The 57,671-nt window shown below is 49.8% G+C and carries 50 protein-coding genes (1 of these 50 only partly in view); 43 read left to right on the forward strand and 7 right to left on the reverse strand.

The genetic code is table 11. The features are described 5' to 3' along the window. Positions 1-134 precede the first annotated feature (134 nt). The 12 genes from DWX68_RS09095 to DWX68_RS09150 all read left to right on the forward strand — a co-directional run bounded on the left by DWX68_RS09095 (position 135) and on the right by DWX68_RS09150 (position 15,653). Positions 135-1,970 carry a potassium transporter KefB gene (locus tag DWX68_RS09095; RefSeq protein ID WP_118629171.1) on the forward strand — a complete coding sequence of 612 codons (1,836 nt, stop codon included), beginning with the start codon at positions 135-137 and terminating at the stop codon, positions 1,968-1,970. Positions 1,971-2,004: 34 nt separating this feature from the next. Then, positions 2,005-2,640 (forward strand): SIS domain-containing protein, encoded by a 636-nt coding sequence (locus tag DWX68_RS09100; protein WP_118469182.1) that lies wholly within the window; start codon positions 2,005-2,007, stop codon positions 2,638-2,640. A 78-nt stretch (positions 2,641-2,718) separates the two neighbouring features. Then, positions 2,719-4,908 carry a hypothetical protein gene (locus tag DWX68_RS09105; RefSeq protein WP_118629173.1) on the forward strand — a complete coding sequence of 730 codons (2,190 nt, stop codon included), beginning with the start codon at positions 2,719-2,721 and terminating at the stop codon, positions 4,906-4,908. Positions 4,909-4,924: 16 nt separating this feature from the next. Next, complete coding sequence (locus DWX68_RS09110) at positions 4,925-5,860, forward strand: glycosyltransferase family 2 protein (RefSeq protein ID WP_118629175.1); 936 nt, start codon at positions 4,925-4,927, stop codon at positions 5,858-5,860. Then, a complete protein-coding gene (locus DWX68_RS09115) occupies positions 5,857-7,320 on the forward strand; it encodes a hypothetical protein (RefSeq protein WP_118629177.1) in 1,464 nt (487 codons plus the stop codon). The genes DWX68_RS09110 and DWX68_RS09115 overlap by 4 nt, the downstream gene beginning before the upstream one ends. A gap of 26 nt (positions 7,321-7,346) precedes the next feature. Beyond that, positions 7,347-8,120 carry a glucose-1-phosphate cytidylyltransferase gene (gene rfbF / locus DWX68_RS09120; RefSeq protein ID WP_022360069.1) on the forward strand — a complete coding sequence of 258 codons (774 nt, stop codon included), beginning with the start codon at positions 7,347-7,349 and terminating at the stop codon, positions 8,118-8,120. Positions 8,121-8,520: 400 nt separating this feature from the next. After that, positions 8,521-9,585: a CDP-glucose 4,6-dehydratase gene (gene rfbG, locus DWX68_RS09125; protein ID WP_118629179.1), complete on the forward strand. Its 1,065-nt coding sequence runs from the start codon at positions 8,521-8,523 to the stop codon at positions 9,583-9,585. A gap of 88 nt (positions 9,586-9,673) precedes the next feature. After that, on the forward strand, positions 9,674-11,029 hold the full coding sequence (rfbH, locus tag DWX68_RS09130) for a lipopolysaccharide biosynthesis protein RfbH (protein ID WP_118471412.1): 1,356 nt from the start codon (positions 9,674-9,676) through the stop codon (positions 11,027-11,029). A gap of 121 nt (positions 11,030-11,150) precedes the next feature. Continuing rightward, entirely contained in the window at positions 11,151-12,044 is an 894-nt protein-coding gene (locus tag DWX68_RS09135; RefSeq protein WP_118629181.1) for a LicD family protein, read from the forward strand. A 110-nt stretch (positions 12,045-12,154) separates the two neighbouring features. Continuing rightward, complete coding sequence (locus DWX68_RS09140; RefSeq protein ID WP_117796321.1) at positions 12,155-13,111, forward strand: glycosyltransferase family 2 protein; 957 nt, start codon at positions 12,155-12,157, stop codon at positions 13,109-13,111. A 14-nt stretch (positions 13,112-13,125) separates the two neighbouring features. Further along, positions 13,126-14,871 carry a D-alanyl-D-alanine carboxypeptidase family protein gene (locus tag DWX68_RS09145; protein ID WP_118522908.1) on the forward strand — a complete coding sequence of 582 codons (1,746 nt, stop codon included), beginning with the start codon at positions 13,126-13,128 and terminating at the stop codon, positions 14,869-14,871. Positions 14,872-15,059: 188 nt separating this feature from the next. Further along, positions 15,060-15,653 carry a hypothetical protein gene (locus tag DWX68_RS09150; protein ID WP_181357194.1) on the forward strand — a complete coding sequence of 198 codons (594 nt, stop codon included), beginning with the start codon at positions 15,060-15,062 and terminating at the stop codon, positions 15,651-15,653. 136 nt (positions 15,654-15,789) lie between these two features. Here DWX68_RS09150 and DWX68_RS09155 read toward each other — a convergent pair whose 3' ends face one another. Continuing rightward, a complete protein-coding gene (locus DWX68_RS09155) occupies positions 15,790-16,767 on the reverse strand; it encodes a zinc dependent phospholipase C family protein (protein WP_117796288.1) in 978 nt (325 codons plus the stop codon). A 57-nt stretch (positions 16,768-16,824) separates the two neighbouring features. On the opposite strand from DWX68_RS09155, the gene DWX68_RS14690 reads away from it, so the two are divergent. After that, on the forward strand, positions 16,825-16,965 hold the full coding sequence (locus DWX68_RS14690; RefSeq protein ID WP_182432166.1) for a hypothetical protein: 141 nt from the start codon (positions 16,825-16,827) through the stop codon (positions 16,963-16,965). Between the two features lie 43 nt (positions 16,966-17,008). Next, positions 17,009-18,367: an amino acid carrier protein gene (locus DWX68_RS09160; protein WP_118629183.1), complete on the forward strand. Its 1,359-nt coding sequence runs from the start codon at positions 17,009-17,011 to the stop codon at positions 18,365-18,367. A 367-nt stretch (positions 18,368-18,734) separates the two neighbouring features. Here the strand turns inward: DWX68_RS09160 and DWX68_RS09165 are convergent, their stop codons facing one another. Further along, positions 18,735-19,175 (reverse strand): hypothetical protein, encoded by a 441-nt coding sequence (locus DWX68_RS09165; protein ID WP_107000687.1) that lies wholly within the window; start codon positions 19,173-19,175, stop codon positions 18,735-18,737. Between the two features lie 283 nt (positions 19,176-19,458). On the opposite strand from DWX68_RS09165, the gene DWX68_RS09170 reads away from it, so the two are divergent. The 6 genes from DWX68_RS09170 to DWX68_RS09195 all read left to right on the forward strand — a co-directional run bounded on the left by DWX68_RS09170 (position 19,459) and on the right by DWX68_RS09195 (position 24,263). Further along, positions 19,459-19,986 (forward strand): peptidylprolyl isomerase, encoded by a 528-nt coding sequence (locus DWX68_RS09170; RefSeq protein WP_107000686.1) that lies wholly within the window; start codon positions 19,459-19,461, stop codon positions 19,984-19,986. 3 nt (positions 19,987-19,989) lie between these two features. Beyond that, positions 19,990-20,691: a GNAT family N-acetyltransferase gene (locus DWX68_RS09175; RefSeq protein WP_118629185.1), complete on the forward strand. Its 702-nt coding sequence runs from the start codon at positions 19,990-19,992 to the stop codon at positions 20,689-20,691. Positions 20,692-20,746: 55 nt separating this feature from the next. Beyond that, positions 20,747-21,658, forward strand: a complete 912-nt coding sequence (gene ispE / locus DWX68_RS09180; protein WP_118629187.1) for a 4-(cytidine 5'-diphospho)-2-C-methyl-D-erythritol kinase — start codon at positions 20,747-20,749, stop codon at positions 21,656-21,658. Further along, positions 21,642-22,322 carry a GntR family transcriptional regulator gene (locus DWX68_RS09185; RefSeq protein ID WP_107000683.1) on the forward strand — a complete coding sequence of 227 codons (681 nt, stop codon included), beginning with the start codon at positions 21,642-21,644 and terminating at the stop codon, positions 22,320-22,322. The genes ispE and DWX68_RS09185 overlap by 17 nt, the downstream gene beginning before the upstream one ends. Continuing rightward, on the forward strand, positions 22,319-23,539 hold the full coding sequence (locus tag DWX68_RS09190; RefSeq protein ID WP_118569921.1) for an aldo/keto reductase: 1,221 nt from the start codon (positions 22,319-22,321) through the stop codon (positions 23,537-23,539). Before DWX68_RS09185 ends, DWX68_RS09190 begins: the two co-directional genes overlap by 4 nt. A gap of 97 nt (positions 23,540-23,636) precedes the next feature. Next, positions 23,637-24,263: an HD domain-containing protein gene (locus tag DWX68_RS09195; RefSeq protein WP_118523695.1), complete on the forward strand. Its 627-nt coding sequence runs from the start codon at positions 23,637-23,639 to the stop codon at positions 24,261-24,263. Here the strand turns inward: DWX68_RS09195 and DWX68_RS09200 are convergent. Next, the gene (locus tag DWX68_RS09200; protein WP_118629189.1) at positions 24,208-24,903 is read right to left on the reverse strand and encodes a hypothetical protein; all 696 of its coding nucleotides are present in this window, start codon (positions 24,901-24,903) and stop codon (positions 24,208-24,210) included. The genes DWX68_RS09195 and DWX68_RS09200 overlap by 56 nt on opposite strands. Before the next feature lie 144 nt (positions 24,904-25,047). Here DWX68_RS09200 and DWX68_RS09205 point away from each other — a divergent pair, with 144 nt between their 5' ends. The 3 genes from DWX68_RS09205 to DWX68_RS09215 all read left to right on the forward strand — a co-directional run bounded on the left by DWX68_RS09205 (position 25,048) and on the right by DWX68_RS09215 (position 27,563). Beyond that, the gene (locus DWX68_RS09205; RefSeq protein ID WP_181357193.1) at positions 25,048-26,109 is read left to right on the forward strand and encodes a D-alanine--D-alanine ligase family protein; all 1,062 of its coding nucleotides are present in this window, start codon (positions 25,048-25,050) and stop codon (positions 26,107-26,109) included. 137 nt (positions 26,110-26,246) lie between these two features. Continuing rightward, positions 26,247-27,110: a glutamate racemase gene (gene murI, locus DWX68_RS09210; protein ID WP_117796281.1), complete on the forward strand. Its 864-nt coding sequence runs from the start codon at positions 26,247-26,249 to the stop codon at positions 27,108-27,110. A gap of 3 nt (positions 27,111-27,113) precedes the next feature. Continuing rightward, positions 27,114-27,563 (forward strand): DUF1934 domain-containing protein, encoded by a 450-nt coding sequence (locus tag DWX68_RS09215; RefSeq protein WP_107000678.1) that lies wholly within the window; start codon positions 27,114-27,116, stop codon positions 27,561-27,563. 93 nt (positions 27,564-27,656) lie between these two features. On the opposite strand, the gene DWX68_RS09220 is transcribed toward DWX68_RS09215, so the two are convergent. Continuing rightward, entirely contained in the window at positions 27,657-28,142 is a 486-nt protein-coding gene (locus DWX68_RS09220; RefSeq protein ID WP_118629191.1) for a hypothetical protein, read from the reverse strand. A gap of 389 nt (positions 28,143-28,531) precedes the next feature. Here DWX68_RS09220 and DWX68_RS09225 point away from each other — a divergent pair, with 389 nt between their 5' ends. The 14 genes from DWX68_RS09225 to tuf all read left to right on the forward strand — a co-directional run bounded on the left by DWX68_RS09225 (position 28,532) and on the right by tuf (position 48,498). Then, positions 28,532-29,242 (forward strand): GntR family transcriptional regulator, encoded by a 711-nt coding sequence (locus tag DWX68_RS09225; RefSeq protein WP_243027674.1) that lies wholly within the window; start codon positions 28,532-28,534, stop codon positions 29,240-29,242. Positions 29,243-29,378: 136 nt separating this feature from the next. Next, positions 29,379-30,164, forward strand: coding sequence for a carbon-nitrogen family hydrolase (locus DWX68_RS09230; RefSeq protein WP_118469156.1), 786 nt, complete (start codon positions 29,379-29,381; stop codon positions 30,162-30,164). A 29-nt stretch (positions 30,165-30,193) separates the two neighbouring features. Continuing rightward, complete coding sequence (locus DWX68_RS09235) at positions 30,194-30,886, forward strand: DUF2848 family protein (protein ID WP_118469155.1); 693 nt, start codon at positions 30,194-30,196, stop codon at positions 30,884-30,886. Continuing rightward, positions 30,886-31,917, forward strand: a complete 1,032-nt coding sequence (dctP, locus tag DWX68_RS09240) for a TRAP transporter substrate-binding protein DctP (protein ID WP_118469153.1) — start codon at positions 30,886-30,888, stop codon at positions 31,915-31,917. The genes DWX68_RS09235 and dctP overlap by 1 nt, the downstream gene beginning before the upstream one ends. Before the next feature lie 11 nt (positions 31,918-31,928). Next, positions 31,929-32,387 carry a TRAP transporter small permease gene (locus DWX68_RS09245; RefSeq protein ID WP_118469151.1) on the forward strand — a complete coding sequence of 153 codons (459 nt, stop codon included), beginning with the start codon at positions 31,929-31,931 and terminating at the stop codon, positions 32,385-32,387. An 11-nt stretch (positions 32,388-32,398) separates the two neighbouring features. Then, positions 32,399-33,667: a TRAP transporter large permease gene (locus tag DWX68_RS09250; RefSeq protein ID WP_118469150.1), complete on the forward strand. Its 1,269-nt coding sequence runs from the start codon at positions 32,399-32,401 to the stop codon at positions 33,665-33,667. A 309-nt stretch (positions 33,668-33,976) separates the two neighbouring features. Further along, positions 33,977-37,855 carry a DNA-directed RNA polymerase subunit beta gene (locus DWX68_RS09255; protein ID WP_107000677.1) on the forward strand — a complete coding sequence of 1,293 codons (3,879 nt, stop codon included), beginning with the start codon at positions 33,977-33,979 and terminating at the stop codon, positions 37,853-37,855. 22 nt (positions 37,856-37,877) lie between these two features. Beyond that, the gene (gene rpoC, locus DWX68_RS09260; protein ID WP_107000676.1) at positions 37,878-41,528 is read left to right on the forward strand and encodes a DNA-directed RNA polymerase subunit beta'; all 3,651 of its coding nucleotides are present in this window, start codon (positions 37,878-37,880) and stop codon (positions 41,526-41,528) included. A gap of 360 nt (positions 41,529-41,888) precedes the next feature. Then, positions 41,889-42,986: an N-acetylmuramoyl-L-alanine amidase gene (locus DWX68_RS09265; protein WP_118494279.1), complete on the forward strand. Its 1,098-nt coding sequence runs from the start codon at positions 41,889-41,891 to the stop codon at positions 42,984-42,986. A gap of 21 nt (positions 42,987-43,007) precedes the next feature. After that, on the forward strand, positions 43,008-43,424 hold the full coding sequence (locus DWX68_RS09270) for a DUF5684 domain-containing protein (protein WP_118629193.1): 417 nt from the start codon (positions 43,008-43,010) through the stop codon (positions 43,422-43,424). Between the two features lie 393 nt (positions 43,425-43,817). Continuing rightward, complete coding sequence (rpsL, locus tag DWX68_RS09275; protein WP_022358472.1) at positions 43,818-44,237, forward strand: 30S ribosomal protein S12; 420 nt, start codon at positions 43,818-43,820, stop codon at positions 44,235-44,237. 305 nt (positions 44,238-44,542) lie between these two features. Then, entirely contained in the window at positions 44,543-45,013 is a 471-nt protein-coding gene (rpsG, locus tag DWX68_RS09280; RefSeq protein ID WP_022358473.1) for a 30S ribosomal protein S7, read from the forward strand. Positions 45,014-45,028: 15 nt separating this feature from the next. Beyond that, positions 45,029-47,149 carry an elongation factor G gene (gene fusA / locus DWX68_RS09285; RefSeq protein ID WP_118629195.1) on the forward strand — a complete coding sequence of 707 codons (2,121 nt, stop codon included), beginning with the start codon at positions 45,029-45,031 and terminating at the stop codon, positions 47,147-47,149. 155 nt (positions 47,150-47,304) lie between these two features. Next, the gene (tuf, locus tag DWX68_RS09290; protein ID WP_107000672.1) at positions 47,305-48,498 is read left to right on the forward strand and encodes an elongation factor Tu; all 1,194 of its coding nucleotides are present in this window, start codon (positions 47,305-47,307) and stop codon (positions 48,496-48,498) included. A 289-nt stretch (positions 48,499-48,787) separates the two neighbouring features. On the opposite strand, the gene DWX68_RS09295 is transcribed toward tuf, so the two are convergent. The 3 genes from DWX68_RS09295 to DWX68_RS09305 all read right to left on the reverse strand — a co-directional run bounded on the left by DWX68_RS09295 (position 48,788) and on the right by DWX68_RS09305 (position 52,184). Beyond that, positions 48,788-49,543 (reverse strand): hypothetical protein, encoded by a 756-nt coding sequence (locus DWX68_RS09295; protein ID WP_147354948.1) that lies wholly within the window; start codon positions 49,541-49,543, stop codon positions 48,788-48,790. Positions 49,544-49,765: 222 nt separating this feature from the next. Next, entirely contained in the window at positions 49,766-50,881 is a 1,116-nt protein-coding gene (locus DWX68_RS09300) for a glycosyltransferase family 2 protein (protein WP_118629197.1), read from the reverse strand. A gap of 175 nt (positions 50,882-51,056) precedes the next feature. Then, a complete protein-coding gene (locus DWX68_RS09305) occupies positions 51,057-52,184 on the reverse strand; it encodes a carbohydrate kinase family protein (protein ID WP_107000661.1) in 1,128 nt (375 codons plus the stop codon). A gap of 353 nt (positions 52,185-52,537) precedes the next feature. On the opposite strand from DWX68_RS09305, the gene DWX68_RS09310 reads away from it, so the two are divergent. The 6 genes from DWX68_RS09310 to hisD all read left to right on the forward strand — a co-directional run. Beyond that, a complete protein-coding gene (locus tag DWX68_RS09310) occupies positions 52,538-53,359 on the forward strand; it encodes a TraX family protein (RefSeq protein WP_118524391.1) in 822 nt (273 codons plus the stop codon). Positions 53,360-53,550: 191 nt separating this feature from the next. Next, positions 53,551-53,886 carry a FeoA family protein gene (locus DWX68_RS14920; RefSeq protein WP_242995768.1) on the forward strand — a complete coding sequence of 112 codons (336 nt, stop codon included), beginning with the start codon at positions 53,551-53,553 and terminating at the stop codon, positions 53,884-53,886. Positions 53,887-53,980: 94 nt separating this feature from the next. Beyond that, the gene (locus tag DWX68_RS09320) at positions 53,981-54,205 is read left to right on the forward strand and encodes a ferrous iron transport protein A (protein ID WP_022359013.1); all 225 of its coding nucleotides are present in this window, start codon (positions 53,981-53,983) and stop codon (positions 54,203-54,205) included. 32 nt (positions 54,206-54,237) lie between these two features. Next, positions 54,238-56,421, forward strand: a complete 2,184-nt coding sequence (feoB, locus tag DWX68_RS09325; RefSeq protein WP_118523906.1) for a ferrous iron transport protein B — start codon at positions 54,238-54,240, stop codon at positions 56,419-56,421. 353 nt (positions 56,422-56,774) lie between these two features. After that, positions 56,775-57,194, forward strand: a complete 420-nt coding sequence (locus tag DWX68_RS09330) for a heavy metal-associated domain-containing protein (protein ID WP_107000658.1) — start codon at positions 56,775-56,777, stop codon at positions 57,192-57,194. Between the two features lie 265 nt (positions 57,195-57,459). After that, positions 57,460-57,671, forward strand: the start of a protein-coding gene (hisD, locus tag DWX68_RS09335) for a histidinol dehydrogenase (protein ID WP_333549070.1). 1,051 nt of this gene lie beyond the right edge of the window; only the first 212 of its 1,263 coding nucleotides appear in the window; it begins with the start codon at positions 57,460-57,462; its stop codon lies beyond the right edge, outside the window.

The raw sequence follows: 57,671 nt of genomic DNA on the forward strand, positions 1-57,671 counted from the left end.
CAGAGAAACAGGCGTTACTGTTCACAGGTAGGCACTTTTGGAACCGAAAGTGCCGTAAGAAAACGTGGTGGCAGCAGGAATTTGCCGTATTTAAATGCGAAGCCACGGCAAATTCCGTTACTGGGCACGTATGCGTGAACAGTAACAAACAGGCTGGCAGCGGGGCATCGCGGGAAATACCGCGCCGGGTGCGCCGGGCATGGACGCTGGCGGCTGGCTGGTGCGTCCTGATGTTCCTGATTCAGGTGGGACGCCTGAATATCGCACTCGACTTTGATACACTCTGGTATGGTGTGCGTTCCCAGTACATTGTGGCAGGCGGAACCGGGCTGTATGAGAATCCGGGGCTGGTCGGCATGGTCTATGTGTATTCGAAGGGCTTTGAGGTGCTGACTCTGCCGCTCTGCGATCTGGCGAGTCACAGCTACCTGACGTTCTTTAACCTCTGGCTGGCAGTCCTGGGAATCGGAGTGATGGTCTGGAATGCGGTGATGTTGACGGGCGATCGAAAACGTGGGAAAGAGAGCCGGGAAGCCGGAACAGAGAAGAAACTAACGTATCGAAGCGTCTTGCCGGGAATTATGGCAGCTGTTTTGACGGTTTCGGTGCCGGGCATCATGAATATGGCGCTCACAGCCAAGGCGGATTTGATTACGTGGCTGCTGCAGCTTATCATGCTGGGATGTTTCTTTCAGTATATTCATGTGTATGAAAATCATTGGATATTCCTCTCCGGGGCAGCCGGTTCCTATTTCCTGTCCCTCACGATGAAGCCGACCTCCCTGGTCTTTTCCACTGCCGTATTTGGCATGATGGGGCTGTACCTTCTGTGGTTCTGGTTTCATGAGCGCGGGGCGGCGGCTGACCTGTTTCACCATATGGTCCGCCTGATTGGCTCCTTATGCCTGCCGTTTGGGGCATTGGTCGGTATCTGGGCGCGGACGATGAAGATCACGGGAATGCCGGTCACTTCGGTGTTTACTTCGATTTTTGCATGGTTTGGTTTTAAAATGAGATACCCATTTGCCACCTCGGAGCTGCCGCAGAATTATCAGGAGGAATCAACGCTTCATGTGCTGGCGCGGCGCATCTGGCAGATGCTGATGCAGCCGCAGGGTGAAGATATGGGGCATGTAATTCTGGCGTGGGGAACCTCGCTGATGGCGGTGCTGATTGTGATGCTGGTGCTTTATGGGATTTTCTCCAAAAAGGGAGATGAGCAGTCCCATATCTGGAACGCGGCATTGGTAATTTTCTTCCCATTTGTGATCGTCAGCCTGATCAGCCTGTCGATGCTTTACCAGATCGACGGAAATTATTTCATGCTTCTGTATTCTATGCTGATTCTGGGGGTATGCCGGGCGATGGTGTATTTTAAGAAAATCGGCTTTTATCCGCTCGCGTCGAAGTGCCTGGCGCCGTTGCTGGTATTAAATCTGATTGTCACGGCGATCAGCAGCTGGGCGTGGACGGCTGGATTTTCGGAGATTCATCTTCTGAATAAAGGGCGTGTCAATCACCGGGCGCAGGAACAGGCGCGGATGGAGGAAAAGGGAAACACGCTGATCTGGCAGGAAGTGTCACAGGATCCGGAAAACCGGGTGATCGCATTTGGAACGCATCCGTACTGTTTGCAGTTTCCGTGCAATGTGGAGTCGTATAAGGATATTACATCGCCGTGGGGCAACGTCGAACTTGTCAACTCGCCGGAGGCGTTTGAAACCTATATGGCGTATGCGAAGACAGATTATGTCTACGCGGAAGCAGGCTATCTGGGACCGGGAAGCTGGGAGTGGAGTCTGGATCTTCTGCGGGAGCAGATCCGCAGAGGCAGCCTGACCGATCTGTTTTTTGAAAATGGAAATATGCTTGCGCGGGTATCCGACACAGCGGTGCCGGAGGAAGAAGCGCAGAACAATCTGGAAATGTTTGAGCGGGAGTATTTATTTTATGATGCAGAAGCTCAATAGACATCGAAAAACCTGACAGGAGGAAATAGAAATCATGAAGGAATACGAGTACCTAGACGAGCTGATCAGCCGCTATCCGGTTCTTGCACCGGTGAAAGCGGATATTCGCACTGCCTATGAGACGCTGAAAGAGTGCTATGAGCGCGGCGGAAAACTTCTGATTGCCGGAAATGGCGGAAGCTGTGCGGATTCGGAGCACATCGTGGGCGAGCTGATGAAGGGGTTTGTGAAGAAACGCCTGGTTTCGGCGGAGATAGAGGCGGCGCTTAAAACGGTAGACCCGCAGATGGGAGCGGAACTTTCTGAAAAGCTGCAGCAGGGACTTCCGGCGATCGCGCTGACTGGGCATGCAGGACTGACCACCGCATTTATGAATGATGTGGATGGCAGCATGACTTATGCGGAACAGGTGCTTGGATATGGAAAAGAGGGGGATGTGTTCCTCGGAATCTCAACCTCGGGCAATTCAAAAAATGTCCTGTATGCAGCCGTGACGGCAAAGGCAAAGGGGCTTAAGGTTATCGGGCTTCTGGGACGCGACGGCGGGCGGATCCGTGGGTACAGCGACACTGCGATTGTCGTGCCGGAGCAGGAGACATTTAAGATTCAGGAGCTGCATCTTCCGGTGTACCATGCACTGTGCCTGATGCTGGAAGAATATTTCTTTTAAGATATATTTTGTTTCATGGAAAGGAAGTAATGATTCAGCAGGTTCATGAAGAAAACTGGATGATTACAAGGGAAAAGTATGTTATTTGGAAACAGGCCGGCAGACAAAACGGCAAAATGGAGAGTCAGTACCCGCAGTTTTGCAGTGCTGCTTGCCTATACGCTTTTTATCTGGTGGCTGGAAGTGCTGGATCTTCTGGCATGGCTTTTACATGTACCACAGGGAACGATTTTGTCGCGGGCGGCAGCGCTCGTTTTATGCGGTGCAGTCATGGCGGCAATCGGAAGATTTGAACGGGACCATGCGGGAGTGAGTCCGTTTTTTATAGCGGGAAGTTTGTTCATCCTGGCATTTTTTTCGGTCAAGGGATTTGCCCCGGATCAGAGCTATGATACGCAGAACTATCACCTGCTGTCGCAGATTCCCGGATTTGTGGACAACCTTCATTATCATGTGATACCGGGACGGTTCCAGATGTTCGGTTTCCGGCTGGGCGACCGGATGTTTTATCCATTCCGGGCGCTTTTTGGGCTTCGGATGGGGACATTGTTAAATGCGCTGGCGATGCTTGTGATTTATCGGCAGGTAACGGTGTTCCTGAGCATGGAGGCAGGCCGGCTGGAAAGAACATGCAGCTGGTTGAAGCATCTTGCGCCGGTACTTGCATTTCTGATTGTCAGCCGTCTGGAGCTGATTCAGGAGAGTGGCAGCTACATGGTCGAGCTTCTGGCGCTGCCGTTTCTGCTGGAAATGGTATTTCTGCTTCTGCGCGGTCTGGATGAGGCGAAGTGGGAGCGCGAGGCGGTTTTATTCTGCCTGTTTGGCGGAATCCTGTTCTGCCTCAAGATGACGAATATCGTGTATCTGGTACCGCTGGTGCTTCTGTATCTGTGGAAAATCCGGAAGTATCTGACGCCGAAGCTGTTTCTGGGATGCCTGGTGACGGGGATGATTCCCGTCAGTGTGTACCTGATTTACAATGGGATAGCGATGAAAAATCCGGTTTATCCTTATTACAACAGCCTGTTTCATTCGCCATATTTTGGGGAAATGGACTTTAAGGATCCGAGATGGGGACCCAGCAACATAAAAGAGTTCCTTTTGTGGGCATATTCGATGATCCGGCATCCAGATTACCGCCTGAGTGAGCTCCCGGCGAAATACAACCTGGATCTGGCGCTGATGTATCTGGGAGCGGCGGGAGCCGGGCTCTGCTGGATTTGGAAGCGGGTCAGCAGCAGGACGGGAACCCTATTTCTGCTGTATGCCGCATCCTTTATTCTCTGGGCGGCAACGACGGGACACAGCCGCTATTTTATGGGCGGAATCTTATTTGCCGGAATGCTTTGCGGGTGCCTGGTGCTGCAGGGAATGGCTTCCATTTCTCCCAGGCTGACAGGCGGCGTTGTATTTGCGATTATGTTTATAGTTGTTTACGCCGGGCGCGCTTACGATGCTTATACCTGTGTCTGGAACGGCGGGGAATGGGCGATGCGGGCGGTGAGCCGTGAGAGTATCCGCAGCAACCTGCCTTACGTATTTCACGATCATCAGCTGTTTACACCGGAAGAACGTTCCAAGATTGACCGCATTTTCCTGACCTGGTCGGATGTGGGAAGTTATGCGCGGCTTGCGGGCGAAGATGTGCCGGTCTGGAACCGGTATTCGATCGTCAATGAGCTTTCGGAGCAGAAAGACGCCTATATCGATGAAATCGAGGAGGCGATGGAGGCAGGCGAGGGCGTCTATGACATGATCCCGCAGGGACTTGAGACGTTGGAAAGCTATCTGGAATGGATGAATGAGGCGGGATGGTACGTGCATGATATGGAGTATCAGGAAACAATCCTGCAGGGCAGCCAGTCCTTTACGCTGGCAGGGCTTGAGATGGCGCATGGACGCGAAAACTGCTGGTACCGCACACAGGAGATTTTCATGGATGCACAGGAACCGGAAAAAGAAGTACCAGAATGGCGCTGGGAGAATACCAGCGGGGACGATCATCCGACTATCCGGGCGGTTCTGTGTGATCCGGACTACTGGGTGCTGAAGCAGCCATTTGAAGTGGAAATCATCGCCTCGGATGGGACAAACAGCCGGACGGCTGCTGTGATCCAGGCGGGACAGAAGGAATATGAACCGATGGAAGTACAGCTTGATCTGACAGGGCTTCAGAGAGAGATAAAATTGGAATTGGTAAGTACAGCTGAGACAAAACGGGCTGTTGTGATCAATCCGGAATGGTCCGCCAAAACGGTGGAAGAGTGAAAACGGGAGGAGAAAAATGGACAAGATAGCGGTATTAATTCCGTGTTATAATGAAGGCCAGACGATTGCCAAGGTGGTCAAGGACTACCGCGAGGCATTGCCGGAGGCAACGATCTATGTATATGACAATAATTCATCGGATCACACGGATGAGATTGCCAGGGAGGCAGGCGCGGTTGTGCGCTATGAATACCAGCAGGGCAAGGGAAATGTCATCCGCAGCATGTTCCGCGACATTGACGCGGAGTGCTATGTCATGACGGACGGCGATGACACCTACCCGGCGGAGGACGCGAGAAAGCTGGCAGACCAGATTTTACAGGGAAAAGCGGATATGGTCATCGGCGACCGCCTTTCTTCGACGTATTTTACCGAAAATAAGCGTCCGTTCCACAATACTGGAAACCGTCTTGTGCGTGGGCTTATCAACCTGATTTTCAAGAGCAATATCAAGGATATTATGACAGGTGCGCGCGCGTTTAACTATGAATTTGTCAAGAGCTTCCCGATTCTTTCGACCGGATTTGAGATTGAGACGGAGATGAGCATCCATGCGCTGGACAAGAACTTTAAGCTGGTGGAGATCCCGGTTGGATACCGTGACCGCCCGGAGGGAAGTGTGTCAAAGTTAAATACATTTTCGGATGGATTTAAGGTGCTTTGCACGATCGCGAGACTCTTCCGGGATTACAAGCCATTTGCGTTCTTTGGATGGCTGGGACTCATTTGTTTTGCGATTGCAACGGCATTTTTCGCGCCGGTGCTCAGCGGCTATCTGGCAACCGGCATGGTGCCGAAGTTCCCGACCCTGATCGCGTGTTCCGGACTCTATGTGATTTCGTTCCTGTTGTGGATCAGTGGTGTGATTCTGGAGGTTATCACGAAGAAACACCGTCAGTTATTTGAACTTTACTTGAACCAGCTGAGCATTTTAAAGAGGAGAAACGGATGAAACGCCGTGTATTTTTAGGGCTTCCGGTTATTTTGGGGATTTTGTTTTATATCTGGTATATATTTCATGCCTCGGACAATGTGGCGTATTCGGATTATATCCGGCTGATCAATTCGTATCTGCCGGATGTGGCAAATCCGGCGAAATTCTTTGTACCGGATATCCTGACGCGCGTTCCGATCACGTATCTGGGGCGCATTATCAATGTGAAACTATTTGGCTATAATACGTATTTTGACATGATTCTGGGTGTTTTGAGCCTGGGTGCGGGCGCGGCGGTGCTGGCGCTCTACGCAGAGCGGAACCGCTCGGTCGGCTATCTTTCCTTCCTGTTGATTCAGTTTGTATATTTCAGCCTGAATAAATGGGAAATGATGACGAACGGGACCGGCTGGGTCTGCACTCTGTCGATCTCCGGATTTTTATTCCATTTTGCAGTCCTTGACCATGCAGCGGCGACCCGGTGCCGGAATATGTCTGACCGGGTGCTTCTGGCAATTCTGCCGATCCTGCTGGTCGTGCTGGTGGCAGGACCGTACAGCGGCGGCTATGCGGTGATTCTGGTGCTGGCATACGGCGCACTGTGGCTGGCGGATCGGCGCGGGGGTGCTGAAACAAGCAGCCGCTCCTGGAGCCGAAAGTGCCGGAGAACCTGGTGCATCGGGGCATTGACAACGGTTCTTGCGATGGTATTATATCTTTGGAGCAGTTCACAGGCAGTTTACGTACACCGTGGAGCAGTGACTGATGTTTCAATCGCTCAGGAATTTGCCGCCCAGCCGCTCTTTTTCCTGCGGTTTCTGCTGAAAGCGGTGGCATCGTCGGTGATCGGCGTGGCGCAGATTCAGGAGCTGGAGGCAGGAAGCCCCTGGTTTGTCCGGCTGCATCTGGTGTATCTGCTGGGGCTGGCAGTGTTTGTTTCGTATCTGCTGGCACTGTATCTGAATGTGCGGTTTCAGCTTTATAAAAAGACTATTTTTCCGCTTCTGTTGGTTCTCAGCGGCGGCTGTAACCATCTGCTGGTGCTGGCGGCGCGGTGGATTTTCCTGAAGGACGAGTACGGGATGTCCTCGCGGTACGAGATACAGTATCAGATGGGAATTGTAGGAATTCTGCTTACGTTTGCACTCGTCTGGAGTATGTGCCGGGAAAAGGCGCAGGAAACAGAGGCAGATAAGGCGAAAACACGCGCACCGGAGAAACGGGCAGTACGCACACCTTTAAAGGTCTGTATGCTGGCATTTACCGTGCTGACGGTCTTTGGAAATGCATGGACAACCCGGGCAGAAATCCGGACAGCGCCGTACCGGAAAGCATATTTACAGGTATCAAGGGAGCTGGGACGGAATTACCGGACGGCGAGCGATGAGGATCTGGAAAACTACCTGCATAACGACCCGGATGCAGTGCGGGATGCGATGAGAATTTTGGAAGAAAACCATTTGAACATATTTCGATAAAAACGATGGACGGAAGGAGAAGTGCAATGAAAGTTGTAATATTAGCGGGTGGATTCGGCACACGAATCAGCGAGGAAAGCCATTTAAAACCAAAGCCAATGATCGAGATCGGAGAACAGCCGATTCTCTGGCATATCATGAAGCACTATTCCCAGTATGGATTCAATGATTTTGTGATCTGTCTGGGCTACAAACAGTATGTAGTAAAAGAGTATTTTGCCGATTATTTCCTGCATACGTCGGATGTGACCTTCGATCTGGCGAAGAACGAGATGCAGGTGCATAACAACTATTCCGAGCCGTGGCGCGTGACGCTGGTCGATACCGGACTGCACACGATGACGGGCGGTCGTATCAAACGTATCCGCGATTACATTGGGGATGAGACGTTCATGCTGACCTACGGCGACGGCGTTTCCAACGTGGATCTGGACGCGCTGGTGGCATTCCACAAGCAGCACGGCAAGATCGCGACCCTGACCGGAGTCAACATCGGACAGCGTTTCGGTGTCATGGATGTTGACAGCGACGGACACATCCGCGAGTTCCGTGAGAAGAACGATGATGACGGCAAGATCGTCAACGGCGGCTTCATGGTACTCGAACCGGGCGTCTTTGACTATATCGAGGGCGATGATACCGTCTTTGAGAAAGCGCCGTTGGAGCAGCTTGCCAAGGACGGACAGCTGATGGTATACCGCCACGACGGTTTCTGGAAATGTATGGATACCCAGCGTGACAAGATGCAGCTGGAACAGATGTGGCAGGAAGGCAATGCGCCCTGGAAGCTGTGGAAATAATATGTTACTGTACACGCATACGTGCCCAGTAACGGAATTTGCCGTGGCTTCGCATTTAAATACGGCAAATTCCTGCTGCCACCACGTTTTCTTACGGCACTTTCGGTTCCAAAAGTGCCTACCCGTGAACAGTAACAATAATATACTGTAAGGGAAAATTCAAGGAATATACACAAATCCTGTAAGAAAGTATGATATAATGAGCGCAGAAGGAAAGAATGCGGCTGCGAAGCAGACATATTCTTTTCTTGCGCCATTAACGAACGAACAGCCATGCGAAGCAGGGCGGTAGAGCGCGATAGCGCGGGTTCGTGAGTGGACGGGTGAGAAATATAATAAGAGCACTCAGCAAAGATAATGGAGTGATGAAATCACGAAATTAATTAAAAAGAGGAAAACCATGGAACTTCTTGATTTTTATAAAGGAAAACGGGTCCTTGTGACCGGTGACACAGGCTTTAAGGGAAGCTGGCTGATCCGCATCCTCCATCTGGCGGGGGCGGAGGTGACCGGCTATGCTCTGAAAGCGCCGACCGAGCCGTCGATGTTTGAGATCCTGCATCTGGGGGAGACGATTCACCATGTGGATGGGGATGTGCGCGATTTTGCCCATTTAAAACAGGTGTTTGATGAGACGAAGCCAGAGATTGTACTCCACTTGGCAGCGCAGCCGATCGTGCGCGAGTCGTACCGGGATCCGGTCGGCACGTATGCGGCGAATGTCATGGGTACGGTTCATGTGCTGGAATGCGCCAGACAGTGTGAATCCGTCCGCTCTCTCGTCAATGTGACGACGGACAAGGTTTATGAAAATAAGGAATGGGAGTACGGTTACCGCGAAAATGACCCGCTGGACGGCTATGATCCGTATTCCAATAGCAAATCCTGTTCGGAGCTGGTGACACACAGCTATAAGCAGTCGTTCTTCACGGACGGCCGCTGCGCCGTTTCAACCTGTCGTGCTGGCAATGTGATCGGCGGCGGTGATTTTGCGGCGGACCGGATCGTGCCGGACTGCGTGCGCGCAGCGGAAAAGAAAGAGCCGATCATCGTGCGGAATCCGCATTCGACGCGCCCGTTCCAGCATGTGTTAGAGCCGCTGTTTTTGTATCTGACGGTGGCAAAGGCGCAGTGGGAAAATGCGGAGCTGGCGGGCTGCTACAACGTCGGACCGGATGACTGTGACTGCGTCAATACAGGACGTCTGGCGGATCTGTTCTGTGAAACATGGGGCGGCGGGATGCATTGGATCAACCGCTATGACGGAGGTCCGCATGAGGCGAATTTTCTGAAACTGGATTGTTCCAAAGTGAAAAAGGTATTTGGCTGGAAGCCGCACTTCCATGTAGAAGAAGCGATGGCTGCGACGGTGGAATGGTCGAAGAAGTGGCTTGCCGGAGCGGATATGCGCGAGGTGACGGATGAGCAGATCCGGGCGTATGCGGCTCGGTTTGAAGAAAAATAAATAGATGCAGGCGGCTGCACGAAAGGTGTGTCTGGCAGCAGGCAGAACGGGTGCGGCAGAGAGCAGTAGCAAAAGCAGGAGGAGAAACATGTCAGAAGAAAAAGTAACCCTGTCGGACGGAAAAGAGGCTGCGCGTCAGCAGATTCTCGATCTGGTGGCAGAGTATTGCGATAAATATCATAATCAGAAAAAAGAATTTACCGAGGGACAGCGGATTCCGTATGCGTCCCGCGTTTACGATAACCATGAGATGGTCAATCTGGTAGACAGTGCGCTGGAGTTCTGGCTGACCTCCGGACGTTACACCGATCAGTTTGAGGCGGGGCTTGCGAAGTACCTGGGCGTCAAATACTGTTCCCTTGTAAACTCCGGATCCTCTGCGAACCTGATCGCATTTATGGCGCTGACTTCCCCATTGTTGGGAGAACGCCGGGTGCGCCGCGGCGATGAGATCATCACGGTTGCGGCAGGTTTCCCGACGACGGTAACCCCGGCGATCCAGTATGGCGCAGTTCCGGTATTTGTGGATGTGACGATTCCACAGTACAATATCGACGCCGACAAACTGGAGGCGGCGCTTTCAGAAAAGACGAAAGCGGTTATGATTGCCCACACGCTGGGAAATCCGTTTGATTTACAGAAGGTAAAAGAATTCTGTGACCGTCATGACTTGTGGCTGGTGGAGGATAACTGTGATGCCCTCGGAAGCCGCTATGAGCTGAACGGCGAGTGGCATTTTACCGGTACGATCGGAGATATCGGAACGTCCAGCTTTTATCCGCCGCACCACATGACGATGGGAGAGGGCGGCGCCGTGTACACGGACAATCCGCTTTTAAACAAGATTATCCGTTCCTTCCGCGACTGGGGACGCGACTGTGTCTGCCCGTCCGGCTGCGATAACCTCTGCGGTCACCGATTTGACCGCCAGTATGGTGAGCTGCCGCTTGGCTACGACCATAAATATGTATACTCCCATTTTGGATATAATTTAAAGGCGACCGACCTGCAGGCGTCGATCGGCTGCGCGCAGCTTGAAAAGTTTCCATCCTTCGTGGAGCGCAGAAAACACAATTTCGCCCGTCTGAAAGCGGGACTTGCCGGAACCGAGGACGCATATATCCTGCCGGTTGCCTGTGAGCATTCCGATCCGAGCTGGTTTGGTTTCCTTCTGACCTGCCAAGAGGGCGTGGATCGGAACAAGGTAGTCAAATATGTCGAGGAAAAGGGCGTGCAGACGCGTATGCTCTTTGCCGGAAACCTGATCAAGCATCCGTGCTTTGATGAGATGCGGAAAGAAAACTGCGGCTACCGCGTAGCCGGAACTCTGGAAAATACCGACCGTATCATGCGCGATACCTTCTGGGTCGGCGTTTATCCGGGCATGACAGATGAAATGATTGATTATATGGCAAAGACACTTCGTGAGGCATGCCGTCAGTAGGGACGGGGACCGCGGCAATTCACAGGCGGGGAGATACTCTGCCTGTAAGAAAATGCCTGTGAAAATGAGCAGCTGTGACAGAGAATGAGCAGTTGCAGAAGAAAATGAGGGGACAACCATCATGAATGAGGAAAAATCAGAGAGCCGCAGGGCGGTCAAACTGCCGCCGTATCCGGGGCTTGAGAAGGTTCACCGGGCGAATCTGCGCCTTTTGAAGGAGATAGACCGGATCTGCCGGAAATACAAGATTTCCTATATGCTGGATTCCGGGACACTTTTGGGCGCGGTGCGTCATGAGGGATTTATCCCGTGGGATGATGATGTCGATCTGGCATTTACACGTGCCAATTATGAGATGTTTTTGAAGGTAGCGCCGCGGGAGCTGCCGGAGGGAATGTCCCTGTTGCGCCCGGAGGAGATCCGGGGTGGCAAGGTGTTTTATGATTTTACAACGCGCGTCATCTATGACAACAGCCGCGTCCATGAGGACAATGAGCAGATGCAGTTTTATGAGGGAAAATTAAACCATCTCTGGGTGGATCTGTTCGTCCTTGACCGCCTGCCGGATAGTAAGGTGGGCGCGTGGAGCGCAAAATTTCTTCAGAAGGTTATTTATGGAATGGCGATCGCACACCGTGATCAGATTGATTTCAGCAAATACAGCCTGATGGATAAGCTGCGGGTTGGTGTGCTGGCAGGTGTGGGGCACCTTGTCCCGATGCCGGTTTTATTTAAGCTGCAGAGACTTGCAGCGGCGAAGGATCGCAAAAAGAAGACGAAACACTGGTATTACAGCAATTACCAGCCGGATTATCTCTATGTAACGCTGGAGGGCGCATGGTGCGAGCGCGCGGTGGATCTGCCGTTTGAGGACACAAAGCTGATGGTGCCGGTGGGCTATGAGCATGTGCTGGAGTGGATTTACGGCGATTATATGACGCTGCCGCCGGTGGAAAAACGGGTTCCGGCACATTCTTCGATAGCGATCGAAATTTTGGATGACCCGGATGCTTAATTGAAAGATGAAATATGAGTAAGAAAGATAAGAAAAAACGGACAGACAGCATGGAAGATAAGAAGAAAAATGAAACCAGACAGTCGACCATGCAGAACAGGATGGAAAATATGAACGGACAGAAACCAAAGACGATCTCGATCGTGATTTCTGTTTACAACGAGGAAAAGGCGCTGCATGAGTTCTATCGGGAGGCAACTCCGGTTTTTGAGGCGCTGCCGTGGAATTACGAACTGATTTTTGTCAACGACGGAAGTGCGGACGCCTCGGGGCAGATTCTGGCAGAACTGGCAGCAGCGGATCCGCGGGTACGTGTGATCAACTTTTCCCGTAACTTTGGCCATGAGGCGGCGATGCTTGCGGGGCTGGACCACAGCAGCGGGGAGGGCATCGTGTGTATGGATGCCGATCTGCAGCATCCGCCGGAATGTGTGGCGCAGATAATCGAAAAATTCGAAGAGGGCTATGAGGTTATCAACATGGTCCGGACGAAAAATAAATCGGCTGGATTCATCAAAAACCTGACGTCTTCTGCTTTTTATAAATTTTTGAACAAGATTTCAGATGTGAAGCTGGAAAATAACGCATCCGATTTCTTTGCGCTGACTGCCAATGCGGCGCAGGTGTTAAAGACCAATTACCGGGAAAAAGTGCGTTTCCTGCGCGGCTATGTGCAGAATATCGGATTTAACCGGACGACCATCGAGTATGAGGCGAGAGCCAGGGTGGCGGGCGAGAGCAAGTACAGCATCCGGAAATTATTTAAATTTTCGATCAATACGATTCTCTGCTTTTCGGATCTGCCGCTAAAGCTCGGCATTTACTCGGGAATTATTGTGGGCTTTCTGGGGCTGCTCGTGATGCTGGAAACGATTTATGAGTGGGCGGTCAAAGGAACGCCCAATGGTTACGCGACGATCGTAGTGCTTTTATGCTTTATGTTCGCGATGCTGTTTGTGATTGTGGGAATTATCGGGGAGTATATCGCGATCCTGTTTACAGAATTGAAGGATCGTCCAATTTATATCGTTCATGATACAAAAGGATTTCCGGAAAAGGAAAGCTGACAGGAAGGAATCGTATGAAGAGATTAAGACGTTTACTGATAAGTTTGATGATTACGGCACTGATGGCTGCCGGAATGCCGATGACGGCATTTGCAAAGCCGGACTGGCCCTCGGATACGGGGATCGAGTCGGAGGCAGGCATTGTCATGGATGCGGACTCCGGGGCGGTTTTATTTGGGCAGAACATCCATGTGCAGAAAGCGCCGGCAAGTATCACGAAAATATTGACGGCGCTCGTAGTCATTGAGAACAGCAGTCTGGATGATACGATCACATTTTCCCACGATGCCGTTTACAACGTGGAAGATGGCAGCGGAAACAAGAACGCCATCGAGGAGGGCGACACGCTTTCGGTGCGCGATTGTCTCTACCTGCTGCTGATGCGTTCTTCCAACCAGGCGGCGAATGCGTTGGCGGAGCATGTGGGCGGAAGCCGCGACGGTTTTGTGAAGATGATGAACGAGAAGACGGCGGAGCTTGGCTGTGAGAACAGCCATTTTGCGAATCCGTCCGGTCTGAATGACGACACACAGCTCACTTCGGTGTATGATATGGCGCTGATCGCATCGGCGGCGTATAAAAATGACACGCTTTTAACGATCAGTAAGGATAAGAGCTACCGATTACCGGCGACGAAGAACAATCCGGACGGTGTGACCATCCAGCCGGAGCACAAGCTTCTTATCACGACTGACACAGAGAGTCCGAACTATTATCCATATGCGGTGGCCGGAAAGACCGGTTACACATCCGTTGCGGGGCAGACGCTTGTTACCTATGCGATCAAGGATGACAGACGCCAGATTGCGGTCACGATGAAGAGTACGCAGGCGACCCATTATCAGGATACGATTGCATTGCTGGATTTCGGCTTTCTACGGTTTGAAAATGTAAATATTTCGGAAAATGAGACGGCATACACAAGCGGCGATCAGCCGGTGCAGATCGGAGACAATAGCTATCAGCCGTCCGATTTATCGATGGATACGTCGGCAGTCATCACGATCCCGAAGGATGCTTCGTTTGCGGATGCGGAGAAGACGGTGGTAACGGATCTGCCGGAGGATGCACCGCTGGGCGCGGTGGCACTGCTTTCTTACAAATACAACGACCGCAAGATCGGACAGGTGTATCTGATCAGCGCATCGGCGGCAGAAGCGGCAGCAAACGGGGAGACGGCTCCGGATGACGGAAATACGGCATCGGATCCGGCAGCATCCAATACAGGCGCGTCCGGAAAACCGAAGCAGGCGAAATCTTCGTTCCACCTGACCCTGCCGAAACTTCCGAAAGTATCGGTGAGAACGGTGCTGATTGTGGTCGTCAGTGTGCTTCTGGCAGCGGCGTGTGCGGCGCTTGTATGGTTGTTCTACCAGCGTCATCAGGAAGAAAAGAGACGCCAGGAGGAGCGGAGAAAACGGAGAAGACAGCGTCTGCAGGAGATCGGCTGTTCGCGGGAAGAGTTTGAAAAACTGCTTGAAAAGCGGATGGGCGCGTCCTACAGGGCGCCTGGCACGGCGGAGGCAGATGAGAGCACAGAGCAGGCGGAGTCTGACATGGATGTGCGATCTGGTTCAGGACAGGTTCCGGCGGCAGATGCAGCCGCGTCCCGGCTGGCAGAGAGTGGAAAAGTAAGAACTGGTTCCACGGAAAAGAAGCCGCTGAAAGAAAAACCTGCACAGAAAGAGGCAGAGGATGCCAAAACACAGCAGGGTGTGCAGGAGGATGACACAGAGCTTACGGTTGAGGATTTGGATTGACAACCTGGATGCGCTAAATGGCGGTAAAATGGTCCAGATGGATTGTTTACGGGAAATTTTGGAAAGTATGAAGATTTTTTGAATTTTTCTAAAATGACTACAAAAACAAAAGGCGATATTATATAATAGCCATGCGGTTCGGGCTGGTTCCGGCTGTGAATGAGTGAATGAAGGGATAGAAGAACACGATGAAAAAACTTCTGATAATGATGGTTGCGTGTATGGCGCTGCTCAGCGGATGCACGGAGAGTACGATTGTAAAACCGACTTCTGAGACGGTAGTCGGAGATCCGAATTTTGAGACCCAGGAAAATGTTGAGATCGACTGGACACAGGTCAGCACGGACGCGGAAGACATGTTCAAGGATACAAGTACCTACGAGTACGGCCGCGATTTCCATTTCTATATGGAGCCGAACAAGAAACAGATCATGCTGATCTGGGTAGTGGCAGATGATCTGCCGGATGATCAGATAGGAACCTATGCGGAAGATTTAATCAAGGGATTCAACGACATTGTCCACACCCAGGACTTCTCGATTGAGATGTCCGGTGAAGATTCCTACGGCGGACTGTGGAAACAGTATGCACTGTCCTACAGCATCGTTCCGGAGAGCGACCAGGATAACGAGGACGCATGGTTTATCAGTGGTTCCTATGAGGCTGGCGCAGATTTCAAACTTCCGGATACCAAAGAGCTGATTTCCAAGGTGAAAGAGAAAGAAGCAGCAGGCGAGTACGATACGACTGAGGCGGAGGAAGAGACAGAGAACGCAGAATAAGAGGTTGTCTGCACAGACACGGGATATTTTCTGTGTATAATTAAGAGAAAAGTGATCAAAAAAGCTGTCATATGAGAAACAGATGAGTGTTCTTCATATGACAGCTTTTATTTACCAGGAACCGAAGTACGTGTTTTCACTCAACAGGTAGTCCGCTGTGATAAGACTCATTCCCCAGTTCAGCCAGAAGCGGCGATAAATCCTGTTTATCTAACGGCATGTTGTCTGTGACGGCGCTGTTTAAAAGCGCATAGACACGGCTGCATTTGTCCAATGTTTCATGGAAGAGATCAACAAACGAGGCGGTTGAGACGCGGGTCGGATCCCACGGGTTGCCCCATGCTTCGTGGTTTAGGTTACAGCTGCTCCGGTAGTCGGTTACGGAGTCCGTTACCATTTTCGCGGAAGCAACTGGGTGGTTGACGAAGATGGATTCGACCTGTGCAATGCCGAATTTTTTCTTGCCGTTCTTGTCCGAGAGTGTCCGGCAGCCGAAGCGCAGCGCCCAGATGGAGCGGTGCACCATCGCCGGAGTAACCTGGAAGTTGTTGCGGTAGGTGATCGGATAATAGGTTTCGTTGATGCAGGAAGCCAGGAAATGGGAAATAAACTGGATTTCCTGTCCATTTAGACAGATCGTGGCGGTCTGGTTAAATTCGGACGGCTTCTTTTTTTTATATTTCCAGAGCAGGATCGCGTCGAGCTCGTTTTCCAGATGTGCGTGCATCCCGTGATGCATGGAGGTCGGGGCATCCACTGGATAGCCGATGCGCCCGTACACGTAAGGATGACAGATCGAATCGGCAATGTAATGGTTTATAAATCCGGCCAGATAGGAGATGGCTTCCTCCTGCTGCTGGCGCGAGCGGATGGTTCCAATACGGCGCAGACAGCACTCAAAAAAGGCGTTTACCTTGTGTTCGTGCATATAGGAACCGACGTTGCGGTAATCGCGGTGGCGCAGGATTGGGATATTATAGAAAAACATATCCGGTCCCTGCAGACCGAGCTGGTAGAGCCAGCGGTATTTGGCGATCGTGTGTTTTAAGGGTGTGAACGGCATATCGTTGTATGCTTTCATGCCGAATATATAGTGCGTGGTAAAACCTGGCATATTGTTTTCATCCTTTCCAGAAGGACAGAGATTTGGAAATTTGTCCGCCTGTCCGATATGCTTATTGTAGCACTGCCGGTCTGGTTTGTCATGGGGTTTGCGGATGTTTACAGAAAGTGTAAGAAAATGTGGATGGAAAGAGAGTTCTCGGAAGGCAATATCACGGCTTGGAGAATAAAATATCATAGTAAATCATAAGATTGGTTTGATAGAGTGAAAATAGATATAGAAAGGTGCTCGGATGGAAGCGCTCAGAATCGTACAGAAAATGGTGTGGGGACCGTGGCTTCTGGGACTGTTTCTGGCGGTTGGAGTCCTCTGCGTGGTGCGTCTGCGGGGATTTCCGATCCGTCATATCAGAGTCTGGTGGGGAGAGACGGTTGGGAGCGGCGGAAAAGGACAGCTTTTGACGACCTGCACTGCGCTGGCGGCGACGGTCGGAACGGGAAATATCACGGGCGTGGCAGCCGCGTTGGCGATCGGTGGTCCGGGTGCTGTGTTCTGGATGTGGGCGGCGGCATTTCTGGGGATGGCGCTGGCATATACGGAGGTTTATCTGGGAATTTTGTATGGGGGCGGACCTTATGTCTATCTGGAAAATGGGGTTGGAAGCTGTTTCGCTGGAAAATGCTATGCCCTGTTTTGCGTGCTGGCGTCGCTTGGAATGGGATGTATGGTACAGGCGGGGGCTCTGGCGGATAGTCTGCGCTATGCAACATCCCTGCCGCCGCTTGGAACCGGTATCATACTGGCAGTTTTGACTGCCGTGGTGCTCTTTGGTGGGGCAAAACGCATCGGATGGACGGCTTCGGTGCTGGTACCGGTATCGGCGGGGCTGTATCTGCTGGCAGGTGGAATCGCCGTGTTCAGCTTTTATGATCAGATACCGGAAGTATTGGTGAAAATTGTGGGCGGGGCATTTGGACTGGCAGATAATGCAGGACAGACGGATGGAAGCAGTATTTTGAATTTTTCAGGAATTTCGGGCGGGATGACCGGGTACGGAATGGCAGCGGCGATCCGGAGCGGGGTATCGCGCGGTGTGTTTTCCAATGAGGCGGGCCTGGGGAGTCTGGCGGTGCTGCATGGGATGAGCGAGGGAAAGGGGAGGCTAAGACAGAGGCAGGAAGCGCAGAAACAGGGAATGTGGGCGATTTTCGAGGTGTTTTTCGATACGATCATAGGGTGCAGCCTGACCGCTTTTTTACTGCTCTGTGTATTTCCACACAATCTGACCGAGAAGATCGATTCCCTGGGCGGCAGCGGCGCGGTGGCGGCGGCTCTGGCAGCCCGTTTTGGAAATGCAGGCGGCATAGTGACGGCGGCGTGCATGGTGCTGTTTGCCTTTGCCACGATCCTTGCCTGGTTTTACATCGGCGATCAGGCACTTGGATGGCTGATGCGGGATGTCCCACAGAAGCGTGCCGACAAAATATGTATTTTGTATCACGGAGGTTATCTTGCCTCAGTCTTTCTCGGCTGCGTCAGCCGGATGGAAGCCGTCTGGGCGGTATCTGATATTTTCAATGGGCTGATGGCGGTGCCAAACCTTGCAGCGCTGGTGGTGCTTGGCAGGAAGGTACGAAGACCGGAACAGTGAGAGAATTGAGGGATTCAGATACAACAAAAGACCTCTCCAGCAGTGAGAGGTCTTTTGGTATTGAAAAAGGGAGGAGAGCTGATATAAACTCAGCTCGGTATTATGAAAAAAATTTGTAAGCATTGCTTGTTGCTATGGTTATAGTATAGGGAAAAATCGTGAAGAAACCATGTTAATTGTGTAAAAGGTTTTTTAATGAAGTGTGAACGAAATATGAACGCGGAACATGGATTCCATGATTACGATAAATATATTTTATGTTCAGAGGATCGAAAATGGCAGCCTGGGCAGGAAGCGCAGATATTTTGCGTGCTTCGTCTGTCAAGACTGCCATAAAAAATACGGGTATAAAGTGTGTCAACAATCCTTATTCCGCTTTTTTAACTGATAAAACGGTTCCGCTGAATGCATCCACTTCACTGACGGTTCCCGTATACGTTACGGTAACTTTATCCCCATCTTTTACATCAGAAAGCCCGTCCGGTTTCTGATCCTGCTCGAAGCTGAATTCATAATCGGTTCCGTCGGCGGTGATCGTAAACATAAAGTCTTTGATGTCGCTGATCGTACCAGTCATTGTGGACTGTTTTGCATCGGCAGTTCCTTCGGATGGAAGAACGGCGTCTTTGGCGTCTTCTTTTAAATCATCCATCGGGCTGCTTTCGTCCATGCCATTCGAGCTGGACTCGGAGGAGGCGGACTGGGACGATTCATTAGCAGTCGGTTCATTCACGTTTTTGGAAGAGCAGGCGGTTGCGAGCGAGAGGATCGCAGCCGCGCCCAGGATAGCAAAATATGTTTTTTTCATAGTACATTACCAACCTTTCTTTTGACTTAGTTTGCTCACAGATGTATGATGCAGGACAGATGATGATTCCTGAGCGCAACATTCATCTTTTCGCATAGAATGTCCATTTCGACATTGTGCTATACATCTTAAGCCATAAATGTGAACGAATTGTGAGGAGAAACTTACGAAATGTAAAGAAAATGGACAAATATGGAACGAAAAACAGTCGATTTTCGAACGTTCTTATGGTATAATGTGACCACTTAATGAGGTATTTTTTAAAATTCAGGAGGAAACATACATGAAAAATCCAGTTGTTACCATTGAGATGGAAAATGGCGATATCATGAAGGCAGAGCTCTACCCAGAGATTGCGCCGAACACAGTCAACAACTTTATCAGCCTGATCAAGAAGGGCTTTTATGATGGTCTGATCTTCCACCGTGTCATCAAGGGCTTTATGATTCAGGGCGGATGCCCGAATGGAAACGGTATGGGCGGTCCAGGGTATACCATCAAGGGTGAGTTCAGCCAGAATGGTTTTACGAACAATTTCAAGCACACCAAAGGCGTTCTCTCTATGGCGCGTGCGATGGACCCGAACTCCGCAGGTTCCCAGTTCTTCATCATGCATGAGACTTCCCCGCATCTGGATGGTCAGTATGCATCCTTCGGGAAGGTAGTTGAAGGTCTGGATATCGTGGACAAGATTGCCGGTGTCCGCACCGACTGGGGCGATCGTCCGCTGAAAGAGCAGAAGATCAAAAAGATGACCGTTGACACCTTCGGCGAGGAGTACCCGGAGCCGGAAAAAGGAAAAGAAAGATAATCTATGACAATCGAACGAGAAGTAACCATTGCGGGACAGACATACCCGGTAATTCTCTCCGATGAAAACGAAGCTCTTCAGGCTGCGAAAGCAGCCGGGAGAGCTATTGTTGGCTTATGGAGGGAAAATGAGGAAAAACAGCCGGCCGACTATTCATTTTGCCTTTACCTTATTACAGACCCTGAAGACGCCGATGAAACATTCCTGGAACGCGTCGTCCGCCGCCATCTGGCTCTCCCGTGGTTCATCGCGGAAACCGACCGCCTCATCATTCGTGAATTTTCCCGGGACGATCCGTTGGAACCGGCATCCGCTGAGGATGCCGACGGAACTTTCTCCGACTGGAACAAACGCGAGGAATACAGGAAACACCAGTACCGCTTTGCCGAGTGCGGTTTGTGGGCGCTGGAACGCCGCGCGGACGGGGTGCTGGTTGGAAAGGCGGGGCTGACAGACGGAGAACTGGGATATCATATTTATGAACCGTTCCGCCGTCAGGGTTATGCGCTGGAAGCCTGCCGGGCGATTGTGAAATACGGGTTTGAAACGTTGGAGCTGGATAAGATCCGGCTTCGCACGAAGCGTTCCAACACGGCTTCACGGATATTGGCGGAAAAAATGGGATTCATTCAGGTACCTTCATCCTGCAAGGATTCTATTGTATTTTGTATGCAAAAAGGATATAATAGCTTGTATACAAAATAATGAAAAAATACAATCTAGTGTGATTACACTAAGGGAACGATGGGAGGAATGACCGATGATCAGGCATCTGGAGCTGAAAGCATATGGAAAGATCAATCTCGGTCTGGATGTAGTCCGCCGGAGAGAAGACGGCTACCACGAAGTGCGGATGATCATGCAGACGGTGCGCGTGTACGACGCGATCGAACTGAACCGGACGGAGGAAGAGGGAATCCGTCTTTCAACGAACCTTTATTATCTGCCGGACAATGAAAATAACTTAGGTTACCGCGCGGCGAAACTTCTGATGGATGAGTTTGGAATCCGCGACGGTGTGGAGATCAAGATGAAGAAATTTATCCCGGTGGCAGCCGGGATGGCAGGCGGCAGCAGCGATGCGGCCGCAGTCCTGTTTGGTATCAACAAGATGTTCGGACTGGGGCTTTCGAAACAGGAGCTGATGGAGCGCGGCGTCCGTCTGGGGGCGGATGTGCCGTACTGTATCATGCGGGGAACAGCTCTTTCGGAGGGAATCGGGGAGATCCTGACACCGCTTCCGCCGATGCCGCAGTGCCGCGTGCTGATTGCCAAACCGGCGGTCAGCGTTTCAACGAAGCATGTGTACGAGAGCTTAAACCTGCCGTCTCTGGGTGCAGAGGCGCATCCGGATATTGATGCGATGCGGGCGGCGATCGAGAAAAAAGACCTCTCCGGCGTCGTTTCACAGCTTGGAAACGTGCTGGAAACGGTGACGATCCCGGAAAATCCGGTGATTCAGACACTCAAAGATAAGATGATGGAGATGGGCGCGGACGGCTCTTTGATGAGCGGAAGCGGTCCAACCGTATTTGGCTTGTTTACGAACCAGACGGCGGCGCAGGCGGCGTATGAGGAACTCCGCTATGGCAGCAGCCAGGATCTGGCGAAACAGGTATACCTGACTAGTTTTTACAACAGGAAGGGGCACGCAGATGGGGAACAATTTTGAGGTTAAAATGAATGAATATCTCCCACTCAGGGATGTGGTATTCAACACACTCCGGCAGGCAATCTTAAAGGGAGAGCTGGCACCGGGCGAGCGCCTGATGGAGATCCAGCTGGCACAGAAGCTGGGCGTCAGCCGCACCCCGATCCGTGAGGCGATCCGCAAGCTGGAGCTGGAAGGACTCGTTCTGATGATTCCGCGGCGCGGCGCGGAGGTGGCGCGGATTTCGGAAAAAAGCCTGAAAGATGTGCTGGAAGTGCGCCGTTCGCTGGAGGAACTGGCGATTGAGCTGGCGTGCCAGCGCATGACGGAAGAAGATATGCAGGCATTGGAAGAAGCACAGAAAGCATTTAAAGCGGCGATTGATCAGGGCGATGCGATGAAGATCGCGGAGACGGATGAGGCATACCATGACGTGATCTACCATTCGACCCGCAACAAGCGTCTGGTGCAGATTTTGAACAACCTGCGTGAGCAGATGTACCGGTTCCGTCTGGAATACATCAAGGACGAGGATAAACGGCAGATTCTGCAGTTAGAGCATGAAAAAATATTGGCAGCACTGCGTCTGCGCCATATGGCGGAGGCAAAGGCGGTAGCCAGGGGGCACATAGATAACCAGGAAATCACGGTACTTAAGAATTTAAAGGAGCGGAAGGAAGTATGACATTTAAAGAATTGTACCTGTCCGGACAGGTTCCATTTGAGGAAATCGATCGCTATATTTCCCGTTGGAACCGGTCGGATGATGAGCGGACACTGGCAAAATATCTCGGTCTCAACGCCGATGAGGAGGATGTCTGGATCGATGACAGCGACGAGGCACTGAAAGAAATGCTGGATAAAAGAGAAAGGGTAGCCGGTACGCCGGTTACCCTTGGAAAGACGGATATTATCGTCAATAAAAATGGATTTGGCGCGCTGCCAATCCAGCGTATTTCTTTTGATGATGCGAAGGTACTGCTTCGCAAGGCGTATGACGCGGGTGTCCGTTTCTTTGATACGGCGCGCTTTTATACGGACAGTGAGGAGAAGATCGGCTATGCGCTGAGCGACGTGCGCGAGCATATCTATATTGCGACCAAGACAGCGGCAACGACGGCGGAAGGTTTCTGGAAGGATCTGGAGACGAGTTTACATAATTTAAAAACAGACTACGTGGACATTTACCAGTTCCACAATCCGGCAGTCTGTCCGAAGCCGGGAGACGGAAGCGGTCTTTATGAGGCGATGCTCGAGGCAAAAGAGCAGGGGAAAATCCGTTTCATCGGCATCACGAACCATCGCATGAGCATTGCGGAGGAGGCGATCGAGTCGGGACTTTACGATACCCTGCAGTTCCCATTTAATTATCTTTCCACCGAGCGGGAGATCGCGTTGGCGAAGGCCTGTGCGGAGCACGAAATGGGATTTATCGCAATGAAGGGTCTGTCGGGCGGTCTGCTGACCAATTCGGCTGCGATCTATGCCTATATGGCACAGTTTGAGAATGTACTGCCGATCTGGGGTGTACAGAAGGAAAGCGAGCTGGACGAATTTTTAAGCTACATCGGCAATCCACCGGAACTGACGGACGAGCTGAAAGCTGTTATTGAAAAAGACCAGAAAGAGCTGGCAGGTGAATTCTGCCGTGGCTGCGGCTACTGTATGCCGTGTCCGGCAGGAATCGAGATCAACAACTGTGCGCGTATGTCCCTGCTTCTGCGCCGTTCCCCGTCAGCGAGATACCTCTCCCCGGAGGGACAGGCGAAGATGAAGAAGATAGAGGACTGCCTGCACTGCGGACACTGCAAGTCGATGTGCCCGTATGGTCTGGATACGCCGAAGCTTTTGGAGGAGAATTATAAGGATTATAAAGAGGTTCTTGCAGGGAAGAGACTGTAAAGAGAGGATAAATGCAAGAGGCATTTTTCCGTTACTGGGCACGTATGCGTGAACAGTAACTAGAAATGTGGTGAAATAGACCAGGGAGGCGGAAACAATGGATATAAATCAGAAACAGAAAGAACGTCTGGAGCAGCAGTTTGCATTTATTCGGGAGATAGATAGGGAGAAATTTATCGGTCGCCAGACGTATCTGACAGACGGCGAGCGGAAGGAAAATGACGCGGAGCACGCATGGCATATGGCGATCATGACGGTGCTTCTGGCGGAGTATTCCAATGAGCCGATCGATGTGCTGAAAACGGTTACCATGCTTCTGATTCACGATCTGGTCGAGATCGACGCCGGCGACACATATGCCTATGATGAGGAGGCGAAGAAAACCCAGCGGGAGAGAGAATTAAAGGGTGCAGAGCGCATTTTCGGAATGCTGCCGCCGGATCAGGGCGAAAAACTGCGCGCTCTCTGGGATGAATTTGAAGCCGGGGAGACGCCGGAAGCACGGTTTGCACATACGATGGACAACATCCAGCCGACGATGCTCAATGATGCTTCCAAGGGAAAGGCGTGGGCGACGCGCGGCGTGCACCTGAGCCAGATTCTTGGAAGAAATAAGAATACCGCCAAGGGCTCGGAGACGCTGTGGAACTATTCCTATGAGAATTTCATTACTCCGAGCCTCCGGGAAGGAAAGATAAAAAACGACACGTTACCCGAAGAGTAATCGAATTGTCGGAGGAAGCATGAGCTTTATCCGGCAGACTGCTGTCAGCGGAAACGGCGTGCGTGGCTGTTATTTTTGAGTTCGAAGAAGATTCTGTCGGTTCGGTGGTTATTTTGGAAGCTGAAGCTGTTCCAGAACGTTCCGAGTGATTGGAGCAAGTCATCGGGTCAGCTTTAGAGGAAATCAGAGCAGTATCTTTCTTGTTTACATCAAAAATGATATGCTTCTTTTGCGACAGCCAGTTCATATCGTTATCAAAAATCAGAGCGTCAGAGACGGAATCGGCGCTCTGATTTTTTGAGTTTTCTTCCGGCATGACACCTCCGGACAGGGCGGGCGGCGGATAGAGAACACCCCACCAGTTGTCGATCACATGAGTCTGCAGGATCGGCGGGGCGATCGCGTACGCCAGGACTTTCTGCTGAATCTGGTTTCTGGTAAAAGTAAGAAGAGGCAGGCAGAAAAGCAGAAATAAGAGCATGGAACATAATGCGAGAAGCGGGAGTATTCCATCGTATATATGGGAAAACTTGCACGAACCGGTGGAAAAATGGCGGCATTTATTGGTAACAGGTGGATGAATCCTGGATGCGGATGACAGAGAATTTTCAGACTGGAACGAAATCACTTGATTTAACATAATGGCTCTCCTTTTACTGAAAGAAATCGAATCTTCTTGTCGCAAGTATTGACAGTTATGGTATAATCTAAACTATATTTTGGAATAGCATTCCGGCGCGTGGTGAAGCAGAAGCTTCCCACACCCGGCAGAAAGGCGGATATTATGAAAAAGAGTGTACTTGTGGTATTTGGCGGACAGTCTTCGGAACATATTGTTTCATGTATGTCGGCAATCAATGTCATTAAAAATATAGATACAGAGCGCTATGATGTAACCCTGATCGGCATTACCGAAGAGGGAAAATGGCTGCTGGTTGACTCGGTCGAGCAGATCGAGGATGAGAGCTGGAGAAAGAACACGACGACCGCGATCCTTTCCCCGGATGCAACGGAGAAATCCGTGATCGTCCTGAAAGATGGTAAGGCGGAGATGATCCGCATTGATGTGGTATTCCCGGTTCTGCATGGACTCTGGGGCGAGGACGGCACCATTCAGGGCATCTTTGAGCTGGCAAAAATCCCGTATGTCGGATGCGGTGTGCTGGCGTCCAGCGTTTCGATGGATAAAGTGTATACAAAACAGATTGTTGACCACACAGGCGTGCGCCAGGCGGCATATGAGCTGGTCATCCGCAAAGAACTTGAAAAGATGGATGAGGTTGTGGCACGCATCGAGAACCGGTTCTCATATCCGGTATTTATCAAGCCGTCCAATGCAGGTTCTTCCAGAGGTGTCAGCAAGGCGTCGGATCGCGAAGAGCTGATTGCAGGCTTAAAGGAGGCGGCGCACCATGACCGCAAGATTCTGGTTGAGGAGACGATCGTCGGCCGTGAGATCGAATGTGCGGTCTTTGGAAATGGCACAGAACCGGTCATCGCTTCCGGTGTTGGCGAGATTCTGGCAGCAGCCGATTTCTATGATTTTGATGCGAAATATTACAACGCAGAGTCCAGAACCGTGGTAAATCCAGAGCTTCCGGGCGATGCGACCGAGCGTGTGCGTCAGGCGGCGAGACGTATTTTCAAGGCGGTAGATGGCTATGGTCTGTCGCGCGTCGATTTCTTTGTGACGAAGGACGGCGAGGTTATCTTCAATGAGATCAATACCATGCCGGGCTTTACCGCGATCAGTATGTACCCGATGCTCTTTGAGGCGGCCGGAATCCCGAAGCCGGAGATGGTGACAAAGCTGATTGAACACGGACTGAAACGCTACGAAGCCTAGAAATAAATAAAAATGTTTCAGAATCCTGAAACAGTGTGAGAGAATCTACTTTTGGACGTTATATGATTCGATATACACAGATGTTCGGGAAAGAATGGAGACATGACCATAAGAATTTTACCGAAAGGAAGGTAAACATGGATAGAAATGCCCCGATCGGAGTTTTTGATTCAGGCATCGGCGGTCTGACGGTAGCCCGTGAGATCATGCGTCAGATGCCGCAGGAGCGCATCGTATACTTTGGAGATACGGCGCGCGTTCCATATGGAAGCAAATCGCAGGAGACGGTGCTGCGCTATTCCCGCCAGATCATCCGTTTTCTGAAAACACAGGGAGTCAAGGCGATCGTGATTGCCTGCAACACGGCCTCGGCGTGTGCACTGGAGACGGTCAAACAGGAATTGGATATCCCGATCATCGGGGTTATCTACGCGGGCGCGCGCACGGCCGCCGAGGCAACCCATAATGGAAAGATTGGCGTGATTGGAACCGAGGCGACCATCCGGAGCGGTATTTATACCAGAGAAATGCAGAAGCTGCGCCCGGATATTGAGGTCATTGGAAAACCGTGTCCGCTCTTTGTGCCGCTGGTGGAGGAAGGACTCTTCCATGATTCGGTAACAGACGAGATTGCCTCCCGGTATCTTTCTTCGCTGAAAGAAAAATACATTGATACGCTGGTTATGGGATGTACGCATTATCCGCTGCTGCGTTCGACGCTGCACCGGCTGATGGGTGACGAGGTGACTTTGGTAAATCCGGCATATGAGACGGCAGTTGAACTTAAAACTCTGCTGCGGGACATGGATCTGACACGCAGTTCGGAGGATCTGGAACGTTTTTCGGAGGAAAACAGCCGCCGCGCTGCTGCCGGGGAGCCGATTCTTGACCAGTATCAGTTCTTTGTCAGCGACCGGGCGGAGAATTTCACGCGTTTTGCCAAGGCGATTCTGCCAAAAGAGGTAAAAGACACGAAACAGATTAACATTGAGGAGTATTAAAATATGACGAAAGATGTGCTTGTATCCGTGCGCGGTGCCCATATTGCGGACGGGGAGACGAATAACCTGGAGGTTATCATGGCAGGCAGCTATTATTTCAAAAATGGCAAGCATTATATCATCTATGATGAGATACTGGAGGGCGAGGAAGGAAGCATCCGCAATACCATCAAAGCCAATGCGGACAGCGTCGATATGATCAAGGGAGGCGATGCGCGGGCGCATATGATTTTTCAGGAGAACCGTCCGAATGTCAGCTGTTATGTGACTCCATACGGTCAGATGATCGTGGGTGTCACGACCGACCGCATCAAGATCAATGAAGGTCCGGATCATCTGAAAATCCAGATTGATTATACGCTGGAACTCAACTATGAGCAGACCAGCCAGAGCCATATTGAAATTGATGTGAAATCGAAGGCGACGGCGAAATTGAACCTGAAAGAGCAGTAAATATAAAAGAATATAGAAACAAAGAAATAAAATCGATGAATCAAAAATCCCGGAAACGTGCAATCAGTTACATTTCCGGGATTTTAAGATCCATTATTTATTTTTCTTGGACTTGGAAGATTCTTTCTTTGCTGCCTCTTCTGTATTTTTCTTGAAACGGTCAAAGAATTTTTTCTTCTTCGGCAGCGGCGGGATGCCTCCGCGCACGCTCTTAATCTCTGTGATATAAAGACCGCTGATGACAACCTTTGCCTCGGTGCGGAGCGGTAACTGAAGGAATACCTTCTCATCCGCGATCATGGTCACAACCTTCGGTCCGATCTTAGCCTTTACGATCGGGAGCTTCGCCCACTTCATATACCATGGAGTCTGGTCAATAACCATCTTCGGGAGACCGGAATCTCCGATTTTCAGTTTCTTTTTGTCAATCGCCAGAATCGAAACAGTCTGTTTCGAAGCGTCGATCATAGTCTGCTGCTCTGCCTGACGTTTCTGCATCCGGGAACCCAGAATATACAGTACGACAAGAAGGATAGCCAGAATGACGATAATAACTAGCAGTACATTCCAAAATGACATATATATATACCTCCGTTGTAGATAGCGGCGGGACGCAAATCCAATCCCATTTCGCAGAAATAACGAAAATAGCCGCGCAATTACTATGTATTATAGCATTGGAGAGGGGAAATGGCAAGAAAAATAGACGGGTAACTATGGCGATGGGGACTTAAAAATAAAAAAAACCAAAATCATGTTATCCCGCCATTTCATCGTAATGATAATGTGGATGATGGAATCCTGATAGAAAGATAAGTGCATTAAGGTGGGCATAATTTATTGAAAAGATTTGTTTGCACTAATCAGAAAAGGCAGGGCTGTAAGTGCTGGCAGGGTCAGAAAACCTGCAAATAGCTTGACAATTAGAGTGACTGTGTGATATGCATATGATAGTTGATATATGAGGGATGATAACATATATTAGCATTGAAGTTGATGGATGTGAGGGAAGTATGGTAGAAAAACAGCTGGGGTATAAATACCAGGTATATAACGAAATAAAAAAGGGGATCATGACGGGCGTTTATCCCCCGGGGTTCGTGATGAATGAGAGAAAATTGTCAGAAGAACTCGGAATCAGCCGCACGCCGATCCGTGAGGGGATGCAGATGCTTGCCAGAGATGGCTGGCTGCAGATGGAAACATACAAGGGAACGGTGGTGCGTGAATTTGACCCGCATTATATGTGGGAGCTGACTCGTGTCAGAAGCGCGCTGGAGTTATCTGCGATCGAGGATGCTGTGAAAAATGTCACAGAGAAAGATCTGAAATGTCTGGAAGAGATTCAGGAGAAACAGAAGGAAGTCCTGGAACATTATGATATTACGAGATTTATTCAGCTGGATCGGGAATTTCATACCTATATCTACCAGATGAGCCAGAACCGTGAGCTTTTAAAACTGCTGAGCAATTATTATGATATGTTCCGCTTTATGGGAATGCAGGCAGTGAGGGGAACGGATAAACGGCGTCAGACAACGATCGATGAACACCAGGGAATTTTAGACGCTTTGAAACAGAAAAATGTGGAAGCGGCAGTTCGGGCGATGAAGATCCATATGGAGGAAACAGAAAAAAATATCAACCAGAACCATGCAATGAAGCAAAATGTCAGATAAAATTGGAAGATCATCCAAAAAGAGATTTCGGTTTTTGTGAAAAGAGTAGATTGACGATAAAAAAAGAGAGTGTTATTATTCTAATTGTTGGTATACCAAATACCGAATACCAAATACCGTAAAATGGAGGTCAGGTATGAGAGTTGCGATGATTCAGATGGATATGCAGTTGGGGAAGCCGGAGGCAAATTTTGAAAAAGCAGAAAAGCTGGTCCGGATGGCTGCAGAGCTGAAACCGGATGTGATCACACTTCCGGAGACATGGAACACCGGTTTTTTTCCGAGAGAAAATCTGAAAGAGGTGTCGGATGTGAATTTGGAACAGACCAAAAAGCTGTTTTCCAGATTGGCGAAAGAATACCGTGTCAATATAATTGCCGGTTCCGTGGCAAATTGCCGGGATGAGAAGATTTATAATACAGCCGCTGTCTTTAACCGGGACGGCGAAGTGGTGATGGAATATGACAAGGTGCATCTGTTCAGCCCGTCCGGCGAACATGAGTATTTTGAACATGGAAAAAACATCTGCAATTTTGAATTGGATGGAATCCCGTGCAGTCTGGTAATTTGTTATGATATCCGGTTCCCGGAACTGATTCGTTCCGAGATGCTTGCGGGTTCAAAAGTCCAGTTTGTGGTAGCACAGTGGCCGGATACGAGACTTCTTCACTGGGATACCTTGAACAGGGCGAGGGCAATTGAAAGTCAGAGCTTTTTATGCTGTACTAATTCGGTCGGAACGGCTGGAAATACAAAGTGCGGCGGACATTCTGCCGTCTATGGACCGATGGGAGAGTGCTTGGTGCTGGGCGGAGAAGCGGAACAGATACTGATGGCAGATATGGAGATTGGAGCAGTCGATGGGGTCAGAGATTCGATCAATGTTTATCGGGATCGGCTGCCGGAAGTATATAAGATATAAAAGAGGGAATGGAATAAGGAGGAAACAGGATGGATACAATGTGTTTTACGGTTCAGGGAAAGAACGGAGAAAAGCCGCTGGAGCTGAATTATGAGAGGGTGTTTGCCATTGGATATGCAGGCAGAAACATTGAAAAGACGATGGAGCATATCAAAGAACTGGAACGGGAATTAGGCGTTCCGGCACCGAAGAAAATACCGACCATTTTCCAGTGTGGCAATTACGTTTTAACACAGGAAAAGAAACTGGAGTTTGTGGGCGAAAAGACCTGTGGAGAAGTCGAGTATGTGATTGTCATTAAAGATAAGACGATTTACATCGGATTGGGAAGCGACCACACAGACCGGGAGCTTGAGGCAGCCAGTGTTCCAAAAGCGAAACAGATTTGTGCGAAGCCGATTTGCGATACCGTTTGGGAGTACGAGGATGTCAAGGATCACTGGGATGAGATAGAGCTTCATTCCTGGCAGACATTGGATGGAACGGAAGTTTTATATCAGGAGGGAACGTTGTCAGATATTCTCCCGGTGGAAACCATCTTAAAAGAACTGGACGAGCGGGTTGGCGGAATTGATAATTGTGTGATCTTTTCCGGAACGGTGCCGGTCAAGGATGGATTCCGTTTCGGCAGTAAATTCCGCTATGAGATGGAAGATAAAAAGCTGAACCGGAAGTTATCGTCGGAGTATGAAGTGGATGTCATCAGCGAGGAGGAACGGTAATGAAAAAAGGTTGGGCAGGGACGTTCGCGGCACTTGTCTTGGGAGCAACGGTGTTGACCGGCTGCGGCAGTACATCAGACAGCGGACATATCAAGTTGAAAATAGCGACAGTTGGAAATGAGAAGCACCAGTCAACGATGGCGGCAGCGGCATTTCAGGAAAAGCTGGAGGAACTGGCAGGTGATCGGTTCGAAGTGACGATTTACCCGAGCGCGCAGCTGGGCGGTGAGCGCGAAATGGCGGAAGGCGTCAAGATTGGTTCGATAGAGCTTGCGATTGTAACAACGGATGGCGCGCTTCCAAGCTTCGTGCCGGAGACGCAGGTTCTGGCAATCCCGTATCTCTTTGCGGATAAGCAGGAAGCATACTATGTCCTGGATAATACGCTGCAGAAAGAACTGGAACCGAAGTTTGAGGCACAGGGCTTTAAACACCTGGGTTTCTGTGAGTTAGGCTTCCGTCATTTTACGAATAATAAAAAAGAAGTGACCAAGGCATCCGACATGAAGGGATTATCGATCCGTGTACAGGAGTCTCCGATCTGGTTCTCATTGGCAGATCACCTTGGATTTATTGCGACGCCGATCGCATTTAACGAGCTTTATACTGCTCTTCAGCAGGGAACCGTAGATGGTCAGGAAAACCCGATCGCGTCTATTTCCAGTTCTGCGTTTGATGAAGTGCAGAAATATATGGTTCTGGATGGTCACACATATGCGCCGGAAAGCATGATCATGAACCTTGACTTTTATAATAAACTGACCGATGAAGAGCGCGCTTGGATCGATGAGGCGGCTGAATACGCAAAAGATACACAGCGTCAGGAAGTAACGGACATGGAAGAAGAGATGCTTGCGTCGATTGAAGCGAACGGCGTAAAGGTATGCAAGGATCCAGATTTACAGTCCTTCCAGGATGCAACGGCCAGCCTGTATCAGGAACCGGCTGTAACGGCACTGGTTCCGCCGGAATTGACGGAAAAGGTAAAACAGGCGGTTGAAGAGTATAGAAATACGCATGGGAAAGAATAGGGGGATGGGAAATGTCTGGTCTGGTCGATAAGATTACAAAAGCTGTCATGGGAATCAGCGCGATTGTGGTATTTGTCATTACCTTTTTACAGGTTTTATGCCGCTTTGTTTTAAAATCTCCGCTTCCGTGGAGTACGGATATCCTGCGTTTGGCATTTACCTATCTGGTATTCTGGGGCGCTGCGTGGTGTGTGCGGGAAAAGGAACACCTGAACGTGGATGTTCTGCTGATGTCGTTTCCAGTTAAAATCCGCAAGGTGGTGGAACTGGGAATTGACCTGGTATTGTCTCTCTTTTTCATTTTTATGATTGTATTTGGAATTAAATTCTGTGCGTTTGGATGGACGCAGACGACTTCCTATCTGCCGATTCCAATGAGTGTTTACTATGCAAGTATTCCAAGTGCCGGAGCGATTATGCTGTTCTATATGATTAAAAATATGGCAGAGCAGCTGAAAAAGAATGATTAGGAGGGAAAGGTATGATTTATATTGTCTTATTATTTGTCTTGTTTTTAATAGGAATTCCGATCTGCTTTTCACTCGGAATGGTATCGGTGGCTGGAATTATCCAGGGAGGAACCCCGTTAATTGTTGTTATCCAGAGAATGTTCACCGGTGCTGACAGCACGGCGCTGATTGCGATTCCGCTGTTTATCCTTGCCGGAGGTCTGATGGTTCAGGGCGGTATTTCCAGAAGAATCGTCGATTTTGCCGATGCGCTGATCGGACATTTTCCAAGTGGTCTGGCACTGGTAAGTATTCTGGCGTGTATGTTCTTTGCGGCGATCACAGGTTCTGCGATCGCGGCAACCGCAGCGATCGGTGGCATTATGATTCCGATCATGCGTGAGAAAAACTATGAAGATACGTTTTCGGCTCCGTTAATCGCCTGCGGCGGTTCGATTGGACCGATCATTCCTCCGAGTATTCCACTTCTGCTATACGGAACGATGGCAGGTGTGAGCGTTGGTAAATTGTTTATCGGTGGATTTATCCCGGGCATTATCATGGGACTCGGACTGATGATTTACAGTTATTATGTAGGAAAAAAGAGACATTATGTAGGACGTGAGAAAAAGGCGAGCCGTGAGGAGAGAATCCGTACCGGAAAAGATGCCCTTCTTGCCCTGATTATGCCGATTATCATCATTGGAGGTATCTTATCTGGTATTTTTACGGCAACCGAGTCCGGCGCTATCGCGTGTGCATATGCGATTATCATCGGCGGTTTTGTTTACCGGGAGTTAAAGCCGTCCAAGATGTTTGACCTCTTTGTGGACTGTGCAAAATCAACGGGACAGGTTTTAATCGTTGTGTCCTGTGCGAGCCTGTTTACCTGGGTTATCACGGTTGCACAGGTTCCGCAGACCGTCAGCGCCCTGCTGTCCAGCACGGTCAGCAACAAATATGTATTGTTGATGATCATCAATGTGATTCTGTTAATTGCAGGCACCTTCATCGATACGACAAGCGCGCTGGTTATCTTTACCCCACTCTTCCTGCCGCTTGTTAAGGCAATGGGAATTGACCTGATCCATTTTGGCCTGGTCATGGCAGTCAACCTGACAATTGGTATGTGTACGCCTCCGCTGGGCGTGTGCCTGTTTGTATCGGGATCGATTGCCAAGGTAAGCCTGAAAGACCAGATGCGGGATTTGCTCCCTATGTTAGCAGTCCTTCTGATTGTCCTTTTGGTGATTACCTATATTCCACAGACCGTTACATTTTTACCGAATTTATTTGCATAAAATTTCTATAAAAAATCGGACGCCGCTATCATCTGGGGAGCGGCGTCTGTTGTCTGTCCGGATTCTGGCGTTTCTTGAGAAAACTTTTTCATAATCATTCCAAATTTATTCCAAATCTATCAAAAAAACCACTTGACACCCATCAAATCCCATGCTAAGATGGAGAATGCACTATTGTGGAAAACTGTGTTTTCCGGGTATTCGTATGCCCAAATGACAGTGCAGCTCCGTCAGCATGAAACAAGGCTGGTTCGGAGATGGAAAAATGCAAACCATAGAGATAGAAAGAAAACAGGGGTGAAACATCGAATGGAGAAAAGCAGGATGCGTCCGGTAAAAACCGGTAAAGGTGTAAGGATGACCTTCTCAAGACAAAAAGAAGTTCTGGAAATGCCGAATTTGATTGAGATTCAGAAAAACTCGTATCAGTGGTTCCTGGATGAGGGACTGAAAGAAGTGTTTGCTGATATCTCCCCGATCACGGATTTCGCAGGTCACTTGAGTCTGGAATTTGTGGATTTTACACTGTGTAAAAACGATATCAAATATACGATCGAAGAGTGCAAAGAGCGCGATGCGACCTATGCAGCTCCTCTGAAGGTAAAGGTAAGACTTTGCAATAAAGATAAAGATGAGATCAATGAACATGAGATTTTCATGGGTGATCTTCCACTTATGACCGACACCGGCTCCTTCGTTATCAACGGAGCGGAGCGAGTTATCGTCAGCCAGCTTGTTCGTTCCCCTGGTATTTATTATGGAATCGCGCACGATAAGATCGGTACAGAGTTATACAGCTGCACCGTTATCCCGAACCGGGGTGCCTGGCTGGAGTATGAGACAGATTCCAACGACATTTTCTACGTGCGTGTAGACCGGACCAGAAAAGTTCCTGTTACTGTTCTGATCCGTGCTCTTGGTTACGGTACTAACGCCGAGATCATTGACCTGTTCGGCGATGAGCTGAAACTGGAGAAGAGCTTCGAGAAGGATCCGTCCAACAACTACCAGGATGGTCTTCTGGAATTATATAAGAAGATTCGTCCGGGTGAGCCGCTTTCCGTAGACAGCGCAGAGAGCCTGTTAAACAGCATGTTCTTCGATCCGCGCCGCTACGATCTGGCAAAGGTAGGTCGTTATAAATTCAATAAAAAGCTTCACTTTAAGAACCGTATCGTAGGTCACGTTCTGGCTGAGGATGTGGTTGATACAACTACCGGAGAGATTCTGGCGGAGCAGGGAACAAAGGTCACCAAGGAACTTGCTACTGACATCCAGAACGCAGGCGTTCCGTTTGTATGGATTCAGGGTGAGAAGAAGAATCACAAGGTTCTTTCTAACATGATGGTAGATCTGGGCGCTTATGTGAATTTCGATCCGGAAGAAGTAGGCGTCACAGAGTTAGTATTCTATCCGGTTCTCCAGGGTATTCTGGAAGAAAATGCCGGCGCTTCTGATGAGGAGTTAAAAGAGATTATCCGCAGAGATATCCATGACCTGATTCCGAAGCACATTACGAAGGAAGATATCATCGCTTCCATCAACTACAACATGCATCTGGAAGGCGGCATCGGCAATCCAGATGATATCGACCATCTGGGCAACCGTCGTATCCGTGCGGTCGGCGAGCTGCTTCAGAACCAGTACCGTATCGGTCTGTCCCGTATGGAGCGTGTGGTACGTGAGCGTATGACAACACAGGACATGGAAGGTGTTTCTGCCCAGTCCCTGATCAATATTAAGCCGGTTACAGCAGCAGTCAAGGAGTTCTTCGGAAGTTCCCAGCTGTCCCAGTTCATGGATCAGAACAACCCGCTGTCCGAGCTGACCCATAAGAGACGTCTTTCCGCCCTGGGTCCTGGCGGTCTGTCAAGAGACCGTGCCGGATTCGAGGTACGAGATGTACACTACACACACTATGGCCGTATGTGCCCGATCGAGACACCTGAGGGACCGAACATCGGTCTGATCAACTCCCTGGCATCTTACGCACGTGTCAATGAGTACGGTTTCATCGAAGCTCCGTACCGTGTAGTAGATAAAACCGATCCGTCCAACCCGGTTGTTACGGATGAGGTTGTATACCTGACAGCAGACGAGGAAGATAACTTCGTTGTTGCACAGGCAAACGAGCAGTTAGACGAAGAAGGACACTTCGTCCACAATAACGTATCTGGTCGATTCCGTGAGGAGACCTCCGAGTTCCAGAAGAAGAAAATCGACCTGATGGACGTATCCCCGAAGATGGTATTCTCCGTAGCTACTTCCATGATTCCGTTCCTGCAGAACGACGATGCGAACCGTGCTCTGATGGGATCGAACATGCAGCGTCAGGCGGTACCGCTTCTGACCACCGAGAGAGCCGTTGTCGATACCGGTATTTCCGCGAAGGCAGCTGTTGACTCCGGTGTGTGTGTCGTTGCAAAGAATGCCGGTGTGGTTGAGCGCTCCGCTTCCAACGAGATCATCATCAAGAGAGATTCCGATGGAAACCGCGATGTATACCATCTGACAAAATTCAAGAGAAGTAACCAGTCCAACTGCTACAATCAGAAACCGATTGTATACAAGAATGACCATGTCGAAGCTGGCGAGGTTATCGCAGATGGTCCGTCCACCTGCAACGGTGAGATCGGTCTGGGCAAAAACCCGCTGATCGGCTTCATGACCTGGGAAGGCTACAACTACGAGGATGCCGTTCTTCTGTCTGAGCGTCTGGTTCAGGAGGATGTATATACCTCCGTCCATATCGAGGAATACGAGGCAGAAGCACGTGATACCAAGCTGGGACCGGAAGAGATCACAAGAGATGTTCCGGGTGTCGGCGAGGATGCACTGAAAGATCTGGACGAGCGCGGTATCATCCGCATCGGTGCAGAGGTTCGTGCCGGTGATATCCTGGTAGGTAAGGTTACTCCGAAGGGAGAGACCGAGCTGACCGCAGAAGAGCGCCTGTTACGTGCGATCTTCGGTGAGAAGGCAAGAGAGGTTCGTGATACCTCCCTGAAAGTACCGCATGGTGCATACGGTATCATCATTGATGCGAAGGTATTTACAAGAGAGAACGGCGACGAGCTGGCTCCGGGTGTAAATAAGACCGTTCGTATCTACATTGCACAGAAGAGAAAGATTTCCGTCGGCGATAAGATGGCTGGCCGTCATGGTAACAAGGGTGTCGTTTCCCGTGTACTTCCGGTTGAGGATATGCCGTTCCTTCCGAATGGCCGTCCGCTCGACATCGTACTGAACCCACTGGGCGTACCGTCCCGTATGAATATCGGACAGGTCCTGGAGATTCATTTAAGCCTTGCTGCCAAAGCACTTGGTTTTGATGTATCCACCCCGATTTTCGACGGTGCAGACGAGAAAGATATTCAGAACACTTTGGAGATGGCAAATGACTATGTCAACACCTCCTGGGAAGAGTTCGAAGCAAAATATAAAGATATTGTAGATCCGGAAGTTATGGAGTATCTGGGTACCCATCTGGAGCACAGAAAACTCTGGAAGGGCGTTCCGATCGGACGTGACGGTAAAGTCCGCCTGAGAGATGGACGTACCGGCGAATACTTCGACAGCCCGGTTACAATCGGACACATGCATTACCTGAAACTGCATCATCTGGTTGATGATAAGATTCATGCACGTTCCACAGGTCCTTACTCCCTCGTTACACAGCAGCCGCTGGGTGGTAAAGCCCAGTTCGGTGGCCAGCGTTTCGGAGAGATGGAGGTTTGGGCTCTGGAGGCGTATGGCGCATCCTACACGCTGCAGGAGATCCTGACCGTGAAGTCCGATGATGTGGTAGGTCGTGTGAAGACATACGAGGCAATCATCAAGGGCGAGAATATTCCGGAGCCGGGTATTCCGGAGTCCTTCAAGGTACTCTTAAAAGAGCTTCAGTCCCTGGGTCTGGATGTCAGAGTTCTGGCAGAAGACGGTTCCGAGATCGAGCTCAAGGAGAACATCGACGAAGGCGATACCGATCTTCGTTCCGTCATCGAGGGTGACAGCAAGCGTTACTCTCAGAATGAGTCCTTCGGCAACTACGGTTACCAGGAGCAGGAATTTAAAGATGGTGAGCTGACCGATGTAGAGCACGATGAGTATACAGCAGAGGCAGACGGCTATACGGACGATGACTATGCAGACGTTTCCGATGATAATGGATCTGACGACGAAGAATAATCGATAGGAGGGAGTACCGCTCATGCCAGAGACAAATGAAACATATCAACCATTGACATTTGACGCAATCAAGATCGGTTTGGCATCCCCTGAAAAGATTCTGGAGTGGTCTCACGGCGAGGTTAAAAAGCCGGAGACCATCAACTACAGAACATTAAAGCCGGAGAAAGACGGCCTGTTCTGTGAGAGAATCTTTGGACCGAGCAAGGACTGGGAGTGCCACTGTGGTAAATATAAAAAAATCAGATATAAAGGTGTTATCTGTGACCGCTGCGGCGTTGAGGTTACAAAAGCCAGCGTCCGCCGTGAGCGCATGGGTCATATCGAGCTTGCAGCTCCGGTTTCCCACATCTGGTATTTCAAGGGAATTCCGAGCCGCATGGGGCTGATTCTGGACATTTCTCCGAGAACTCTGGAGAAGGTTCTGTACTTCGCTTCCTATATCGTGCTGGATCCGGGACAGACCGGACTGCAGATGAAGCAGGTTCTGTCTGAGAAGGAGTACCGTGACGAGATCGAGAAATACGGTTACGGTTCTTTCCGTGTCGGCATGGGTGCCGAGGCGATTCAGGAGCTTTTAAAGGCGATCGACCTGGAGAAGGATTCTGAGGATCTGAGAAACCAGTTACAGGATGCAACTGGACAGAAGCGTGCCCGCATCATCAAGCGTCTGGAAGTCGTAGAGGCATTCAGAAATTCCGGCAACAAACCGGAGTGGATGATCATGACCGTTGTCCCGGTTATCCCGCCGGATATCCGTCCGATGGTACAGCTGGATGGCGGACGTTTCGCAACTTCCGACTTAAACGACCTGTACCGCCGTATTATCAACCGTAACAACCGTCTGGCAAGACTTCTGGAGCTCGGCGCACCGGATATCATCGTGCGCAACGAGAAACGTATGCTTCAGGAGGCAGTTGACGCATTAATTGATAATGGCCGCCGTGGCCGTCCGGTTACCGGTCCTGGCAACCGTGCCCTCAAGTCCCTTTCCGATATGTTAAAGGGTAAACAGGGACGTTTCCGTCAGAACCTGCTGGGTAAACGAGTTGACTATTCCGGACGTTCTGTTATCGTCGTAGGACCGGAGTTAAAGATTTACCAGTGCGGTCTGCCGAAAGAGATGGCGATCGAGCTGTTTAAACCGTTCGTTATGAAAGAGCTGGTTTCCAACGGAACCGCTCATAACATTAAAAATGCAAAGAAGATGGTAGAGCGCCTTCAGCCGGAGGTTTGGGACGTTCTCGAGGATGTAATCAAAGAGCATCCGGTTATGTTAAACCGTGCTCCTACACTGCATCGTCTGGGTATTCAGGCATTCGAGCCGATTCTGGTAGAAGGTAAGGCAATCAAGCTGCATCCGCTTGTTTGTACCGCATTCAACGCCGATTTCGATGGCGACCAGATGGCGGTACATCTTCCGCTTTCCGTGGAGGCACAGGCAGAGTGCCGTTTCCTGCTGCTTTCTCCGAATAACCTGTTAAAACCGTCCGATGGTGGTCCGGTAGCCGTTCCTTCTCAGGATATGGTACTTGGTATTTACTATCTGACCCAGGAACGTCCGGGCGCCAAGGGCGAGGGCATGGCATTCAAGAGTATCAACGAGGCGATTCTTGCATACGAGAACAAGGTTGTTACCCTGCATTCCCGTGTCAAAGTAAGAGTAACCCGCACGATGCCGGATGGCACAACGAAGACTGGTATCATCGAGTCTACCGTTGGACGTTTCATCTTCAACGAGATCATCCCGCAGGATCTGGGCTTCGTAGACCGTTCCCAGAAAGAGAACGAGCTGAAACTGGAAGTTGACTTCCACGTAGGCAAGAAGCAGTTAAAGCAGATTCTGGAGAAGGTTATCAATGTCCATGGTGCAACCCAGACAGCGATCACCCTGGATGATATCAAGGCGATTGGCTACAAGTTCTCTACACGTGCAGCCATGACCGTATCGATTTCCGATATGACCGTACCGGCAAGCAAGCCGAAGCTGATTGCTGACGCGCAGGCAACGGTTGACCATATCGCAAAGAACTTCCGCCGTGGTCTTATCACAGAGGAAGAGCGTTACAAAGAAGTTATCGAGACCTGGAAGGCAACCGATGATCAGCTGACTCACGACCTGCTGACAGGACTTGACAAATATAACAACATCTTCATGATGGCTGACTCCGGTGCGCGAGGATCGGATAAGCAGATTAAACAGCTTGCTGGTATGCGAGGACTGATGGCAGATACGACCGGTCATACGATTGAACTTCCTATCAAGTCCAACTTCCGTGAGGGTCTGGACGTACTGGAGTACTTCATCTCCGCACACGGAGCTCGAAAAGGTATGTCCGATACGGCTCTGCGTACTGCCGACTCTGGTTACCTGACCAGACGTCTGGTAGACGTATCCCAGGATCTGATCGTCCGCGAGGAGGACTGCTGCTGGGATAAGCCGGAGATTCCGTATATGGAGATCAAGGCATTCATGGATGGTCAGGAGACCATCGAGACATTGCAGGAGCGTATCACAGGACGTTTCATCGCTGAGACAATCACAGACCCGGATACAGGTGAAGTGGTGATTGAGAAGAATCATATGTGTACGCCGAAGCGTGCAGCGGCTGTTATGGCAGCATTGAAGAAACAGGGCAGAGATTCCATCAAGATCCGTACCGTCCTGACCTGTAAATCCCATATCGGTGTGTGTGCGAAGTGCTACGGTGCCAACATGGCAACCGGTCAGCCGGTCCAGGTCGGTGAGGCAGTCGGCATCATCGCGGCACAGTCTATCGGTGAGCCTGGTACACAGCTGACCATGCGTACGTTCCACTCGGGCGGCGTTGCCGGTGGCGATATCACACAGGGTCTTCCGCGTGTCGAGGAGCTTTTCGAGGCACGTAAGCCGAAGGGACTTGCTATCATCGCTGAGTTCGGCGGTGTGGCAACCATCAAAGATACCAAGAAGAAACGTGAGATCATTATCACGGATAATGAGACGGGCAATTCCAAGACATACCTGATTCCTTACGGCTCCCGTATCAAGATTCAGGACGGCGCGGTTCTGGAGGCTGGTGACGAGCTGACCGAAGGTAGCGTGAACCCGCACGATATTCTGAAGATCAAGGGCGTCCGCGCCGTACAGGATTACATGATCCAGGAAGTACAGCGTGTATACCGCTTACAGGGTGTAGAAATCAACGATAAGCATATCGAGATGATCGTACACCAGATGTTAAAGAAGATTAAGATTGAGGAAAGTGGAGATTCCGACGTACTGCCGGGCGTATCCATGGATGTACTCGATTTCAACGAGATGAACGAGGCGCTGGAAGCCGAGGGCAAAGAGCCGGCGATCGGACGTCAGGTTATGCTGGGTATCACCAAGGCATCTCTGGCAACCGACTCCTTCTTATCCGCTGCATCCTTCCAGGAGACAACCAAGGTTCTGACCGAGGCTGCCATCAACGGAAAGGTAGATAAGCTGATTGGTCTGAAGGAGAACGTTCTGATTGGTAAGCTGATTCCGGCTGGTACCGGTATGAAGCGTTACCGCTCTATCAAGCTGAACACTGATGTTGAGGAAGAGGATGATATCGATCTGGCAGAGGACGACTTCAACGAGCCGGCTGAACTGGACGAGGCAGACAAGATTGTACTCAACGAGGATGAGCTGAGTGAAGAATAATTAAAAATGAAAAACGGAATCGTTTTTTGGAGATCGCCGCAGAGATGCGGCGGTCTTTTTTTGTGCCAATGATGCGCACTCGCGCGAAGCTGTAGGTTGTCGCAAGCGACCGCGCGAGACGCCCGAATGTGCCAAGGCACATTCGTTCCTGCCATATCATAGACAGAAAACCGTAAGAAATAGAAGCGCGGGATTGGTTGAATCGAAGGGGAAAATCCGTTATACTTATAAAGGAAATGTTTAAAATCCAAAGTAATGTGATTAAATTGTATAAATTTAAAGAACAAATTTAACGATTTTAGACTTTCAAAACAGAAACAATTATTTTAAAAATAGAGACATTGGAAGGAGATTATATAGATGAAGAGACACAATTGGCTCAAAAAACACACACTGGGACTGGCGGCGGCTCTGCTGATGACAGCCGGTATGTCGCAGATCGCGCTGGCAGGTGACTCGGTGTATGTCAATACGTCTTCCCTGCGCTACCGGACATCGGCGCAGATCAAGGACAATAATATCGCGGGCAATCTGTCCTACGGTCAGAAGCTGGAGCGCGTGGGAACCAGCGGGCAGTGGACGATGATTCTTTTGAATGGAAAGAAGTATTACGTTTCATCCGCCTATGTGACAAGCAAAAAACCGGCATCTGCAGGTGCTGTCCAGACAACCAGCCAGACAGCAGCGGGAGCGCAGACATCCGGCGGCACGGCGATCGCACTTTCTTCTAATTATAAATACGCAAATTATTCAAAGATCAACAGCGGAACTGCGACCCTGTACCGCTCGACTGCTTCCAACAAGAAAAATAAAGTGGTCTGTGTCAATGCCGGACATGGAACAAACGGTGGGGGAAGCGTCAAGACCCAGTGTCATCCGGATGGAAGTGCGAAAGTAACCGGCGGCACAACCGGAGCCGGTGCTACCTCAGCAGTGGCAGTTTCCAGCGGTATGACCTTTGCAGATGGAACAGCAGAGAGCAAGGTAACACTTGCTATGGCAAAGGTGCTTAAGACAAAACTTCTGAATGCAGGCTATGATGTACTGATGATCCGTGAATCAGATGATGTACAGCTGGATAATATAGCTCGTACGGTCATTGCGAATAACAACGCGGACTGTCATATAGCCTTGCACTGGGATTCAACCAGCAGCAACAAGGGTGCCTTTTTCATGAGCGTTCCAAGCAATGCAACCTACCGTGCGATGGAGCCGGTTGCCTCTCATTGGAAGCAGCACAACCAACTGGGCGAGTCGCTGATCAGCGGCTTAAAGAGCGCGGGTGTGAAGATTTATTCTAAAGGCAGCATGGAGATGGATTTGACCCAGACTTCCTATTCAACGATTCCGAGTGTGGATATTGAGCTGGGAGATAAGGCGTCCGATCATTCGGGTGCGACGCTTGAGACTCTGGCGAACGGACTGCTGGCTGGCGTGAATACATTCTTCGGACAGTAAAAACTGAAAGGAGGAAAGCGTATGGGATTGGTGGCGTTTATTATGGCATATGCATTATTTGCGTTTATCTTTTATATTCTGCAGGTAATTGCATACTGGAAGATCTTTACAAAAGCCGGGGAAGAAGGATGGAAATCCATCATTCCGATTTACAATGGCTATGTACAGTACCGGCTGACCTGGGATGTGCAGTATTTCTGGGTGGCACTGGGACTGGCGGTCGGCGGAGGTATTTTAAATTCCTTCGGCGGAATCGTGGGAGTTATCGGTTCGCTTGCGCTTCTGGGAACAGCACTCATGAATGTGGTGGCACTCTATAAGCTGGCGTGTGCCTATGGTCACGGGATAGGATTTACTATTGGTTTATTTTTTCTGAATCCGCTTTTTATGCTGATTCTTGGTTTTGGTGATTCGGAGTACATGGGACCGCAGGGGTAGCGGAAATGAAGTTCCGGGATATTTAAGATATTTCCCGGACAAAAAAGAGTCAGATGAGACAATAGAGGGTTTTGCACTGTACCTGTCTACAGCGCAAAACCCTTGTTACTGCTCACAGGTAGGCACTTTTGGAACCGAAAGTGCCGTAAGAAAACGTGGTGGCAGCAGGAATTTGCCGTATTTAAATGCGAAGCCACGGCAAATTCCGTTACTGGGCACGTATGCGTGAACAGTAACAAACCCTTTAGTTTACGGGAAAAATTTGCATTTTATACCTTGACAGTGAAACTCAAACTAGCTATAATAAGTAAGCGTGCAAAATTCAAGGAATTTCTGCGCGGAAATACAAGCTTAAAAAAGCAACCACAGACAATATCACAGGAGGTGAAAAGGATGCCTACATTTAACCAGTTAGTAAGAAAGGGAAGACAGACATCTGAAAAGAAATCAACAGCTCCGGCTCTGCAGAAGGGATACAACTCTTTACAGAAGAAAGCTATCAACGTTTCTGCACCGCAGAAGAGAGGCGTGTGTACAGCCGTTAAGACTGCAACACCTAAAAAGCCTAACTCTGCTCTTAGAAAAATCGCCAGAGTTCGTCTTTCCAACGGTATCGAAGTAACAAGCTACATCCCGGGTGAGGGACACAACTTACAGGAGCACAGCGTTGTTCTGATTCGTGGTGGTCGTGTAAAAGACTTACCAGGTACCAGATACCACATCATCAGAGGTACTCTTGATACTGCAGGCGTAGCCAACAGAAAACAGGCGCGTTCCAAATACGGCGCTAAGAGACCGAAAGACAAGAAATAATTTTAATTAGGTAGAAGTTCTATTAGATTTAGAATGAATGTGCCGGACTTTGATATTGATCCTGTAGGTTGCAGGGAATCATAGAACCGCGCACGAGACGCAGGTTGAACTTAGAGAGAACCTGCCGAGTAGGAAGAGAGGAAGCACCATGCTCAATGTCGCGCTGAAAGACGCGCTCGTTTCGCAGGTGCGCTTTCACACTAAGCTCGTGAGGAACCTCGCTAAGTGTTCAATGCGAGTACCTAAGATCTAATGAATGGCTCCCGCGGCTCCCCGCCGGAGCAGATATTAAGGAGGGAAGTAACGTGCCACGTAAAGGACATACTCAGAAAAGAGACGTATTAGCGGATCCGCTGTACAACAACAAGGTTGTTACTAAATTAATCAACAACATCATGCTGGACGGCAAAAAGGGCGTTGCTCAGAAGATCGTATACGGCGCGTTTGATCGTGTCGCTGCAGAATCCGGTAAGGAAGCTGTAGAGGTTTTCGAAGAGGCAATGAACAACATCATGCCGGTTCTGGAAGTTAAGGCAAAACGTATCGGTGGTGCTACCTATCAGGTACCGATCGAGGTTAAGCCGGAAAGAAGACAGGCTCTTGCACTTCGCTGGATCACTCTGTACTCCCGTAAGAGAGGCGAGAAGACTCAGGAAGAGAGACTGGCAAAAGAGATTCTGGATGCAGCTAACAACACTGGTGCATCTGTGAAGAAGAAAGAAGATATGCATAAGATGGCAGAGGCTAACAAGGCATTTGCTCATTACAGATTCTAATAGGAGGAAAAAGCTTTGGCTGGAAGAGAATATCCGTTAGAGAGAACCAGAAATATTGGTATTATGGCTCATATCGATGCTGGTAAGACTACCACTACTGAGCGTATTCTGTATTATACTGGTGTTAACTATAAGATCGGTGATACTCATGAAGGTACTGCTACCATGGACTGGATGGCTCAGGAGCAGGAGAGAGGTATTACCATCACTTCTGCAGCGACAACCTGTCACTGGACTCTGCAGGAAAAATGCAAACCGAAACCAGGCGCTCTGGAGCATCGTATCAACATCATCGATACTCCAGGACACGTTGACTTCACGGTTGAGGTTGAGCGTTCCCTGCGTGTACTGGACGGTGCTGTAGGTGTATTCTGTGCTAAGGGTGGTGTAGAGCCGCAGTCTGAGAACGTATGGCGTCAGGCTGATACCTACAATGTACCGCGTATGGCATTCATCAACAAGATGGATATCCTGGGTGCAAACTTCTATGGCTGTGTAGAGCAGATCAAGACCAGACTTGGTAAGAATGCTATCTGTTTACAGCTTCCGATCGGCAAGGAAGATGATTTCAAGGGAATTATCGACCTGTTCGAGATGAAAGCATACATCTACAATGATGATAAGGGTGAGGACATTAGCATCCTTGATATCCCGGAGGATATGAAGGATGACGCTGAGCTTTACCACACCGAGCTGGTAGAGAAGATCTGCGAGCTGGACGACGATCTGATGATGGCTTACCTTGAGGGTGAAGAGCCGTCTGTAGATGAGTTAAAGAAAGTATTAAGAAAAGCAACCTGCGAGTGTCAGGCAATCCCGGTATGCTGTGGTACTGCATACAGAAATAAGGGTGTTCAGAAGCTCCTGGATGCAATCATTGAGTTCATGCCGTCTCCGCTCGACATCCCGCCGATCAAGGGTGTTGACCTGGATGGCAACGAGACTGTAAGACATTCTTCCGACGAAGAGCCGTTCTCTGCTCTTGTATTCAAGATCATGACCGACCCGTTCGTAGGTAAGCTGGCTTACTTCCGTGTGTACTCAGGTGTTATGAACTCCGGTTCATACGTACTGAATGCAACAAAGGACAAAAAAGAGCGTGTTGGACGTATCCTTCAGATGCATGCCAACAAGCGTCACGAGCTGGAAAAGGTTTACTCCGGTGATATCGCAGCAGCGATCGGATTCAAGTTCTCCACCACAGGTGATACTATCTGTGATGAGCAGCATCCGGTAATCCTGGAGTCCATGGAGTTCCCGGAGCCGGTTATCGACATCGCTATCGAGCCGAAGACCAAAGCTGGTCAGGACAAGATGGGCGAGGCTCTTGCAAAACTGGCAGAGGAGGATCCGACCTTCCGTGCTTATACAAACAAAGAGACTGGTCAGACAATCATCGCTGGTATGGGCGAGCTCCATCTGGAGATTATCGTAGACCGTCTGCTTCGTGAGTTCCACGTTGAAGCTAACGTAGGTGCTCCGCAGGTAGCTTACAAAGAGACCTTCACAAAGGCTGTAGATGTAGACAGCAAGTATGCAAAACAGTCTGGTGGTCGTGGTCAGTACGGTCACTGTAAGGTACACTTCACTCCGATGGATCCGAACGGCGAAGAGACCTTCAAGTTTGAGTCCAGCGTTGTCGGCGGTGCTATCCCGAAAGAGTACATCCCGGCTGTAGGCGAAGGTATCGAAGAGGCTGCTAAGGCAGGTATCCTCGGCGGATTCCCGGTACTCGGCGTTCACGCTGACGTATACGATGGTTCCTACCATGAGGTCGACTCTTCTGAGATGGCTTTCCATATCGCAGGTTCCATGGCATTCAAGGATGCTATGCGTAAAGGTAACCCGGTACTGCTTGAGCCGATCATGAAGGTTGAGGTAACCATGCCGGAAGAGTATATGGGTGATATCATCGGTGATATCAACTCTCGTCGTGGTCGTATCGAGGGTATGGAAGACATCGGCGGCGGCAAGCTGGTTAAGGCTTATGTTCCGCTGGCAGAGATGTTCGGTTATTCTACCGACCTTCGTTCCAGAACTCAGGGACGTGGTAACTACTCCATGTTCTTTGAGAAATATGAGCAGGTTCCGAAGAGCGTTCAGGAGAAAGTTCTTGCTGGAAAAGCTGAGAAATAATTAAAAATGTAACTATATTGCCTTTTCCGGGCAGATAACTGCCCGGAAAAGCAATATTAGGCTTGAAAAAACGGCTCTAATCGAATATAATTAGAGTCAGCCTAACATAAATTGAGATACCCGTATTGGGTGTAAATTAAGGAGGACGTCTTAAAATGGCAAAAGCAAAGTTTGAAAGAACTAAACCGCATTGTAACATTGGTACTATCGGACACGTAGACCATGGTAAAACAACCCTGACAGCAGCTATCACAAAAGTTCTGGCTGCAAGAGTAGCTGGTAACACAGCTGAGAACTTCGAGGATATCGATAAAGCTCCGGAAGAGAGAGAGCGTGGTATTACTATCTCTACTGCACACGTTGAGTATCAGACAGAGAAGAGACATTACGCACACGTTGACTGCCCAGGACATGCTGACTACGTTAAGAACATGATCACTGGTGCTGCTCAGATGGATGGCGCTATTCTGGTTGTAGCTGCTACCGATGGTGTTATGGCTCAGACAAGAGAGCACATCCTGCTTTCCCGTCAGGTAGGCGTACCGTACATCGTAGTATTCATGAACAAGTGCGATATGGTAGACGATCCGGAGCTGCTTGAGCTGGTTGAGATGGAGATCAGAGACCTGCTGAACGAGTACGAGTTCCCGGGCGATGACACACCGATCATCCAGGGTTCTGCTCTGAAGGCTCTTGAAGATCCGAACGGCGAGTGGGGCGACAAGATCATGGAGCTCATGGACGCTGTAGATTCCTACATTCCGGATCCGGTACGTGCTACTGATAAGCCGTTCCTGATGCCAATCGAGGACGTATTCACCATCACAGGTCGTGGTACTGTTGCTACCGGCCGTGTTGAGCGTGGTACTCTGAAACTGAACGATGAGGTTGAGATCGTTGGTATTCACGAGGAGACTCGTAAGACTGTTGTAACTGGTATCGAGATGTTCCGTAAGCTGCTTGATCAGGCTGAGGCTGGTGATAACATCGGTGCTCTGCTTCGTGGTGTTCAGAGAACTGACATCCAGCGTGGTCAGTGTCTGGTTAAACCGGGCTCTGTAAAATGCCATAAGAAATTTACTGCTCAGGTTTACGTTCTGACAAAAGACGAGGGTGGTCGTCATACTCCGTTCTTCAACAACTATCGTCCGCAGTTCTACTTCAGAACCACTGACGTAACAGGCGTTTGTGAGTTACCGGCTGGTACCGAGATGTGTATGCCGGGCGACAACGTAGAGATGACTGTAGAGCTGATTCATCCGGTAGCTATGGAGCAGGGTCTTCGTTTCGCTATCCGTGAGGGCGGCCGTACAGTAGGATCTGGTAGAGTTGCTACTATCATCGAGTAATCAATGAATTAAACAAAGGTGCTTCTTGTATGCGCAGCAGGCAAGAAGATGTACCGTATATATATTATAAAGTCGCTTCCAGGAAGCGCATTGTGTCCAGACGTAAGAGATACCCCGGAACCGTAAGGTTTCCGGGGTTTTTCTGTTGTTTCATAGGAAATTGCGTTCTATGAAACAACAAACGCTCCGCGAGGATGCGTACTCGCGCGAAGCAGAAACATGTCGCAAGCGACCGCGCGAGACGCCCGAATGTGTCAAGGTACATTCTTTTTCACAGAATTTCAGCCTTTTACGCATTGTCGGTTGCCAGAAGTCCGGCGGCACGCAGGTTGGCAAGAAGTTCATTGAAGCGTTCAACGACATCTTCAGCACTTGTTGCATCTGCGACGGGAGCAGCGGCGGTAACGGTGGCGGCGGGACCGGTAGGACCGGTAGGACCTGTAGCGCCGGTAGGACCCGTTGCGCCGGTAGCTCCTGTAGCGCCGACAGCTCCTGCAGCGCCGGTAGGACCTGTAGCGCCAGTCGGACCCGCAGCGCCGGTAGCTCCTGTAGCGCCAGTTGGGCCGGTAGCGCCGTCAGCCCCGGTCGGCCCAGTCGGACCCGCAGCCCCGTCAGCGCCAGCCGGCCCAGTCGGACCCGTAGCGCCCGCAGCCCCGTCAGCGCCAGCCGGCCCAGCCGGACCCGCAGCGCCGGTAGCGCCGGTCGGCCCAGTCGGACCAACAGCCCCGGTAGTGCCGGTCGGCCCAGCTGGACCCGCAGGACCGGTAGCGCCGGTCGGCCCGGTCGGACCAGTCGGCCCGGTCGGACCAGTCGGCCCAGCCGGACCCGTAGCGCCGTCCAGTCCATCGAGTCCGGCAGCACCAGTGGGACCGACAGGTCCGATCGGTCCGGGGCAGCCGCGTGGTCCTATGGGACCGGGACGACAGCAGTTGTAGGGTTCAAAAGAACCGGGACAGCCGCGATCGCGTCCGCAGCGCCCATAGCCGTTATTTTCATAGTCACTATCATCAAAATAGTAGGGAAAATTACATGAATGACGAAACATAAAAAACTCCTTTCCAGATTTAGGACATCCATCCTGATGTAGTATATGTGTGCGATGAAAGAGATGTGCATTAGCAGAAAGGGGCGGGGAAATTGAGGGTTGGGAACTGTGGAATATTATAAGTGTGGAAGACGGTAAGAATGAATGTAGAAAGTGTGGATGCCGCTGGATGGAACGACTCCCAGTCCGCTGCTCAGACCACTGCAGAGGTCGGAGCGAATGTCACAAGATAGGTAATCCGTTTGTTTTATGGTTTGAGGATATGGTTTGAAAGTATTCTTCATTTGTCAAAACCGCCGAAGAATCCGGGCGGATTTTTTTCGTTTCCTTATGATAATACAGTGCCTTATCATAGTCTCCCATCCGATCATAGCAGACGCAGAGCTGGATTAAAGGAATGAAATCATAGTAATCGGCTTCGATAAAGGCATTTGGATGATATTCTGGTCGGTCTTTGAGGGCAAGCTGGTACCAGAAAACAGCCTGGGAAATTTCTCCGAGGGAAAGTTTCAACCGTCCGATCTCACAGCAGGTTTTAGCACGTGGGCGGTCGTAGAGAAAACTCTGGAACAGAGAAAGCTGGCTGGCAGCCGTATTTCTGAGCATTTCATGGCAGCGCGCCAGAAGCAGACAGGCGTCCGCCTTATTTTCATACCACCCGTCCGGTTCGTTTAGGAAATGTTCCAGAACCGGGCGGGCTTTTTCGTATTGTTTGTGGTCGATGAGTTCGCGGGCGTAGTAGTATTGATGGCGCGGATCGAGCAGTTCGCCGTCTGCAAGCATTGTTTCATAGATTTTCAGGTTCCGGTCAGAATGGGTGAGAGCGGAAGCAGGCTTCCGGTGTTCGATCTGAATAGGAGAATAGAGAATTCTGCCGCGTGGCGCGATGGCTTCGTGGACGCGTCCTTTCCAGCGAAAATGCCGGTCCGTTCGCAGAATCCGTTCGCGATCGTAGGTAAATGCAGGTGTGCCGTCCGGCTGGAATCCAGCGATGTATTTCATCATGACAACGTCGGGCTGCGGGGATTTGCTTAAAGTTTCTTTCAACTTTAAAATCGCTGTAATCGATTCTGCGGGAACGACATCGTCGGCGTCGAGCCACATCCAGTATTCGGTTGTGACCTTTTCACAGATGAAATTACGCGCGGCGGCGAAATCATCGTTCCACGGGTAGTGATAAATATGTTTGGTGTATTGCCGGGCGATTTCTACAGTTCGATCGGTGGAACCGGTGTCGGCGACGAGGATTTCATCCGCAAATTGTATGGCAGATGCTAAAACACGCGTCAAAACGGCTTCTTCATTTTTGACGATCATACATAGGCTGAGGCGGATCATGGGATCTCCAAAATCAATATCAAATTGATATTAATATATGAAAGAAGTTTTTAGATGTGTACAGACATTATATATATAATTATATAAGGATAAACAGGAGAAAAGTAACGTACTTTTCTCCTGAAATGATGGCTGCAATTCACTCTGCGCTATTTAACAGCACTTGAAAAAAATATTATAGAGCTTCGAAAAAAGCATCGGTCAATTTCTGTATATTCAGATACGGGTTCTCATAATCAAAACTACGCATCCGTCCCTTGGCAGCCAGAACACCGAGCTGGATCGGCTCAGCGATATCCGAATTGAGCCGATCATCGAGCATACCGCTGATGAAACCGCCGGCAAAGGAATCACCGGCGCCGGTATCGTTGTTTAGCTGGTACTGGTAGAGCTTTTTGTGGCGGACTGTGCGGATCTGACATACGCCGTCCTTAAAATGGATCAGCTCATGGCGGTCATCGTGCTTGACAATGAGGGTGCGGGTGGGATCCGGGTTGATCGCAGAAAAATACTCACAGAGGTTCGCGTAGAGCGGACGGGCGCTGCGGGCATTGAAGCCGAGGTTTTTCTTTTCGGATTTATTTAAGAAAACATAATCGGCATATGCGATCAGTGGCTGTAAGCGCTCACGGCGCAGCGATGTATACTCAAAACCAGGATCCATGCTGACTTTCATGGCAGGATTTAAATGTTTTGCCTGGATGACCGATTGCATGATTGCCTCGAATTGGTCGAAATCAGACAGGGATGATAGGTGGATCCAGCGGGCCTGCGCGAGGTACTCCGCCAGTGTGGTTCCCGTCCGGGCTTCCTGTTCATGGATGCGGTCTAAGAGAGTGTTGTTGGCACACGGCGCGATCTTGATGCAATTGCGCGTGTGATTATAAAGGCGGACAATCGATTTGGCAATCGCTTTGGAATATGGATCGTCGAAGCGCTCGCGCGTGGTAAACAGCCAGTCACGGTTATCCAGGTGCGCCAGCTCGGCGTCAATGTCATTTGTCTTGCCGAAGCGCAGATCGAATGGACTGGGCGTGCCGCACACGCCGACGTAAGCGACCTGCAGGTTAGGGAGAATATGCTTTGCCACTTTCAGGGTGATGAAAGCAGAACCGCCGATCTGGGTTGTGTATTCCTTGCCTTTTATCGCCAGCTCCTGAATATCGTTTTCCACATCGGAAATCGGGTTGCTTAAGTTCTCGTCGCCTCCACCGGCGGATGTCTCCACCAGATCGAGCCCGGTGCAGTGAAACATATAGTCATAATTGATAGCGCCAATGCAAATAATATCTAAACCTGCCATGAGATTCTACCTCTTTTGTCCGTGTATTTTTTAGTATTTAAAATGAAGAGCGGTGCGGGATTTTTGCTTTTTCAGCAGGATCTCGCACCAGCACCATTTACAGAATATAACACGGTTTTTCGTTTGTCAAATAAAATGTAAAATTAGTGTAAAAAAGACGCGGAAAAGTGCCGAAAAGCCTTTATTTATAAGAAAAAACTACATTTTTTATTAGAGAAAATAAAGAAAAAAGATGGGGAGAAAGAGTGGAAAATGAGAATGGGAAAATAGGGGAGATGGAGAAAAAGGGAATGGAAAAGTGCGGATGGACAGCGGGTGAAATGTTCAGTATAATTTGATGGAATAGAGATAGAATGGACAGGAAACGAAGGGAGGAGAGTGCGATAAAAGATCGAATCAAGGAAAAGCAGAATGAGAAATCAGAGGGGATGGAAAGAGTGGTTTTAACCCGCCTCCATCTCAGCGCCTCCGCCCTTAAATATTTAGCACTCCTGGCGATGACGGCAGACCACATTGCGGTGATCTGCAGACCGGTTCCGGGATTCCGGACATTTGGGGATCTGGCGTTTCCATTGTTCGCCTTTTTATTAGTAGAAGGTTTTTTTCACACGCGGGATCGCAGATGTTATGGACGGAGGCTGCTTTTGGCGGCGGTTGTGTCGGAGATTCCGTATGATCTGGCATTTTCCGGACGGTGGATGGATGCACAGCACCAGAATGTCTGCCTGACCTTTTTTCTGGCGCTGGTTGCGATGGAGCTGTTAGAGCGGTATGGAAACGGTATCTGGGAGAAGCTGGTGCTAACGGCAGTGTTCTGTACGCTGACAGAAGCGGCGGGAGCAGACGGCGGCGCATGGGGGATGGGAATGGTGCTGGCATTTTATTTTTGTGTAATAGGAAATTCCTTGGAATTCCCTATTACACAAAAAGGCACTAACGTGCCAAGGAACATTCTTTTTCATGAGAAAACGGCAGGGGTGTTTATGAAGATAATCGTTGCCGTCCTCATCGGAGCGTTCGCGTGGCAGGAACCCCTCTGGGTGCTGGCGCTCACGGCCGTCTGCTTCATGTTATATGATGGCTCCAGAGGTCGGAGCAGATTTCGTTCCTTCTTTTATGTCTATTATCCGGCGCATCTTTTGACGCTGTATTTTGTGGGAAAATGGCTGGGATGACTTTTATCCTATAGGAATTTTTGACAATTTTCGGGCGTAAAACACGCCCTTTTTTTATTTCCAGGTCAGGCAAAAAAACTTGACAATAAAGTTAGCATGTGCTAACCTTATGTATGGGTTAGGAGAAACTAATGAAAATTAGTCTCATCTAATGAAAATTAGCTCTCTCTAACAACTGTTAGCAGGCACTAATGAAAATTAATGTACGCGAATCAATTAGATTACCGGCAGATGAAAACAGCCGTTTCCGCCAAGTGAGACATCATGACGGGCAGAAGGTGGAAAAACAGAGGAAGGAGAATCGTATGCAGGGAGCAATGCCGATTTCGATGGCAACCGTAGGAACCGCCTATACGATCAAAAAGATCAGCGGAAACACAGAGGTTCGTTCTCATTTAAAATCCATGGGATTTAACGAGGGAACCGAAGTAAAATTGATAACCCAGCTGGACGGAGACGTGATTATTCACGTAAAGGAGTCCAGAGTGGCTATAAATAAGGATCAGGCAAGACACATTCTGGTCTAAGACAAGGGAATGGGGATATTCCGGAGCAGGTTGTATGGTAGAAAAGCAGACGGAATCCCGAGTAAAAAATTGGAATGGTTAGGAGGAACAGAGAATGACGCTTAAAGATGCACAGGTTGGATCTACCGTCAAAGTTGTCAAGATTCATGGCGAAGGCGCATACAAACGCCGCATCATGGATATGGGCATCACGAAGGGAAGCGAGATTTTTATTCGAAAAGTAGCTCCGCTGGGCGACCCGGTAGAGGTTACGATTCGTGGATATGAGCTTTCACTTCGTAAAGCCGATGCTGAGTGCGTAGATGTTCAGACAGTTTAATAAGTTTGATTAAAAAAGCAGGAGGATGAAAAATGGCAATTCATATTGCTTTGGCGGGTAACCCGAACTGCGGTAAAACAACCATGTTTAACGCACTGACGGGTGCAAACCAGTATGTAGGTAACTGGCCGGGTGTTACAGTTGAGAAGAAAACCGGTAAATTAAAAGATGCTTCGGGAGAAGAGGTAAATGTAACGGACCTTCCAGGAGTTTATTCCCTTTCTCCGTATACACTGGAGGAAGTTGTAACCCGTGATTTTATCTTAAAAGAGAATCCGGATGTCATCGTAGACTTAGTCGATGCAACCAACATTGAGCGTAACCTGTATCTGACCACACAGCTGATCGAGACAGGTATTCCGGTTGTTATCGCTTTAAATATGTGCGATCTTCTGAAGAAGAACGGCATTAACATTGATGTAAAGGCACTGTCCAAGAAACTTGGCTGCCCGATCATCGAGACTTCCGCGCTGAAGAAAACCGGTCTGAAGGAAGTCATTGCAGAGGCAATCAAGGTTGCAAAGAGCCATGCTGCAGGCACTGTAAGTGCTATTTTCGAGAGCGGTGTAGAGGATAAAGTAAGCGCAATCGAGGCAGAGCTTCCGTCCAGCATTCCGAATGCAGAGAAGAGATGGTATGCAATCAAAATTCTTGAGAACGACAGCAAGGTTGCAGAGCAGCTTGGTCTTAGTGCAGACAACCGTTTCTCCCGTTACACCAAGGAGCTGGAGAAAGAGTTTGATGATGACGCTGAGTCCGTTATCACTGACCAGAGATATGTATACATCCAGAAGGTTATCGAGGAGACCGTAAAGAAACCGGCTCAGAAGATGAGTCTTTCGGATAAGATCGATAGCATCGTAACCAACCGTTTACTTGGTATTCCGATCTTTGTTCTTGTTATGTGGGCGGTTTACTATGTATCCGTTACTACGGTTGGTACATTCGTAACAGACTGGACCAATGATACATTTGTTGGCGCAATTCAGGGCTGGGCTGGCGATGCACTGGCAGCAGCAGGCGCTTCTGACCTGATTGTAAGCCTTGTAGTGGATGGTATCATCGGCGGTGTTGGTGCCGTTCTTGGTTTCGTTCCGCAGATGGCTATCCTGTTCCTCTTCCTTTCCATTCTGGAAGATTGTGGTTACATGGTACGTATCGCATTCGTTATGGACCGTGTATTCCGTCACTTCGGATTGTCCGGTAAGAGCTTCATCCCGCTGCTGATTTCTTCTGGCTGCGGCGTTCCTGGTATCATGGCGTCTAAGACCATCGAGCAGGACAACGACAGACGTCTTACCATCATGACAGCAACCTTCGTTCCGTGTGGTGCGAAGCTGCCGGTTATCGCTCTGATGGGCGGCGTTATGGCTGGTTATATGAGCGGCGACATGGATCTGGCTACTATGATGGCTCCGATCATGTACTTTGTAGGTATCGTTGCGGTTCTTGTATCCGCGATCATGTTAAAGAAGACCAAACCGTTCTCCGGCAAACCAGCTCCGTTCGTTATGGAGCTTCCGGCGTACCACATTCCGTCCGCTAAGACCGTTCTCCTTCATGTTTGGGAGCGTCTGAAGGGATTCATCATCAAGGCTGGTACAATCCTGTTCCTGGCTTGCGTTGTTATGTGGTTCCTGTCCTCCTTCGGATTTGTAGACGGTGGATTTGGTCTGGTAGAAGAATCTGCTGATTCTATCCTGGCTATGCTGGGCGGCGCTATCGCAATCCTGTTCCGTCCGCTTGGTTTCGGCGAGTGGCAGCCGGTTGCAGCTTCCATCACTGGTTTCACAGCAAAAGAGGCTATCGTTTCCACCATGGGCGTTCTGGCAAATGTATCCGAGGATCTGTCTGAGGAGACCGATGTCGTAGCAGCAGCAATCCAGACATGGTTCCCGACAACCATCGCAGCCTTTACATTCCTGCTGTTCAACCTGCTTGACTCTCCGTGTCTGGCAGCTATCGCAACGATGGCACAGCAGCTCCAGTCCAGAAAATGGTTCTGGTTCGCTATCCTGTATCAGAATCTCTTCGCTTACGCTGTATCCCTGATTGTATATCAGTTAGGTGGTCTGGTACTTGGCGCAGTTGCATTCAACGTATGGACTATCGTGGCAGCAGTCCTTCTTGTACTCATGCTGTTCATGCTGTTTCGTCCGGATCCATACAAGGATCAGAAGAGCTACACAAGAAGCTCTGTAGAGGCAGCTTCATAAGTTAGTTTCTAAATGAAAAATAAAACAGGTTCTGCCGTCCGGCCGGTGGTTTTGCGTTTCCGCTGACCGGGCATCGGCAGGTGCCTGTAATCATAAGTGATAAAATTAATCCTTTATAAGGCTGCCTCGGATAGCAGGATGAAAGTCTGCTGTTTGGAGGCAGTTTTATTCGATTTCAAAAAAGAAAAGGAGAAAGCATAGATGGGGGATTCATCTGGATCCATGTTTTATGGTGTGATTGGTTTTCTGGTAGTTTATTTTGTAGGATATTTTATCTGTCGTGTGTATGATAAAATAAAAAAGATACTCCGAAGCCATTCATCGAAAAGTCAGAGAAGAGAGGACGATAACGTATGAGACCGATTGATATTGGAATTTTAATTGTAGTAGCGATTTTGCTTTTGCTGGCATTACGTTCGGCGATCCGTCATTACACGGGAAAGGGCGGCGGATGCTGCGGATGCTCCGGTGGAAGCTGCGGTTCCTGCGGCAGCGATGGGAATGCTGGTGCGCGCGGCGAAGATCTTTCCAAGAAAGCGGTTACAGCGGGTACCCCGTCCAAGATCATGCGGATCGAGGGTATGCACTGTGCAAACTGCAAGAAATCCGTTGAAAAAGCCCTGACCGCCCAGAACGGCGTCATCCGTGCAGATGCGGACGTAGACAGAGGCATTGCCCGAGTGTTCTATGAGAATGGCGTGGACGATGCGAAGCTGCAGGAAGCGGTTGAAAAAGAGGGATTTGTGGTTAAGAATATTGAGACGGTTGTCTAAGAGAAAAAGTGTGATCCTGTTCTGGTGTTACTGTTCACGCAAACGTGCCCAGTAACGGAATTTGCCGTGGCTTCGCATTTAAATACGGCAAATTCCTGCTGCCACCACGTTTTCTTACGGCACTTTCGGTTCCAAAAGTGCCTACCCGTGTACAGTAACGTTCTGGTTTCAGATGTGCTGGATAGGTTTATTTTGTATCGCAAAATAAAAAGACTTGTGGTATACTTGGAAAAAATGATAAAACTTATACAGAGAGGCAGAACGTATGATCAAGATTATAAAAGAAGCACAGGTTCGAAGCGAGGAAGATAATCGGAATCTGCGAGAGACCGTGGCGGGGATTATTGGTGAGGTCCGGGGGCGCGGGGACGCGGCTCTGAGGGAGTACAATGAGAAGTTTGACGGATGTACCCGTGAATCGCTGCGGGTCAGCCGGGAGGAGATTGATGCGGCTTATAAGGAGCTGGGCGAGCAGGA

It is taken from the genome of Clostridium sp. AF20-7, from assembly GCF_003479275.1.
GTDB classification, from domain to species: Bacteria; Bacillota; Clostridia; order Lachnospirales; family Lachnospiraceae; genus Otoolea; species Otoolea fessa.

What these genes read in the sequence shown, in the direction of transcription:
- DWX68_RS09245 (WP_118469151.1), top strand. Translation starts at nt 31,929, where the DNA reads ATGTCTGGTCTGGTCGATAAGATTACAAAAGCTGTCATGGGAATCAGC.
- DWX68_RS09165 (WP_107000687.1), bottom strand. Translation starts at nt 19,175, where the DNA reads ATGAAAAAAACATATTTTGCTATCCTGGGCGCGGCTGCGATCCTCTCG.
- murI (WP_117796281.1), top strand. Translation starts at nt 26,247, where the DNA reads ATGGATAGAAATGCCCCGATCGGAGTTTTTGATTCAGGCATCGGCGGT.
- DWX68_RS09155 (WP_117796288.1), bottom strand. Translation starts at nt 16,767, where the DNA reads ATGCCAGGTTTTACCACGCACTATATATTCGGCATGAAAGCATACAAC.
- DWX68_RS09195 (WP_118523695.1), top strand. Translation starts at nt 23,637, where the DNA reads ATGGATATAAATCAGAAACAGAAAGAACGTCTGGAGCAGCAGTTTGCA.
- DWX68_RS09270 (WP_118629193.1), top strand. Translation starts at nt 43,008, where the DNA reads ATGGGATTGGTGGCGTTTATTATGGCATATGCATTATTTGCGTTTATC.
- DWX68_RS09225 (WP_243027674.1), top strand. Translation starts at nt 28,532, where the DNA reads ATGATAACATATATTAGCATTGAAGTTGATGGATGTGAGGGAAGTATG.
- DWX68_RS09220 (WP_118629191.1), bottom strand. Translation starts at nt 28,142, where the DNA reads ATGTCATTTTGGAATGTACTGCTAGTTATTATCGTCATTCTGGCTATC.
- DWX68_RS14690 (WP_182432166.1), top strand. Translation starts at nt 16,825, where the DNA reads ATGCTTATTGTAGCACTGCCGGTCTGGTTTGTCATGGGGTTTGCGGAT.
- DWX68_RS09235 (WP_118469155.1), top strand. Translation starts at nt 30,194, where the DNA reads ATGGATACAATGTGTTTTACGGTTCAGGGAAAGAACGGAGAAAAGCCG.
- DWX68_RS09135 (WP_118629181.1), top strand. Translation starts at nt 11,151, where the DNA reads ATGAATGAGGAAAAATCAGAGAGCCGCAGGGCGGTCAAACTGCCGCCG.
- rfbF (WP_022360069.1), top strand. Translation starts at nt 7,347, where the DNA reads ATGAAAGTTGTAATATTAGCGGGTGGATTCGGCACACGAATCAGCGAG.
- DWX68_RS09175 (WP_118629185.1), top strand. Translation starts at nt 19,990, where the DNA reads ATGACAATCGAACGAGAAGTAACCATTGCGGGACAGACATACCCGGTA.
- DWX68_RS09200 (WP_118629189.1), bottom strand. Translation starts at nt 24,903, where the DNA reads ATGTTAAATCAAGTGATTTCGTTCCAGTCTGAAAATTCTCTGTCATCC.
- DWX68_RS09330 (WP_107000658.1), top strand. Translation starts at nt 56,775, where the DNA reads ATGAGACCGATTGATATTGGAATTTTAATTGTAGTAGCGATTTTGCTT.
- DWX68_RS09205 (WP_181357193.1), top strand. Translation starts at nt 25,048, where the DNA reads ATGAAAAAGAGTGTACTTGTGGTATTTGGCGGACAGTCTTCGGAACAT.
- DWX68_RS09100 (WP_118469182.1), top strand. Translation starts at nt 2,005, where the DNA reads ATGAAGGAATACGAGTACCTAGACGAGCTGATCAGCCGCTATCCGGTT.
- ispE (WP_118629187.1), top strand. Translation starts at nt 20,747, where the DNA reads ATGATCAGGCATCTGGAGCTGAAAGCATATGGAAAGATCAATCTCGGT.
- DWX68_RS09105 (WP_118629173.1), top strand. Translation starts at nt 2,719, where the DNA reads ATGTTATTTGGAAACAGGCCGGCAGACAAAACGGCAAAATGGAGAGTC.
- tuf (WP_107000672.1), top strand. Translation starts at nt 47,305, where the DNA reads ATGGCAAAAGCAAAGTTTGAAAGAACTAAACCGCATTGTAACATTGGT.
- DWX68_RS09150 (WP_181357194.1), top strand. Translation starts at nt 15,060, where the DNA reads ATGAAAAAACTTCTGATAATGATGGTTGCGTGTATGGCGCTGCTCAGC.
- DWX68_RS09115 (WP_118629177.1), top strand. Translation starts at nt 5,857, where the DNA reads ATGAAACGCCGTGTATTTTTAGGGCTTCCGGTTATTTTGGGGATTTTG.
- DWX68_RS09230 (WP_118469156.1), top strand. Translation starts at nt 29,379, where the DNA reads ATGAGAGTTGCGATGATTCAGATGGATATGCAGTTGGGGAAGCCGGAG.
- DWX68_RS09255 (WP_107000677.1), top strand. Translation starts at nt 33,977, where the DNA reads ATGGAGAAAAGCAGGATGCGTCCGGTAAAAACCGGTAAAGGTGTAAGG.
- rpsL (WP_022358472.1), top strand. Translation starts at nt 43,818, where the DNA reads ATGCCTACATTTAACCAGTTAGTAAGAAAGGGAAGACAGACATCTGAA.
- DWX68_RS09145 (WP_118522908.1), top strand. Translation starts at nt 13,126, where the DNA reads ATGAAGAGATTAAGACGTTTACTGATAAGTTTGATGATTACGGCACTG.
- DWX68_RS09170 (WP_107000686.1), top strand. Translation starts at nt 19,459, where the DNA reads ATGAAAAATCCAGTTGTTACCATTGAGATGGAAAATGGCGATATCATG.
- DWX68_RS09320 (WP_022359013.1), top strand. Translation starts at nt 53,981, where the DNA reads ATGACGCTTAAAGATGCACAGGTTGGATCTACCGTCAAAGTTGTCAAG.
- DWX68_RS09300 (WP_118629197.1), bottom strand. Translation starts at nt 50,881, where the DNA reads ATGATCCGCCTCAGCCTATGTATGATCGTCAAAAATGAAGAAGCCGTT.
- DWX68_RS09190 (WP_118569921.1), top strand. Translation starts at nt 22,319, where the DNA reads ATGACATTTAAAGAATTGTACCTGTCCGGACAGGTTCCATTTGAGGAA.
- DWX68_RS09250 (WP_118469150.1), top strand. Translation starts at nt 32,399, where the DNA reads ATGATTTATATTGTCTTATTATTTGTCTTGTTTTTAATAGGAATTCCG.
- DWX68_RS09310 (WP_118524391.1), top strand. Translation starts at nt 52,538, where the DNA reads ATGGACAGGAAACGAAGGGAGGAGAGTGCGATAAAAGATCGAATCAAG.
- DWX68_RS09160 (WP_118629183.1), top strand. Translation starts at nt 17,009, where the DNA reads ATGGAAGCGCTCAGAATCGTACAGAAAATGGTGTGGGGACCGTGGCTT.
- rfbH (WP_118471412.1), top strand. Translation starts at nt 9,674, where the DNA reads ATGTCAGAAGAAAAAGTAACCCTGTCGGACGGAAAAGAGGCTGCGCGT.
- dctP (WP_118469153.1), top strand. Translation starts at nt 30,886, where the DNA reads ATGAAAAAAGGTTGGGCAGGGACGTTCGCGGCACTTGTCTTGGGAGCA.
- rpoC (WP_107000676.1), top strand. Translation starts at nt 37,878, where the DNA reads ATGCCAGAGACAAATGAAACATATCAACCATTGACATTTGACGCAATC.
- feoB (WP_118523906.1), top strand. Translation starts at nt 54,238, where the DNA reads ATGGCAATTCATATTGCTTTGGCGGGTAACCCGAACTGCGGTAAAACA.
- DWX68_RS09215 (WP_107000678.1), top strand. Translation starts at nt 27,114, where the DNA reads ATGACGAAAGATGTGCTTGTATCCGTGCGCGGTGCCCATATTGCGGAC.
- rfbG (WP_118629179.1), top strand. Translation starts at nt 8,521, where the DNA reads ATGGAACTTCTTGATTTTTATAAAGGAAAACGGGTCCTTGTGACCGGT.
- DWX68_RS09185 (WP_107000683.1), top strand. Translation starts at nt 21,642, where the DNA reads ATGGGGAACAATTTTGAGGTTAAAATGAATGAATATCTCCCACTCAGG.
- DWX68_RS14920 (WP_242995768.1), top strand. Translation starts at nt 53,551, where the DNA reads ATGAAAATTAATGTACGCGAATCAATTAGATTACCGGCAGATGAAAAC.
- DWX68_RS09265 (WP_118494279.1), top strand. Translation starts at nt 41,889, where the DNA reads ATGAAGAGACACAATTGGCTCAAAAAACACACACTGGGACTGGCGGCG.
- DWX68_RS09140 (WP_117796321.1), top strand. Translation starts at nt 12,155, where the DNA reads ATGAACGGACAGAAACCAAAGACGATCTCGATCGTGATTTCTGTTTAC.
- DWX68_RS09295 (WP_147354948.1), bottom strand. Translation starts at nt 49,543, where the DNA reads ATGTTTCGTCATTCATGTAATTTTCCCTACTATTTTGATGATAGTGAC.
- DWX68_RS09305 (WP_107000661.1), bottom strand. Translation starts at nt 52,184, where the DNA reads ATGGCAGGTTTAGATATTATTTGCATTGGCGCTATCAATTATGACTAT.
- DWX68_RS09110 (WP_118629175.1), top strand. Translation starts at nt 4,925, where the DNA reads ATGGACAAGATAGCGGTATTAATTCCGTGTTATAATGAAGGCCAGACG.